Source organism: Pseudomonas sp. GW821-FHT01E10 (assembly GCF_059422365.1).
The window spans coordinates 1-45339 of record NZ_JBWKWT010000033.1 but is presented as its reverse complement, the minus strand read 5'-3'; the positions used below and the strand labels follow the sequence as shown (position 1 = coordinate 45339).

At 59.2% G+C, this 45339-nt stretch carries 42 protein-coding genes; 24 read left to right on the top strand and 18 right to left on the bottom strand.

Annotation, left to right across the window (positions count from 1 at the left end; genetic code table 11):
• Nucleotides 1-444 precede the first annotated feature (444 nt).
• Complete coding sequence (locus AC07V0_RS29200; RefSeq protein ID WP_495020167.1) at nt 445-2265, top strand: di-heme-cytochrome C peroxidase; 1821 nt, start codon at nt 445-447, stop codon at nt 2263-2265.
• A 115-nt stretch (nt 2266-2380) separates the two neighbouring features.
• Here AC07V0_RS29200 and AC07V0_RS29195 read toward each other — a convergent pair whose 3' ends face one another.
• The 4 genes from AC07V0_RS29195 to AC07V0_RS29180 all read right to left on the bottom strand — a co-directional run bounded on the left by AC07V0_RS29195 (nt 2381) and on the right by AC07V0_RS29180 (nt 7617).
• Nucleotides 2381-2929 (bottom strand): cupin domain-containing protein, encoded by a 549-nt coding sequence (locus AC07V0_RS29195; protein WP_495020166.1) that lies wholly within the window; start codon nt 2927-2929, stop codon nt 2381-2383.
• Between the two features lie 360 nt (nt 2930-3289).
• Nucleotides 3290-4585, bottom strand: a complete 1296-nt coding sequence (locus tag AC07V0_RS29190) for an NAD(P)/FAD-dependent oxidoreductase (protein WP_495020165.1) — start codon at nt 4583-4585, stop codon at nt 3290-3292.
• A gap of 52 nt (nt 4586-4637) precedes the next feature.
• Complete coding sequence (locus AC07V0_RS29185; protein ID WP_018930107.1) at nt 4638-6128, bottom strand: aldehyde dehydrogenase; 1491 nt, start codon at nt 6126-6128, stop codon at nt 4638-4640.
• A gap of 112 nt (nt 6129-6240) precedes the next feature.
• Nucleotides 6241-7617 (bottom strand): glutamine synthetase family protein, encoded by a 1377-nt coding sequence (locus AC07V0_RS29180; protein WP_018930106.1) that lies wholly within the window; start codon nt 7615-7617, stop codon nt 6241-6243.
• 279 nt (nt 7618-7896) lie between these two features.
• Here AC07V0_RS29180 and AC07V0_RS29175 point away from each other — a divergent pair, with 279 nt between their 5' ends.
• The 5 genes from AC07V0_RS29175 (at nt 7897) to AC07V0_RS29155 (ending at nt 13153) form a co-directional block, all read left to right on the top strand.
• The gene (locus AC07V0_RS29175; RefSeq protein WP_495020164.1) at nt 7897-8658 is read left to right on the top strand and encodes a gamma-glutamyl-gamma-aminobutyrate hydrolase family protein; all 762 of its coding nucleotides are present in this window, start codon (nt 7897-7899) and stop codon (nt 8656-8658) included.
• A 244-nt stretch (nt 8659-8902) separates the two neighbouring features.
• Entirely contained in the window at nt 8903-10045 is a 1143-nt protein-coding gene (potA, locus tag AC07V0_RS29170) for a polyamine ABC transporter ATP-binding protein (protein ID WP_018930104.1), read from the top strand.
• Nucleotides 10046-10074: 29 nt separating this feature from the next.
• Complete coding sequence (locus AC07V0_RS29165; RefSeq protein ID WP_177343113.1) at nt 10075-10956, top strand: ABC transporter permease subunit; 882 nt, start codon at nt 10075-10077, stop codon at nt 10954-10956.
• On the top strand, nt 10953-11837 hold the full coding sequence (locus AC07V0_RS29160) for an ABC transporter permease subunit (protein ID WP_086944874.1): 885 nt from the start codon (nt 10953-10955) through the stop codon (nt 11835-11837). The genes AC07V0_RS29165 and AC07V0_RS29160 overlap by 4 nt, the downstream gene beginning before the upstream one ends.
• 218 nt (nt 11838-12055) lie before the next feature.
• Nucleotides 12056-13153 carry a polyamine ABC transporter substrate-binding protein gene (locus AC07V0_RS29155; protein ID WP_495020163.1) on the top strand — a complete coding sequence of 366 codons (1098 nt, stop codon included), beginning with the start codon at nt 12056-12058 and terminating at the stop codon, nt 13151-13153.
• 175 nt (nt 13154-13328) lie between these two features.
• Here AC07V0_RS29155 and thpR read toward each other — a convergent pair whose 3' ends face one another.
• Entirely contained in the window at nt 13329-13868 is a 540-nt protein-coding gene (gene thpR, locus AC07V0_RS29150) for an RNA 2',3'-cyclic phosphodiesterase (protein WP_096480000.1), read from the bottom strand.
• Between the two features lie 125 nt (nt 13869-13993).
• On the opposite strand from thpR, the gene AC07V0_RS29145 reads away from it, so the two are divergent.
• Complete coding sequence (locus AC07V0_RS29145) at nt 13994-14188, top strand: hypothetical protein (protein WP_018930099.1); 195 nt, start codon at nt 13994-13996, stop codon at nt 14186-14188.
• 13 nt (nt 14189-14201) lie between these two features.
• Here the strand turns inward: AC07V0_RS29145 and AC07V0_RS29140 are convergent, their stop codons facing one another.
• Both AC07V0_RS29140 and AC07V0_RS29135 read right to left on the bottom strand, forming a co-directional pair.
• Nucleotides 14202-14555: a DUF1428 domain-containing protein gene (locus AC07V0_RS29140; RefSeq protein ID WP_018930098.1), complete on the bottom strand. Its 354-nt coding sequence runs from the start codon at nt 14553-14555 to the stop codon at nt 14202-14204.
• A gap of 16 nt (nt 14556-14571) precedes the next feature.
• Nucleotides 14572-15672 carry a hypothetical protein gene (locus AC07V0_RS29135; protein WP_018930097.1) on the bottom strand — a complete coding sequence of 367 codons (1101 nt, stop codon included), beginning with the start codon at nt 15670-15672 and terminating at the stop codon, nt 14572-14574.
• A 370-nt stretch (nt 15673-16042) separates the two neighbouring features.
• Between AC07V0_RS29135 and AC07V0_RS29130 the strand changes: the two genes are divergently transcribed.
• Nucleotides 16043-16312: a hypothetical protein gene (locus AC07V0_RS29130; RefSeq protein WP_018930095.1), complete on the top strand. Its 270-nt coding sequence runs from the start codon at nt 16043-16045 to the stop codon at nt 16310-16312.
• An 18-nt stretch (nt 16313-16330) separates the two neighbouring features.
• On the opposite strand, the gene AC07V0_RS29125 is transcribed toward AC07V0_RS29130, so the two are convergent.
• The 4 genes from AC07V0_RS29125 to AC07V0_RS29110 form a co-directional block, all read right to left on the bottom strand.
• The gene (locus tag AC07V0_RS29125) at nt 16331-16963 is read right to left on the bottom strand and encodes a Vgb family protein (RefSeq protein ID WP_064618500.1); all 633 of its coding nucleotides are present in this window, start codon (nt 16961-16963) and stop codon (nt 16331-16333) included.
• A gap of 50 nt (nt 16964-17013) precedes the next feature.
• Complete coding sequence (locus AC07V0_RS29120; protein WP_495020162.1) at nt 17014-18234, bottom strand: helix-turn-helix domain-containing protein; 1221 nt, start codon at nt 18232-18234, stop codon at nt 17014-17016.
• Between the two features lie 100 nt (nt 18235-18334).
• Nucleotides 18335-19504: a Gfo/Idh/MocA family protein gene (locus AC07V0_RS29115; RefSeq protein WP_495020161.1), complete on the bottom strand. Its 1170-nt coding sequence runs from the start codon at nt 19502-19504 to the stop codon at nt 18335-18337.
• A 25-nt stretch (nt 19505-19529) separates the two neighbouring features.
• Nucleotides 19530-20453, bottom strand: a complete 924-nt coding sequence (locus tag AC07V0_RS29110) for a TIM barrel protein (RefSeq protein WP_495020160.1) — start codon at nt 20451-20453, stop codon at nt 19530-19532.
• Between the two features lie 222 nt (nt 20454-20675).
• Between AC07V0_RS29110 and AC07V0_RS29105 the strand changes: the two genes are divergently transcribed.
• The 12 genes from AC07V0_RS29105 to AC07V0_RS29050 all read left to right on the top strand — a co-directional run bounded on the left by AC07V0_RS29105 (nt 20676) and on the right by AC07V0_RS29050 (nt 32726).
• Nucleotides 20676-21695, top strand: a complete 1020-nt coding sequence (locus tag AC07V0_RS29105; protein ID WP_495020168.1) for a LacI family DNA-binding transcriptional regulator — start codon at nt 20676-20678, stop codon at nt 21693-21695.
• Nucleotides 21696-21751: 56 nt separating this feature from the next.
• Nucleotides 21752-22051 (top strand): hypothetical protein, encoded by a 300-nt coding sequence (locus AC07V0_RS29100; RefSeq protein ID WP_495020159.1) that lies wholly within the window; start codon nt 21752-21754, stop codon nt 22049-22051.
• Nucleotides 22052-22115: 64 nt separating this feature from the next.
• Nucleotides 22116-22442: a hypothetical protein gene (locus AC07V0_RS29095; RefSeq protein ID WP_064618512.1), complete on the top strand. Its 327-nt coding sequence runs from the start codon at nt 22116-22118 to the stop codon at nt 22440-22442.
• Between the two features lie 170 nt (nt 22443-22612).
• Nucleotides 22613-22993, top strand: coding sequence for a RidA family protein (locus AC07V0_RS29090; RefSeq protein WP_019580252.1), 381 nt, complete (start codon nt 22613-22615; stop codon nt 22991-22993).
• 228 nt (nt 22994-23221) lie between these two features.
• Entirely contained in the window at nt 23222-24898 is a 1677-nt protein-coding gene (locus AC07V0_RS29085) for an MFS transporter (protein WP_064618514.1), read from the top strand.
• 454 nt (nt 24899-25352) lie between these two features.
• Nucleotides 25353-25715, top strand: a complete 363-nt coding sequence (locus AC07V0_RS29080) for a DUF6124 family protein (RefSeq protein WP_018930084.1) — start codon at nt 25353-25355, stop codon at nt 25713-25715.
• 243 nt (nt 25716-25958) lie between these two features.
• Nucleotides 25959-27332 (top strand): glutamine synthetase family protein, encoded by a 1374-nt coding sequence (locus AC07V0_RS29075; protein WP_018930083.1) that lies wholly within the window; start codon nt 25959-25961, stop codon nt 27330-27332.
• A gap of 7 nt (nt 27333-27339) precedes the next feature.
• Nucleotides 27340-28731, top strand: a complete 1392-nt coding sequence (locus tag AC07V0_RS29070; protein WP_495020158.1) for an aldehyde dehydrogenase family protein — start codon at nt 27340-27342, stop codon at nt 28729-28731.
• A 3-nt stretch (nt 28732-28734) separates the two neighbouring features.
• Nucleotides 28735-29895, top strand: coding sequence for an iron-containing alcohol dehydrogenase (locus AC07V0_RS29065; protein ID WP_111455096.1), 1161 nt, complete (start codon nt 28735-28737; stop codon nt 29893-29895).
• A gap of 158 nt (nt 29896-30053) precedes the next feature.
• Entirely contained in the window at nt 30054-30269 is a 216-nt protein-coding gene (locus AC07V0_RS29060; protein WP_018930080.1) for a hypothetical protein, read from the top strand.
• A 198-nt stretch (nt 30270-30467) separates the two neighbouring features.
• On the top strand, nt 30468-32183 hold the full coding sequence (locus AC07V0_RS29055; protein ID WP_495020157.1) for an amidase: 1716 nt from the start codon (nt 30468-30470) through the stop codon (nt 32181-32183).
• Between the two features lie 270 nt (nt 32184-32453).
• Entirely contained in the window at nt 32454-32726 is a 273-nt protein-coding gene (locus AC07V0_RS29050; protein ID WP_026286724.1) for a DUF2790 domain-containing protein, read from the top strand.
• Between the two features lie 48 nt (nt 32727-32774).
• On the opposite strand, the gene AC07V0_RS29045 is transcribed toward AC07V0_RS29050, so the two are convergent.
• The 5 genes from AC07V0_RS29045 to AC07V0_RS29025 all read right to left on the bottom strand — a co-directional run bounded on the left by AC07V0_RS29045 (nt 32775) and on the right by AC07V0_RS29025 (nt 38892).
• Nucleotides 32775-33722: a LysR family transcriptional regulator gene (locus AC07V0_RS29045; protein WP_495020156.1), complete on the bottom strand. Its 948-nt coding sequence runs from the start codon at nt 33720-33722 to the stop codon at nt 32775-32777.
• A 66-nt stretch (nt 33723-33788) separates the two neighbouring features.
• Entirely contained in the window at nt 33789-34739 is a 951-nt protein-coding gene (locus tag AC07V0_RS29040) for an aldo/keto reductase (RefSeq protein ID WP_138867833.1), read from the bottom strand.
• A 31-nt stretch (nt 34740-34770) separates the two neighbouring features.
• Entirely contained in the window at nt 34771-36261 is a 1491-nt protein-coding gene (locus AC07V0_RS29035) for an efflux transporter outer membrane subunit (protein ID WP_495020155.1), read from the bottom strand.
• Nucleotides 36262-36280: 19 nt separating this feature from the next.
• The gene (locus tag AC07V0_RS29030; RefSeq protein WP_495020154.1) at nt 36281-37765 is read right to left on the bottom strand and encodes a DHA2 family efflux MFS transporter permease subunit; all 1485 of its coding nucleotides are present in this window, start codon (nt 37763-37765) and stop codon (nt 36281-36283) included.
• Nucleotides 37765-38892: an HlyD family secretion protein gene (locus tag AC07V0_RS29025; protein WP_018930073.1), complete on the bottom strand. Its 1128-nt coding sequence runs from the start codon at nt 38890-38892 to the stop codon at nt 37765-37767. Before AC07V0_RS29025 ends, AC07V0_RS29030 begins: the two co-directional genes overlap by 1 nt.
• A gap of 260 nt (nt 38893-39152) precedes the next feature.
• Between AC07V0_RS29025 and AC07V0_RS29020 the strand changes: the two genes are divergently transcribed.
• Both AC07V0_RS29020 and mug read left to right on the top strand, forming a co-directional pair.
• On the top strand, nt 39153-39779 hold the full coding sequence (locus AC07V0_RS29020) for a TetR/AcrR family transcriptional regulator (RefSeq protein WP_495020153.1): 627 nt from the start codon (nt 39153-39155) through the stop codon (nt 39777-39779).
• Nucleotides 39780-39787: 8 nt separating this feature from the next.
• The gene (mug, locus tag AC07V0_RS29015) at nt 39788-40327 is read left to right on the top strand and encodes a G/U mismatch-specific DNA glycosylase (protein WP_495020152.1); all 540 of its coding nucleotides are present in this window, start codon (nt 39788-39790) and stop codon (nt 40325-40327) included.
• Here mug and AC07V0_RS29010 read toward each other — a convergent pair.
• Nucleotides 40239-41270 (bottom strand): bifunctional helix-turn-helix transcriptional regulator/GNAT family N-acetyltransferase, encoded by a 1032-nt coding sequence (locus AC07V0_RS29010; RefSeq protein ID WP_018930071.1) that lies wholly within the window; start codon nt 41268-41270, stop codon nt 40239-40241. The two genes, mug and AC07V0_RS29010, sit on opposite strands and share 89 nt — an antisense overlap.
• A gap of 47 nt (nt 41271-41317) precedes the next feature.
• Nucleotides 41318-42223: a LysR family transcriptional regulator gene (locus AC07V0_RS29005; RefSeq protein WP_495020151.1), complete on the bottom strand. Its 906-nt coding sequence runs from the start codon at nt 42221-42223 to the stop codon at nt 41318-41320.
• A 109-nt stretch (nt 42224-42332) separates the two neighbouring features.
• Here AC07V0_RS29005 and AC07V0_RS29000 point away from each other — a divergent pair, with 109 nt between their 5' ends.
• Together AC07V0_RS29000 and AC07V0_RS28995 are read left to right on the top strand one after the other, a co-directional pair.
• On the top strand, nt 42333-43571 hold the full coding sequence (locus AC07V0_RS29000; protein ID WP_495020150.1) for an SGNH/GDSL hydrolase family protein: 1239 nt from the start codon (nt 42333-42335) through the stop codon (nt 43569-43571).
• A gap of 125 nt (nt 43572-43696) precedes the next feature.
• Complete coding sequence (locus tag AC07V0_RS28995; RefSeq protein ID WP_032834283.1) at nt 43697-45238, top strand: sensor domain-containing diguanylate cyclase; 1542 nt, start codon at nt 43697-43699, stop codon at nt 45236-45238.
• The last annotated feature ends 101 nt before the right edge of the window (nt 45239-45339 follow it).

The following is a 45339-nucleotide window of genomic DNA, read 5'->3' as shown; positions in this document are numbered from 1 at the left end:
CGGAGAAAGGCACAGCAAAGCCAGGCACAACCTCGCCACGAGGGCGGGTGGATACATGTTCGATCCCTCGAATGGAGACCGATAGCACAATAGTGGCGCGATATTAGATGGCCACTATTTTGGCGTCAATGAATGGATTCATTCGAGGAGGTTAAGGGATGACTTGTAATGGCTAAATCGGGCGCTTCCGATGAGAGCGCAGGACGTTTCCTGATGTGGTGTAGAAAAATGCTCACAACACCAAGGCGCTGTAGTCCGCAGAGAAAAAGCCGAGTGCCAAACGGCAAGGTCTTTTTTACGTAATGAACAACCCGGGCTCTGTCCGGGTACGGGGCATGGAACAAAATTAAAGAGCCGTATTTTTTGTGGCTACACTCATGGCTGGTAGCTATTGGCTACCAACGTGATGGGTCTCAACAGGAATTACAAATAGAAGGGAATCTGATGAACACGTTAAAAGCCCCCCCGTTTGCCTGCGCTGCATTGTTGTTTTTCGGCGCTCATTCCATGGCTCAGGCTGCCGACATTCTGGATCAGGGATGGAGTGACACCACCCAGTCCAATTGGCTTGAACTTTCACAAGGATCGAGAATTCTCCCTCTCTCCTGGGCGCTTGCATTGGAAGAGCCTGGTTCAGAGGAGAAGTTCATGAGTGACAAAACGATCTCCGCCTACGGTTACACGCCTTATCGTCCGTCTTATAACGGTAAGCGCTTTACGTTGCCGATGGGTTTCGTTTTGGATGACAGTCACGACAGCAAGTTGTCTTTCACGAAACTCCGCTGGTTTTTTGGACAAGGGTCGAGAGAACCGTGGGTGGGGATGAACTGTTCTGCTTGTCACACGGCTCAGATCAAATTTGAAGAGCAGAATCTTGTGATCAATGGCGGGCCAACGAACGCCGACTTTCAAAATTTCTTTAAATATTTTAGAGAGGCGTTAAGCAAAACGGCTTCCGACCCTGAAAAATTTGAACGCTTTGCAAAGAGTGTCCTGGGTGATGATCTGTCGAAAGGGAATCGCCAACGGTTGAAAAAATCCCTGGATAGCTTGAATGCGTTTTATGCCCAAAACGAGACACTGAATGCCACAGATCTGCAATATGGCCCAGGTCGCCTTGATGCCGTGGGCCACATTCTCAACAAAATCAGTCAAGTCACCCAAGCGAAACCGCCTACCCCTAACCCCTCTGATGCGCCGGTGAGTTATCCATTTCTCTGGAATACGCATCAACACAACGTCCTCCAATGGAACGGAATGGTCAGTAAAGACCAACTCCCTTCGATTAAAAATGACGGCGGCCTGGATGCTGGAGGTCTGGGGCGTAATGCTGGAGAGGCCATCGGTGTGTTCGCCGACGTTCGACCGGTTAAAGAATCTGCGGCCAAGGCAGGGTTTGTCTCCAGTGTGAATGTGAAAAATCTGGATGTTCTAGAGCGTTCTCTTTATAGCCTGAAGCCTCCGCGGTGGCCTGGGCAGTTGCCAAACGACCTTGCGCTTGGCGCCAAATTGTTTAAGGACAATTGTTCCGGCTGCCATACCCATATTGGTAGAGACGATCTCACCACGGCCATCACAGCGGTCATGATTCCAATCTCTGCGAATGACAATTTCAATGCCCAGAGCCCACAAGACTCGACCATTGGCACGGATCCCTGGATGGCGTGCAATGCCTATCAATTTAAAGCGGATGCGGGAGTGTTGACGGGTTATTCCAAAGTCGATAAATCAGGAACCATCAAGTCAAATGACCTGCTCTACAACATGCTGGGTGTGACCGTCCTGGAGACATTACTGGGTAAAGGACGCGATGTCGCCGAACTGGCTTTCGATGGATTGCTTGGTATAGATACCAAACCTCAAAAAGTCCCTGGCTTCAAGGACCGTGCCCTGTTCAGTCGTTTGGATGAGAAAGCGCTACGGCTATACAACTGCTACCGTGCCAGCTCTACCGTTCCTCTTCTCGCCTATAAAGCAAGACCCCTGACCGGCATCTGGGCCACCGCTCCCTATTTGCATAACGGCTCTGTACCGACCCTCAACGACCTTCTCCTGCCACCCCACCAGCGCCCCTCGACTTTTTATACAGGGACCAATGAGTTCGATGACAAAAAAGTTGGATTCAAGACCGAGAAATCGGACAAGAACTGGTTTCTTTTCGACACCAAGCTTGAGGGCAATAGCAACGCAGGCCATGACTATGGCGTGGGCAAGTTCAATGACATCCAACGGTCACAGCTTCTCGACTACTTGAAGTCACTTTGAACGGCGTCGCGGACGCCCTCACCTGAGGCATGGAGTGGTAATCGCTGGTAGGGGCGACCGAAAGTAGTGGTCGCCCCGCCGGAGGTAGTTACAGGTTTAATGTCTGCTTCAGGTATCAGAAGTTAGCCGGGGTGTTGGCGCTGATGATTTCTGCCTCATCCGCCCCAATATTCCTAAACCGATGCGGCAGCGTCGTCGGGAAGTAATACCCATCCCCGGCATTCAACACACTAATCTGCCCATCCACCGTCAACTCAACCGTGCCACGGGTAACCAGCCCACACTCCTCCCCTTCAGCGTGCACAATCAGCTCTTCCCCCGAACTCGCCCCAGGCGCGTACTGCTCGCGCAACAGCCGCATCTGCCGACTCGGCACCGAAGCGCCAATCAGCAACAACCGCAGCCCATGACGCCCGAGATCCGGCTGTTCATTGGCGCGAAACACGTACTGATGCTCGCGTGGTGGTTGGTCGAAGGTGAAGAAGTCCGCCAAGGACATGGGGATGCCTTCAAGCAGTTTTTTGAGGGAGCTGACGGAGGGACTGACGCGATTCTGTTCGATCAGGGAGATGGTGGCATTGGTGACGCCGCTACGCCGGGCCAGCTCGCGCTGGGACAGTTTGTAGCTTTCGCGTACTAATTTGAGTCGTGAGCCCGTGTCCATGACAGCCTTATGTGAGAACTACTTAAGGGGTAATGGGGGTGGGTGGCGGGCGACTGGTGGCCGCGGATTACGCCGTTTCCCGTCCCGGAACCGTGGAAGGCGGGTATTAAATCACGTTTGTGGGTGTTGCTCAGCAGGTTCGATAAACGGCTGGCAAAAAAGCTGTCGGCTTCTGATGTCAGTCAGTTCTGGTTTAGAAACTGTGGCGAGGGGGCTTGCCCCCTCGCCACGAAGATTTGTCCCGCATGGATTGCATCAATGGCAAAAAGCGGGGCCGCTTCGCGCCCCAGCGGGAGCAAGCTCCCTCGCCACGGGAGTGATGCGTAGCCTTGGCCGGCGGAGACCGCCGGCAGGTTCAACCTAGATGCCGAAGCGGTCTCGCAAGGCGTAATACGCCGCGCCCATGGCGGTGAGTGGGGCCTGGAAAGTGCGGCCGCCGAGCATCGGCATGTGTGGCAGGGAGGCGAAGGCGTCGAAGCGTTCGGCGTCGCCGCGGATCATTTCCGAGATCAGTTTGCCGGCCAGGTGCGAGCAGGTGACGCCGTGGCCGCTGTAGCCTTGCATGTAGTAGGCGTTTTTCTCGATGCGGCCGAATTGCGGCATGCGCGACATGGTCAGCAGGAAGTTGCCGGTCCAGCGGTAGTCGATTTTCACGTCCTTCAATTGCGGGAAGGTCTTGAGGATCTTCGGGCGGATCAGTTGTTCGATGTCGTCCGGCTCGCGGGCACCGTAGACCACGCCGCCGCCGTACAGCAGGCGGTTGTCGGCGGTGAGGCGGTAGTAGTCGAGCAGGTAATTGCAGTCTTCGACGCAGTAGTTATTGGTGATCAGGCTGCGGGCGACCTTTTCCGACAACGGCTCGGTGACGACGATCTGCGAACCGCAGGGCATGCTTTTGCGGGTCACGCGGTTGTCGAGGTCTTGCGGCAGGTAGGCGTTGCCGGCGATCAGCAGGTACTTGGCCCGCACCACGCCTTTGGCGGTGCGCACGGTGATTGGCTCGCCGTAGGAGATGTCCACGGCGGCGGATTGTTCGTAGATTTTGCCGCCCAGGCGAATGATCGCGGCGGCTTCGCCGAGGGCCAGGTTCAGCGGATGGATGTGACCACCCTGCATGTCCAGCAGGCCGCCGACGTAGTTGTCGCAACCGACTTCGCGCTGGATGTCCGAGGAGTCGAGCATTTTCAGGTTGTTGTTGCCGTAGCGTTCCCAGTTACGCTTCTGCTCGGCCAGGCCGTTGAGCTGCTTCTTGTTCAGCGCTGCGAAGATGCCGCCGGGGCGGTAGTCGCATTTGATGTCGTACTCCTTGATGCGCGAACGGATGATGTCGGCGCCTTCAAAGATCATGCTGCCGAGCACTTCGGCAGTTCTGTCGCCGTAGCGCTCTTCGATTACATCGACGTCGCGGCTGTAGGAGTTGACCAGCTGACCGCCGTTGCGACCGCTGGCGCCGAAGCCGACTTTGGCGGCTTCCAGCACGGTGACGCTGTAGCCCGCTTCGCTGAGGAACAGCGCCGAGGACAGCCCGGTGTAGCCGGCGCCGATCACGCAGACATCGCATTCCACCAGTTCTTCAAGCACCGGGTAATCGCCGGTCTGGTTGCGGGTTGCGGCGTAATAGCTGTTTACATGATTTTGTGTAGAGCTGTGTTTCATACATTTCTCCGAGGGCCGCCGGCCTATGCCGGCGACCGCCGCTGCAAAAGTGTTAGAGCTTGATCCAGGTCGCTTTGAGTTCGGTGTACTTGTCGAACGCGTGCAGCGATTTGTCCCGACCATTACCCGACTGCTTGAACCCGCCGAACGGCGCGGTCATGTCGCCGCCGTCGTACTGGTTGACCCAGACGCTGCCCGCGCGCAAGCCGCGAGCGAAGGTGTGGGCCTTGCTGAGATTGCTGGTCCACACACCAGCGGCTAGGCCGAAGATGCTGTCGTTGGCGATCTGCAGCGCTTCTTCGGCGGTGTCAAAGGTGATCAGCGACAGCACCGGACCGAAGATTTCTTCCCGGGCGATGGTCATGGCGTTGGTCACGCCGTCGAAAATCGCTGGCTCCACGTACAGGCCACCGGTGCCTTCAAGGGTGCGATTGCCGCCAGCAATCAGTTGCGCGCCCTGGTCTTTGCCGACCTGGATGTAGCGCAGCACATTGTCCAATTGGCGCTGATCGACGACGGCGCCGACAGTGGTTTCAGGGTCGAGCGCATGCCCCGGTTTCCAGGCTTGCAGCGCTTCCACCAGCAACGGAATGAACTGCTCGCGGATCGAGCGCTCCACCAGCAGGCGCGAGCCGGCGGTGCAGACTTCGCCCTGGTTGAAGGCAATCGCACTGGCCGCTGCCCGAGCCGCTGCGCGCAAGTCCGGCGCGTCGGCGAACACCACGTTCGGGCTCTTGCCGCCCGCCTCCAGCCACACGCGCTTCATGTTGCTTTGCCCGGCGTAGATCATCAGTTGCTTGGCAATCGCGGTGGAGCCAGTGAAGGCCAGCACGTCGACGTCCATGTGCAACGCCAGCGCCTTGCCGACGGTGTGACCGAAGCCCGGCAGGACGTTGAACACGCCTTTGGGAATGCCGGCGTCGAGGGCCAGTTGCGCGATACGAATCGCGGTCAGAGGCGACTTTTCCGAAGGCTTGAGGATGAACGAGTTGCCTGCCGCCAGGGCCGGGGCGAACTTCCAGCTGGCCATGATCAGCGGGAAGTTCCACGGCACGATGGCGGCGACCACGCCTGCTGGCTCACGAGTGACGAGGCCCAATTGGTCGTGCGGGGTGGCGGCGACTTCGTCGTAGATTTTGTCGATGGCTTCGGCGCTCCAGCGGATCGCGTTGGCGGCCGCTGGAATGTCGATGGCCATGGAATCGCTGATCGGTTTACCCATGTCGAGGGTTTCCAGCAGCGCCAGTTCTTCCTGGTTGGCCAGGATCAAGTCCGCGAAGCGAATCAAGATGCGCTTGCGTTCTGCAGGCGCCAACCGCGCCCAGATGCCGGATTCAAATGCACGACGCGCGACGGCGACTGCCGCATTGGCGTCGGCTTCGTCAGTGCTGGCGATGTTCGCCAGAAAGCGGCCGTCGACCGGGCTGATGCATTCGAAGGTGTCGCCACTGAGTGCCGGGCAGTATTGGCCGTCGATGAATGCGCGGCCTTCTAGTGTCAAGGACTGGAAGCGTTGCTCCCAGTCGCTGCGAGTGTTTGTCATGGTTGTGACTCTACGCAGAGGAATAAGTGATCGTGTTAACCGATGGGCAAGCGATGAGTAACCTGTGGCGAGGGAGCTTGCTCCCTCTCCACAGGTTTAGTGTCAGCCCCCGTTAAACCGTGTGCAGGTACCAGTTGTACTCAAGGTCTGAAATGGAGTTCTCGAACTCGGCCAGCTCGCTTTCCTTGCACGCCACGAACACGTCGATGTACAGCGGGTCGATGTAGCGCGCCATGACTTCGCTGTCGTCCAGTTCACGCAATGCGTCGCGCAGGTTGTTCGGCAGGCTTTGCTCGTTCTGCTCGTAGCTATTGCCTTCAACCGGGGCGCCCGGCTCGATTTCGTTGGTCAGGCCGTGGTGAATACCAGCCAGCACCGAGGCCATCAGCAGGTACGGGTTGGCATCGGCACCGGCGACACGATGCTCGATGCGCACGGCATCCGCCGAACCGGTGGGTACGCGCACCGCCACGGTACGGTTGTCGATGCCCCAGCTTGGCGAGTTCGGTACGTAGAACTGCGCGCCGAAACGACGGTAGGAGTTGACGTTCGGGCAGAGGAACGCCATCTGCGCGGGCAGGGTCTCGAGCACACCGCCGATCGCATGTCGCAGCGCGGCGTTCTGCTCGGGATCCTCGCTGGCGAAGATGTTGTTGCCTTGCTTGTCGAGAATCGAAATGTGCACGTGCAAACCGTTGCCCGCCTGACCCGGATATGGCTTGGCCATAAACGTGGTGTCCATCTCGTGGTCGTAGGCGATGTTCTTCACCAGACGCTTGAGCAGCACCGCGTAGTCGCAGGCCTTTATAGGGTCGGAGACGTGATGCAGGTTGACTTCGAACTGCGCCGGGGCGCTTTCCTTGACGATCGCGTCAGCCGGGATGCCCTGCTCTTTCGCGCCCTCGAGGATGTCTTGCAGGCAGTCGACGTATTCGTCCAGATCGTCGATCAGGTACACCTGCGTCGAGTGCGGACGCTTGCCCGACACCGGCGAGCGTGGCGACTGCGGACGACCGTTCACGTTGTCCTGGTCGATCAGGTAGAACTCCAGTTCGAACGCCGCGCAAATGGTCAGGCCCATGTCATCGAACTTGCTCACCACCTGACGCAGCACTTCGCGCGGGTCAGCAAAGAACGGCTGGCCTTCGAGCTCGTGCATGGTCATCAGCAACTGCGCGGTCGGGCGCTTCTGCCAGGGTTCGATGCTGAGGGTATCGGGGATGGGATAGCAGATGCGATCCGAGTCGCCGATGTCCAGACCCAGGCCGGTGCTTTCCACCGTGGAACCGTTGATGTCCAGGGCAAACAGCGACGCCGGCAGGTTGATGCCTTTTTCGTAGACCTTGTGGAGACTGGTGCGCTCGATGCGCTTGCCGCGCACCACGCCGTTCATATCCGCAATCAGAAGGTCGACGTACAAAACCTCAGGATGTTGCTTAAGGAATGCGTTTGCTTCGTTGAGTTGAACGGCACGCAGAGGGACCGACATGATGCACCTATTAGCTGTTAATTATTATGTTCACTTCACTTGCGAAAGCCAGTCAACCCGAACGGCAAAGTGAAGTCAATAGCGAACACATGGCCTTTCAGCCTTTATTTTCTGGCCTTTTTTGGGCGCCAGAGTGCCATATCAGGCTTGCACACCGCGCAGACCCTCAGCATCGGACGTTCGGCGTTTAGAATTTTTTACATGAGAGTTGTTAATTAAAATCAACAAGGCTAAGCTCCGGAAAAGCTCGTTCAAGTGTGAAACTTCGAGGTGATAAAAATGGCATTCAAGCCATTGATCGGCGTTACTGCGTGCGTCAAACAGATTGGCCTGCACCCCTACCACGTCAGCGGCGACAAGTACTTGCGTGCTGTCAGCGTCGCGGCTTTGGGGCTGCCCGTGGTCATTCCTTCCTTAGGCGATCTGACCGAAACCGATGCGCTGCTCGCGCAGCTCGACGGTCTGTTGCTGACCGGCTCGCCATCGAATGTGGAGCCCTTCCACTATCAAGGCCCGGCCAGCGCTCCCGGTACGGATCACGATCCGCAACGGGACGCCACCACCCTGCCCTTATTGCGTGCAGCCATCGCCGCCGGTGTTCCGGTGCTCGGCATCTGCCGGGGCTTTCAGGAAATGAACGTGGCGTTCGGCGGCAGCCTGCATCAGAAGGTGCACGAACTGCCCGGCATGCTCGATCACCGGGAAGCGGACAGTCCCGATCTGGCCGTGCAGTACGCAGCGGCCCATGCGGTGACTGTGCAACCGGGCGGTGTGTTCGAAGCACTGGACCTGCCGCAGGTGTTCCAGGTCAATTCGATTCACAGCCAGGGCATCGACCGACTCGCACCCGGCCTGCGCGCTGAGGCGATCGCGCCGGACGGTTTGATCGAGGCGATCTCCGTCGAGCACAGCAAAACCTTCGCCGTCGGTGTGCAGTGGCACCCGGAATGGCAGGTGCTTTCGAATCCTCCTTACTTGAGTATTTTCCAGGCGTTTGGCGAGGCGTGCCGAGAACGGGCGGCGCTGCGTAATACGCGCTGACTTCAAACATTTCTAATCGATTGACTGCCCCCGTGAGTCTGGCGGGCGTGCCTTTGCGCGCCGGTGGCTTGCGTAATAGATGAACCGCAATAACAACAAGTACGACCAGGCAGCCAGGACGGCGGTGCCGAATAAGCCCGAGCGGTAAGCGTTGAATTCAATGGCATCGCCCGGCCCGGGTTTGCAATCCACTCTTAAGTCAGGCCGTGTTGGCCCGACGACTGAAACCTGTTGGGAGTTTCATATGGCAAACGCTTCCAGCATCTACAGGAAGGCTCTTGATGGTCACCAGGCACCGAAAAAGGTGCTGGTGAAAGTCGACCGCGTCACCAAGAAATTCGACGAAACCACCGCCGTGGACGATGTGTCCCTGGAGATCCATCAAGGCGAAATCTTCGCCTTGCTCGGTGGCTCCGGCTCGGGCAAATCGACGCTGCTGCGCATGCTCGCCGGCTTCGAGCGCCCGACCGAAGGGCGGATTCTGCTCGACGGTGTCGACATCACTGACATGCCGCCCTACGAACGGCCGATCAACATGATGTTCCAGTCCTATGCGCTGTTCCCGCACATGACGGTGGCGCAGAACATCGCCTTCGGCCTCAAGCAGGACCGTTTGCCCGCCAGCGAAATCGACGCCCGTGTCGAAGAAATGCTGCGCCTGGTGCACATGACCCAATACGCCAAACGCAAGCCGCATCAATTGTCCGGCGGTCAGCGTCAGCGTGTGGCACTGGCGCGTTCGTTGGCCAAGCGACCGAAGCTGTTGCTGCTCGATGAACCGATGGGCGCACTGGATAAAAAGCTGCGCTCACAGATGCAACTGGAGCTGGTGGAAATCATCGAGCGCGTCGGCGTGACCTGCGTGATGGTGACCCACGACCAGGAAGAAGCCATGACCATGGCCGAGCGCATCGCGATCATGCACTTGGGCTGGATCGCCCAGATCGGCAGCCCGGTCGACATCTATGAAGCACCGGTCAGCCGCATGGTCTGCGAGTTCATCGGCAACGTGAACGCCTTCGACGGCACCGTTGTGGAAGACCTGGAAGGTCACGCGATCATCCACAGCCCGGACCTTGCGCAGAAGATTTACGTCGGCCACGGCGTGAGTACCTCGGTGCAGGACAAGTCGATCACCTACGCTATCCGCCCGGAAAAAATGCTGGTCAGCACCCTCAAGCCCGAGACCCGCTACAACTGGTCCGAAGGCAAGGTGCATGACATCGCCTACCTCGGTGGCCACTCGGTGTTTTATGTGGAGCTGCCTGGCGGCAAGATCGTCCAGTCGTTCATGGCCAACGCCGAACGCCGTGGCGCACGCCCGACCTGGGACGATCAGGTCTACGTGTGGTGGGAAGACGACAGCGGCGTGGTACTGCGCTCATGAGAACCTTCAATCAGCAGTTCCTGCGCCTGGTGCCCAGTGGCCGCAAAATGGTCATCGGCATTCCATTCCTGTGGCTGTGCCTGTTTTTCCTGTTGCCGTTCTTCCTGGTGATGAAGATCAGCTTCTCGGAAGCAGCCCTGGCCATTCCGCCCTACTCCGAGATTTACACCTTCGCCGAACAGAAATTCCAGCTGCTGCTGAACCTCGGCAACTACTCGCTGCTGACCGAAGATGAGTTGTACATCTCGGCTTACTTTGGCTCGTTGAAGGTCGCATTCTTAAGTACGCTGATGTGCCTGGTGATCGGTTTCCCGATGGCTTATGCGATTACCAAGGCCAGCAAGGAAGCGCAAAACGTCTTGCTGCTGTTGATCATGATGCCGACCTGGACCGCGATCCTGATCCGCGTGTATGCGTGGATGGGCATCCTCAGCAACAACGGATTGCTCAATGCGTTCCTGATGTGGAGCGGGCTCACGTCACAGCCGATCGAGATCCTCAACACCAACACCGCCGTGTACATCGGGGTGGTTTACGCATACCTGCCGTTCATGGTGCTGCCGCTGTACGCCAACCTGGTGAAGCACGATGGCAGCCTGCTGGAAGCCGCGTCGGACCTGGGCTCAAGCAACTTCAACAACTTCTGGAAAATCACGGTGCCGCTGGCCAAGAACGGGATCATCGCAGGCTGCATGCTGGTGTTCATTCCGGTGGTCGGTGAGTTCGTGATTCCGGAACTGTTGGGTGGCCCGGAAACCCTGATGATCGGCCGCGTGCTGTGGCAGGAATTCTTCAACAACCGCGACTGGCCGGTGGCGTCCGCCCTGGCGGTGGTGATGCTGGCGATCCTGATTGTGCCGATTCTGCTGTTCAACCGTAGCCAGGCCAAAGAGATGGAGGGACGGGGATGAACCGTTTCGGATTTTCACGATTGATGCTGGTGCTCGGCCTGTCGTTTATCTACCTGCCGATGCTGATTCTGGTGATCTACTCGTTCAACGCCTCGAAGCTGGTGACGGTGTGGGGCGGCTGGTCGGTGAAGTGGTATGTCGGCCTGCTCGACAACACGCAACTGATGGGCTCGGTGGTGCGCTCGCTGGAAATCGCCTGCTACACGGCGATTGCCGCGGTGGCGCTCGGCACATTGGCGGCGTTCGTGCTGACCCGCGTGACCCGCTTCAAGGGCCGTACGCTGTTCGGTGGCTTGGTGACGGCGCCGCTGGTGATGCCGGAAGTGATCACCGGTCTATCGCTGTTGCTGCTGTTCGTGGCCATGGCGCAGTTGATCGGCTGGCCGCAGGAACGCGGCATCGTCACCATCTGGATCGCTCACACCACATTCTGTGCAGCCTATGTGGCGGTGGTGGTGTCGGCGCGCTTGCGTGAGCTGGATTTGTCCATCGAAGAAGCCGCCATGGACCTCGGTGCACGGCCGCTCAAGGTGTTCTTCCTGATCACCATTCCAATGATCGCGCCGTCACTGGCGGCGGGCGGCATGATGTCGTTTGCCTTGTCGCTGGATGATTTGGTGTTGGCAAGCTTTGTGTCGGGGCCAGGCTCCACGACCCTGCCGATGGAAGTGTTCTCGGCGGTGCGTCTGGGCGTTAAGCCTGAGATCAATGCCGTGGCCAGCCTGATTCTGCTGGCGGTGTCGATCGTCACGTTCATGGTCTGGTATTTCAGCCGCAGGGCCGAAGCCACCCGCAAACGAGCGATTCAGGAAGCGATGGACCAGACTGCCAGCGAGTCCTGGCAACAACCGAAAAAGCAAATGGTAGAAGCGACGGTCTAGTGCCACTGTCAAGTGAGCACTGACCTGTGGCGAGCGAGCTTGCTCGCGCTTGAGTGCGCAGCACTCACAAATAGGTATGGGTTGCCAGAATTTTGGGGCCGCTACGCAGCCCAGCGGGAGCAAGCTCCCTCGCCACAGGTAAGTCCGCTAGCCACAGGTTTTGTGTTCACCGCATTTTTGTTTTATGTGATTTGAATAAAAAGAATGGAGTTGTACCGATGAAAATGTTTGGCAGGACTCTGCTGACACTGTCCTTATTGGGCGCAATCACCACTGGCGCCCAGGCCAATGACAAGGTACTGCGCGTCTACAACTGGTCGGATTACATCGCCCCGGACACCGTCAAGAAGTTCGAAGACGAGACCGGCATCCGCGTGACCTACGATGTGTTCGACAGTAACGAAACCCTTGAGGCACGGCTGCTGGCGGGAAAATCGGGCTATGACATCGTGGTGCCGTCCAACAGTTTCCTGGCCAAGCAGATCAAGGCCGGGGTCTATCAGGAACTGGACAAATCGAAGCTGCCGAACTGGAAGAATCTCAACCCGGTGCTGCTGAAAAACGCCTCGGCCAGCGACCCGGATAACGGCCACGCCTTCCCGTACATGTGGGGTTCGATCGGCATCGGTTACAACCCGGCCAAGGTCAAGGAAGTGCTCGGCACAGATGCCCCGGTGAATTCCTGGGACTTGCTGTTCAAACCGGAAAACGCCGCCAAGCTCAAAGCCTGTGGCATCAGCTTTCTTGATTCACCGACGGAAATGCTTCCGGCTGCCCTGCACTATCTGGGCTATCCGGTGAACTCCCGGGACAAGGCGCAAATCACCGAAGCCGAGGCGCTGTTCATGAAGATCCGGCCATCGGTGGCCTACTTTCATTCGTCGAAATACATCTCCGACCTTGCCAACGGCAACATCTGCGTCGCCGTCGGTTACTCCGGCGACGTGCTGCAAGCCAAGGCCCGCGCCCAGGAAGCCGGCGACAAGGTCAAGATCGAGTACAGCATCCCGAAAGAAGGCGCCGGCAGTTTTTACGACATGGTCGCCATCCCCCGGGACGCCGCCAACGTCGACAACGCCTACCTGTTCATGAACTTCCTGATGCGCCCGGACATCATCGCCGAAGTCACCAACAGCATCGGCTACAGCAATGCCAACGCGGCGGCCACGCCGTTGGTGGACGAAGCGATTCGTGACGACCCGGGATCGTATCCGCCGCAAGCGGTGATGGCGACGTTGTATGCCATTCCTGACATGCCGATTGCCACCCAGCGGATCATGACCCGGGGCTGGACGCGGGTGAAGCTGGGCAAGTAATCCCGCCTCACTGATCGTCCCCATGCTCCGCGTGGGAACGATCATCCATTACAGCTTTCCCTTTTCCGTTCACGCAGCGCCTTACCACCGCTGCACTCCTCTCTGCAGAACGGCTTCACCTGGCTTCCTCGGTTTAGGTGAATTCAGGCGCCCTCGGGCGCCTTTTTTTGTGGGCTTATGAAGCGACCAGCGGCCACTCGGCCAGCGCTATGTATCGGCCTTTATGGGACTCGAACAGGCTGAAGCGATCGGCGCGCAGGTAAAACTCCGGCGGCGTCGCGGATTCGGGGACCGGCGCCCGGTAGTCGCGCATCAGGGTCAAATGCGGGCGAAATTCCCGATGGGTGTCTTCAAAACCGAACGGCAACATGGCCTGCTCCAGCGCATACACCAGGCGCAGCAGCTCCGGTGCCGCCTGCGCGGGCGCCAGCAGCAACACCCCGGAGCGACGCCAGACGTCCAGCCGATCCAGCACCACCGTCAACGGCACGCCGGACGTGCGGATATTGGCAGCGGCCTTGCAGACACCGGCTATTTGCGCCATGCCCACCGTGCCGAGAAACAGCAGGGTCAGATGAAAGTTTTCCGCCGGCACCGGGCGCCCGATGTTGAGCCCCAGCGCGCTGCGCCATTGGGCGATGGCCCGGCGTTGTTCGGGAGCGCAGTTCAGGGCGAAAAACAGCCGTTTGAACGGCTCGCGGGTTTCATCGCTCATGTCTGGCACCTCAATGCTTGGGGACCCTTTGATTTTACAAAGGGATACCCCGCCAGCAAGCCCATTTCTGGCACCTGCCGGCATGCGCGTTATAGTTGAAGCAACCGAATCGACGGGAGGACGCCATGCGTCAGGTCATCAGCAAAGAGCCATGGTGGGCCGTACCACCGAAGCCCGGCCAGGATGAGTCCGAGCTGGAATGGGGCTGGCTGGTTCATTACAACGAAGGCGAGCCGCGCTTCGAGTTCATCAAGGAGCGGCCGTCGGACAGCGAGATTCGCAATCGCAAAAGCTGCAGGATCACCCCGACGCCGGAGTGATCCTGCCGCCTCTTCAGGCTTTGACAAGCATTTCGAAACCGCCAAAAATCGCCCGCTGGCCGTCGAACGGCATCGGATTGACGTCCGGTTGCATCCGCGGATCGCTCATCAGTTTCGCCATGCCAGCGTCACGGGTGGCCTTGTCCGGCCAGACGATCCAGGAAAACACCACGGTCTCGTCTTCCTTGAGTTTGACCGCCATGGGAAACGACGTCACTTTGCCATCAGGCACGTCGTCGCCCCAGCATTCAGCGAGGCTGAGCGCGCCGTTTTCCTTGAAAATCGCGGCGGCGGACTCCGCGTGTTTCTTGAACTTTTCGCGGTTGGCCTTGGGCACCGCTGCGACGAAGCCATCAACGTAAGCCATGATCATTCTCCTCGGGTTATGGGTTGATCTGCTGGGTAGTCGATCCAGCGTGGCTCCAATCGACAGTTCCCGCACCCAAGCCGACCGACGGTTCGACGGGCTGAGCAACAGGTTGTGCAACAGGCTGGGCCAGGGACTGGGCCAAGCCGCCTTCGATTTGCCCGGCCATGTACAGCGTTCCGGCCATGACACCGGTGGTGGGGTTTTGCACCAGCTTCAGCCACGCCTTGTCGAATGAGTCGCCCAGGCTGCTGCGGATCAGCGCCTCGCTATCGGGTCGGTCGTTGGCTTGAATAACCGCACGCACCCCCGCCACTCCCAGGGAAATCACCGCCCCGGCCAGTTTCCCCGCCGCTGCCGCCACGGCACCAGCCGCGCCTCGTGGGGCCATTTCGGCTTCCATTCGTTTGCTCGCGCGCTTGGCCACTGGCGTCATGCCGGCGTCCGTCGAGGCAATGCCCTTCTCACCGCCTGCCGTGTGGATCTTGTCGATCAACGCCGCGTAGGCCGGCAACTTAGTCAGCGGTTCACTGTGCACCACCTGATACAGCGATGCGTCACGGGCGGGCGGCGGTCCCAGCGAAATCGCCGGAATTTTCTGGATACGGTCGTTGAGCTGCGCCATCGGCACGCCATGACGCTGGGAGATGACCTGAAGTTGCTGGCCGAGAGCTTGCACGTAATACGCTGTCGCCTGCCCGAGGATCTCGTCGGGATCAATCTCCACCGCTACCGGGTCCAGCACTTTGTGGTGATACTGCTCCAACAGATAGGCCGCCAGGCGTTTGGCCGAGGCATCCTGCTCACCCCCGGCACTGAGGGTGTACCAGCTGACCTTCATCGACAGCCATTCCTGGGTCCAATAGCTGCTGAACCACGGAATGAAGACTTCTTCGGTCTGTTCGTAAACCCGCGTGCGCCAATGCTCCATGGATCCGCGGGCATAGACCCTGGCCTGTTCGGTGGCCTGCTGCGAAGCCGCGACAATTTCCTGGTCAACCTGCTGCCAGGTGCTCTGGGAAACCACTACCGGCGCCACGACTACCGGGGCACGCGCAGTCGTTACGCATCCCGCCAGTACCACCAACACAGCGACGATCAGCGAACGCAGGTTCAAGATCGCAGTGTCCTACAGTCTGCGTCGAACGGAGCGTTCGACGCGTAAAAGCATGTTGATTTGAGTATAGGTCGGGGCTGGGGGCCGTCCGTCAGGAAGTGTGGTAGCGCCCTCAAAAATACCTGCGCGAGCAGACCCGCAAGTCCATCGAGGAACGCCACCATCATCCACGTCGATATTCACCATCGCCGCGAATGCCTTCCGCAAAAAAACCGTCAGGTGCAGGATCAACTCATCGCCACTCAAACCCCGCATCGGAGGGGCAGACCATGTTGATCCACCTTCTGACCTGCCTGGCCCTGACGGCCATCACCCTGACCCTGTTTTCCCGCCTGGTGCTGGATATCGGTCAAACCGAGGAGCCGACGTCATGATTTATTCCGTCAGCCTCGCCGTGAGCTTTCCGGTGTTCGGCAGCAACTACTATTCGCAGCAGGTCGTCTCTCGAAAAGCCGTCGCGCTGGTGTTCGACAAGCAATTCGAAACCTTGCTGATGCCGGCGGCCACCCACCACTTCAGTAACGAAGTGGTCGGGCTTAACGATCAGTTCCGCTTTTTGAATGATGTGCTGGTTGAGCATCTGCTGGAAATCGAGATGACTCAGCGTCCTTCACGCTCGGCGCAAGCGTTCACCTTCTGACGGGCTGGGTGCAGCCTGTCATTCTGGCCGGCGCACGGCTCTCACCTTCCCGCTGTTGCCGCCGCCACAGAAAAACCGGTCGTGGCCATCGAACTCAAGCCCCGACACGCCGACGCCAGCCGGCATCTGGACACTCTCCAGCACCTCGCCCGTGGCAGGATCGACTCGCCGCAACTCGCTCTCGTCACCTTCCCAGGTGCCGTGCCACAGATCACCCTCGACCCAGGTCACCCCGGTAACAAAGCGGTTGGATTCCAGGGTGCGCAGCACCGCTCCGGTCTGGGGGTCGACCTGATGGATCTTGCGCTCGCGATACTCACCGACCCAGAGCGTGCCTTCGGCCCACGCCAGCCCCGAGTCACCACCGCCACCGGGCGCGGGGATGGTGGAGAGCACGCGGCCGGTCTGCGGGTCGATCTTCTGGATGCGATCCTCGGCGATCTGAAACAGATGCTGGCCATCGAAGGCGGTGCCGGCATGGGCGGCGACATCGATCGATTTCAGGGTTTTGCCGCTGGCCGGGTCCAGGGCGTTGAGTTTATCGCCTGAGGCAAACCAGACACGCTGGCCGTCATGGGTGACGCCATGCACATGGTCGATGCCCGGAAAAGGCCCGTATTCGCGGATGATTTCAGCCGTTGAATGTTTCATGTCTTGCTCCTCGTTTACTGACTGCGTTCACTGGGGTAGTGAAGAGGATGCTAATCACTGGGCAGCAACGCCGTGAGTAACAATCCCGTCGCGAATCCAAGTACCGGCGGGAGCATCCAGCGACGAGCCCGACCGTGACCGAACGACTGCACCTTGCCGGTCGCCGCCAGCGTGTCGAGGGCTCGTTGCACGGTGCGCTGACTGGCGCCGAGCACCAACGCCAGGGCCGAACTCGACCACGACTCACCGTCGGCGAGAAAAGCGAGCAGCGTCGCATGCTGTTCTTCGACAGGCCGCGCCAGCACCACGACGTCAGGCGCAACCCGTGGCACCAGTGCAAACCCTCGTGGGGTCGCGATCACGTCGGCAATCAAGTGCAGCGCCCCGCGCAGCCGCCCGAGTTCGACGCGCAACCGTGCGCGATGGGACTCATCCGCGTGCTTCATCCGAAAGGCTCGCGCAATCAACGTTTCCCTCGGCACGTCGGCCGGCCACGCTTCGCCCAGCGCCCGGGCGAGCGCGAACAACACCGGACGCCGGGCGAGCGAAACCGACGCGCCTGCGTCGCGCACCACATACCGGCAAGCGTCCACCACCAGCGTGGGGGATGCCAATAACGCTTCAATCTCATCGAGCAGCAGCGGCTGTTCCTGCTCACCGATAATCAGCCGCGCCGCTGGTGTATCGAGGATATGCCTGGCGCTTTCGACCTCGGCGGTGAGTGCCGCAATGCCCGCGTGCTGCGCAGCATGCCCGGCCCGCTCAAGTGCCGCGCGCGCCGCTTTCGTTTGCAGACGACGCATCGCGATGCCCGCCAGAACCAGTTCATAAGCAGCCCTCGACGCGGGCAGTAATGGCGTCGGGTCGAGTTCGGCGAGACGGCCCTCGGCCTCGTCGAGATGCCCGATCAGCAGCAGGCGGCGAATCTCGAGATAGCGCGCATGGGCGGCGTTGACCCAATCGCCGTGTGCCTGAAGCGTCGCCCGCGCGGCATCGAGCGCCTTCGCCGGCCAGTTAAGGTCACGCGAGGCGAGCGCGATCTCGGCCTCGGCAACAACACACCGCGCGCGGGCCAAGGCCTCCTTCGCACCGAACGCCCGCGCGGCACTTCGCACCAGCGCCTTCGCCCGCACAAGGTCACCCAGTTGCGCCATCGCGATGCCTCGAAGCGCGAGTGCAGGCGCGTCGTTGCGCAAGGCGATGCGGTTCAGCGCGCCGAGCGGATCACCCGCCGCGAGCGCACGCGCTGCTGCGGTGATCAGCGAATCCATGTGAATTGCGCCACTTGTGACCCCCACCGTCCGATGTCCGCTGATCAGTCTATCTCACGACTGCTCAGCCGCACGCCGATCCGCCAGGGGCACCCGTTACTCAGTAATCGACCCACACCCCACCCAGGTCCGCAGAATGGACGCAGCGCTCGACCCAGCGCACGCCTTCGACACCGGCATTGATGTCTGGATAACGCAGCGTTGCCAGTTGTTCATGATCACCACGGTTGGCGGCGTCCATGGCCAAGGCGAAACGGTAATAGAGGTTGGCCCAGGCATCGAACAGCCCTTCCGGGTGCCCGGCACCGATCCGGTCATCAAGCAACGCATGGGGATGCAGATAACCCATCCCGCGCTCCAGCACCTGGGCAGGTTTACCCTGGACTTCGAATGACAGCTGGTTCGGCCGCTCATCCCACCATTCAAGGCTGGCCCTGGAGCCGATCACCCGAATTTTCTGGCCATGCATGGATCCGGCGTTCACCGCGCTCGACCACACACTGCCCATGGCCCCGCCTTCGTATTCCATCAGTGTGTAGGCGTTGTCCTCGAGTGGTGCGCGGCTTTTGACAAAGCTCTGGCGTGTGCACAACAGCCGTTTGATCTTGAGCTCGGGCAGCATGACTTCCGACAGGTACAGCGGATGAGTGCCAACGTCTCCCAGCACATAACTGGGGCCAGCGAGGCGCGGATCGACCCGCCATTTGGTCGCCTCGCTCTGCGCCTCGACCGCCTCACAGTGGAAGCCATGGGAAAACTGCATGTGCACCATGCGCACCTCACCCAACTCACCCTGGGCGATCATTTCCCGCGCCTGCTCGATCAACTGGTGCCCGGCATAGCCGTAGGTCACCCCCACCACCCGGTTTCGCGACAACGCGATTTCGCGCAGGGTTTGCGCCTCCTCGAGGGTGAAGCACAGCGGCTTTTCACAGACCACATGCAGCCCCGCTTCCAGAGCGGCCTTGGTGATTTCAAAGTGAGTGCCATTGGGCGTCGCCACGGAAATGGCCTGGATACCATCCGCCCGCCCGGCTTCGCCCTCAATCAGGCTGCGATAGTCGGCGTAGCAACGCTCGGGGTCGACCCCCAGTTGCACACCGAAGTCGCGACCGCGTTGCGGGTCCAGGTCGAAGGCGCCGGCCACCAGTGCAAACGACTGGTCACGCAGGGCCGCCGAACGATGGATGTAGCCGATCTGACTGTCACGCCCGCCGCCCACCATCGCCCAGCGGATTGGTTGAGGAATTCGCTTGCTGCCATTGATCATCGAAAAGTCCTTCGCATGAGAGAAATCAGAAACCCGCCCGGGACAGGTAGTCACGGCTGGCAGCCACGTCGCGCAGACTGCCGTGGGCGTTACGTGGATCACGTTCTTGCTCGACCGTGATGTAACCCTGGTAACCGATCTCGGTGATCAGCTCGCGCAAGGCGCCGTAGTCGATGACACCCTGGCCGATCGGGCACATCACGCCTCTTGCGCACGCGGCGAAGAAGGTGACGTGTTCGCCCAGCACTTGATCGAACACGGCCTGATCGATGTCTTTGAAATGCAGGTAATCCACGCGGTCCGCGTACTGGCGCAGGGTCTGCACCGGGTCCATACCGGCGTAGTACAGATGGCCGGTGTCCAGACACAGGCCAGCCACTTCGTAGGGGATGTCTTCGACCAGTCGGGCCAGCTCATCAGCGAACTCGATGTAGCCCCCGGCGTGCGGATGAATCACCGTGCGCACACCGAATTCCGTCCACGCCAACTCGGCGATGGCGCGGATATGGGCCATCATGCCCCGCCAGGCATCGGGCGCCAGGCGCGGCGCGCGGTCAGAGTGGCCAGCGGCGTAGTCACGCTCCTCATGCCCCCAATCGATGACCACCAGACACGGCATGGCGAAACGTTGCCCCGGCTCCAGGGGAATTGCCGGCAACTGCTTGAGCAATGCGCAGATATTGCGGGTTTGATTCAGCAGGCTGGGCAGGTTGGCGGGGTCGACCAGATTGTCGAACACCGTGCCGGCCACCACATGCAGGCCGTGTTCGACCAGCACCGAGCCCACCGCGTCGGCGTCCAGTGGCAGGTAACCGTATGGCCCCAATTCGATGCCGCGATACCCCGCTTGCCCCGCTTCGCCAAGAACCTGTTGCCACGCCGGCAGATGAGGATTGTTGACGTCGTCGACGCCCCAGCAACAAGGCGCGGTGGAGATGTGGTGGGTCATGTCAGGCTCCGGAAATTATTGTTATGGGTAGCGATGTTTCGCTGGGAGAAATCCTAAGGTGGGCAGATGCACGGCTGCTATAGTCCCTGAGCGATACCTGTCAAAACCCGTCAAAAGTTTCAGATAGGCTTTCATTTCATGTCAGAGCATTCTCTTTCAGAGCACTCTTCGCCAGAGCATCCCTCGTCAGAAGCCGGCAACCCGCTCGGTCGTCGTGCAACCATGGAAGACGTGGCCTTGGCCGCCGGGGTGAGCCTGTCCACCGTGGACCGGGTGATGAATCTGCGGGCCAACGTGCGCGCCGATACCGCGCAACGCATTGCCGAGGCCGCCGCCCGACTGGGCTTCTACGGGCGTAATGTGATCGAACAACGAGTGCTGCAGCAGCGCCCGACCGTGCGTTTGGGGTTTCTGCTGCAAAAGCGTGGAGTGGCGTTTTATCAAGGGCTGGCCAAGGCCTTGGCTGAGGCGGCGACGGCCAGCGTGCGGGCCCAGGTTCGGGTGCTGATCCACTACATCGACGACCTGGCCCCGGCCGCCACCGCAGAACGCATTCTCAAGTTGCAGGGCGAAGTCGATGCCCTGGGCGTGGTGGCCGCCGACCATCCGGCTGTGCGCGAGGCCATGGCGCAATTGCGAGCGGCCGGCATTCCTGTGGTCGCCCTGGTGTCCGAGCTGAGCGCCTCGGCCGGCGCCGGTTATGTCGGCGTCGACAACCGTGCCATGGGCCGCACCGCCGGCTGGTTCATCAAGCACCTGGCAGCGCAACCGGGGCCAGCGGCCGTGATGGTCGGCACCCAGCGCTTTCAGTGCCAGGAACTGTGTGAAATGAGTTTTCGCTCCTTCCTGTCGGAACAACCCCAGGACTGGGAATTGCTGGCTACGCGCCTGACTCTGGAGGACGAGGAATTCGCCTATGCCGGCACGCTCGACCTGCTCACCAGCCAACCCGACCTTGTCGGCCTGTATGTGGCAGGTGGCGGTATCGAGGGGGTCATCAACGCCTTGCGCGAACTGAAAGCCCAGCACATCGCGCTACCCGTCGTGGTGTGCCACGACCTGACCCCCATCACCCGGGCAGCCCTGCGTGACGGCATCGTTCAAGCCGTGCTGTCACACCCTGTCGAGGCGCTGGCGCAAATGGCGGTCAGGGCCATGGTGGATGCCGCGATAGATCCAGCGTCGGACAGCGCAGCGAAGTGCATGCTTTCGTTGCAGATTGATGTGGCTGAAAGTGTTTAGTGGTCGGCAGCAGGCCTAGAACATTCCGAGGTGCTTTGTCAGGAGAAAAACAAAAAATGAGCATGACAAAAAACAGCATTATTTCGGCAATAAAAATTATTGTCATATTCACCACCCTGATAAGCGGATCGTATGCAGTTGTCATCCCGGCATTTGCACCCACCTATAAGACCTACTACATTCTAGTCATCGGAATCGCCACCTCAGCATTGCTTGGAGGTTTTATCGGCTATAAAGCCCTGGCAGATGAAATACCCCTCATCAAAATCGGCTTTGGTCTTTGCTATGCCACAGTCACAGCTATTTTTGTATTAGCATTTTCACTATTTATAATTTTAAACACTCGTGGAGCATGACTTGCAGCCATGCGCTATTTATCAGGCGACCGTGTTTATTGAAGCAATAAGATGAGCGTGCATCATGAGCGATCCAGATGAAATCGTTCGTACATTTGCCTTACAGAGAATTGCGAGCCTCTTCAACATTTCCGTGGACCTTCTTAATGAAGAAGACGTATTTGGGGAAGACTTGAAAGCCACCCGTTCTTCCGGTCTATTCACTAGAAATGAATATGATGCAATTGAAGGCGACATTCTTGATGTATGCGACAGAGAGACGTACAAGACCATAAGCTCTGGCAACCTGACCATTTACACCGTCGGCGATTATTGTGACCACATGGTTCGTTGTTATAAACGCAAGCCAAAAGACGTTATTGCGACATTGAAAATAACCTCGCTCAGCTGACTACGTTGGGCGGCTGCCATGCCGCGGGGAGCACCCGCCTGCTTGCCTTCCGAGTTTTCGAGCTGATTCACGAACAGCTCGACAATAGGGCTGTAAACTGGCCACGCAAAAAAGGCGCTGCATCATTGAATACCCCGGCGCCCCTTCACCCCCACAAACAAGAGATCCCCATGGCAAACCACGACATCACGTTCCTCCCCGATCCCGACGCGGAATCCATCTCCTCCGACGTCGCCGGTTTCGGCGGCCTGCTGGTCTCCACTCAAATTCCTACCCGCGCCGACGGCAGCCTGGAGCTGGGCGACATCACCCTGCAAAGCGAGTGCACTCTGCAGGCGCTCAAGGTCGCGCTGGAGAACGCCGGCAGTTCCATGGACCGGGTGCTGCATCTGACCATCTACCTCACCGACATGGCCGACCGCGCCGCGTTCAACGAGGTCTACCAGCGCTTCTTCGCCAAGCCCTGGCCGGTTCGCGCCGCCGTTGGCGTGGCCGCGTTGGCGGTCGAAGGCATGCGTGTGGAAGTCACTGCGATGGCGGCCAAGGGCTAAATCCGCGAACGTGCCCGGTGGGAGTGGCCATCGCCGGGCACGTTGGCGAGTGGATATCTGCGCGAAGGTGATTATGCTTTAAGAAACCATGCAGCAATGCGAGGCCGTCTGCCTGTTCCTCTGCTTCGCGCAATTGGTAATCCGACGACATCAGCCCTAGGGCCTGGGTGCGGTAATAAAGTTGGTGAGGTACTCCGGCCTTCAACAAGAGCAAGACGGAGAAGACTCATGGCCACGATTGACACTACAGCCACGGGCAGCATGCCCAACCGAGGGATCACCAAGGAGGAACGCAAGGTCATTTTCGCCTCGTCCCTGGGCACGGTTTTCGAGTGGTACGACTTCTATCTTTACGGCTCCCTCGCGGCGATCATCGCCAAGCACTTCTTCGCGGGCGTCAATGAAACAACCTCCTTCATCTTTGCGCTGCTCGCGTTCGCCGCGGGTTTCGCCGTGCGGCCCTTCGGCGCCATCGTGTTCGGCCGACTGGGCGACATGATCGGGCGCAAGCACACATTCCTCATCACCATTGTGATCATGGGTGTCTCCACCGCTGTCGTGGGTTTTCTGCCCGGCTACGAGACCATCGGCGTGGCGGCGCCGGTCATCCTGATCAGCCTGCGCCTGATGCAAGGCCTGGCCCTGGGGGGTGAGTACGGCGGCGCGGCGACTTACGTGGCCGAGCATGCGCCCAAAGGCAAGCGCGGCTACTTCACTTCGTGGATCCAGACCACCGCGACCCTCGGCCTGTTTCTGTCGTTGCTGGTGATCCTCGCCTGCCGCACCCTCCTCGGCACCGAAGCCTTCGAGGCCTGGGGCTGGCGGATTCCCTTCCTGGTGTCGATCCTGCTGCTGATCGTCTCGGTCTACATTCGCTTGCAACTCGCCGAGTCGCCGGTGTTCAAGAAGATGAAAGAAGAAGGCAAGTCTTCCAAGGCACCGCTGACCGAATCCTTCGCCCGCTGGGACAACCTCAAGATAGTGATCATGGCCTTGCTCGGCGGCACGGCTGGCCAGGCCGTCGTCTGGTACACCGGGCAGTTCTATGCGCTGTTCTTCCTGCTGCAGACGCTGAAGATTGACCCGCAAACCGCCAACTTTTTGATTGCCGGCTCGCTGCTGATCGGCACGCCGTTCTTCATCCTGTTCGGCAGCCTGTCCGACCGCATCGGCCGCAAGGGCATCATCATGGCCGGGTGCATCCTCGCAGCCGTGACCTACTTCCCGATCTTCCATGCGTTGACCGAGTTCGGTAACCCCGACGTGTTTGCCGCGCAGGCGAAGAATCCGGTCACGGTGGTCGCCGATCCCGGCCAGTGCTCGTTCCAGTTCGACCCGGTGGGCAAGGCCAAATTCACCAGTTCCTGTGACCTCGCCAAGACTGTGCTGGCGAAGAAGGCCATCCCCTACAAAAACGAGAAAGCCGCGCCTGGCGCCGTCGCGCAGGTGCGCATCGGTGACAAGGTCATCCCGAGTTTCGAAGGCACCGGCATGCCGGCCGCTGACTTCAAGACCCACAATGATGCCTTCGTCGCCACCCTCGGCACCGCCCTCAAGGACGCCGGCTACCCCGAGAAGGCCGACCCGGCCAAGACCAACTACCCGATGGTGTTGCTGCTCCTGACCATCCTGGTGATCTACGTGACCATGGTCTACGGCCCGATCGCTGCCTGGCTGGTGGAGCTCTTCCCGGCGCGCATCCGCTACACCTCGATGTCGCTGCCCTACCACATCGGCAATGGCTGGTTCGGCGGCTTCCTGCCCACGGTGGCGTTCGCCATGGTCGCGGCCACGGGTGATATCTACTACGGGCTGTGGTACCCGATCGTGATCGCGGTGATGACGGCCATCCTTGGTACTTTCTTCCTGCCGGAAACCAAGGATCGGGAGATTCATCACACATAAGCGTTCAGTATCGAGCAGCGATAGATTTGCACCCCACGCAATAAAAACGCCCCGTCAGTCTGTTCCTGACGGGGCGAATCACCACATACACCCACGGTGTTTAAGCTGCGTGTTTAAAGACACCCGGTGTTACTTCATCAAGGCTACAACGCCTTGCGTCGCTGCCTACGCCTGCGCCAGAATCCGCCGGCTTGTGCGCTTTGGGCTCGGGTTTTATCGTTTCCCGGTCACTGAAAAACAGTGATCGGGTTTGGTAGCCCGGTATTTCCAGGCGCATAGCGCCGCCTTTTGCAGAGGTTGTTTTTTCATCTCTGTTTTTATGGTGGCCATGCGTAGGGCTCCTTCGGGCGCGCCGGGTTCCTGGACCGGTCTACCAACCTGTGCATGGCCGCCACCCTTCGTTTGGTAGCAAAGGGTGATGGCTCCTCAAATAGTTTTCCCAGGAGTTTCATCCATGTTCAAACCTACACCCAATCCGCCGATCACAGACCCGACATCCCCCTACGAATCCCTCGATTCAAAAAAACTCCACGAAGCCGCCGAGCGCGCCCTCGACCACTACCTCAACCCCGCCGCCCAAATCATGGCCACGGCCAACGAACCCGAGCCCATGTACTTCGCCAACCCGAAGTACAACACCGAATCCCTGCTGGCCAACGCCAGCGAAACACTCGGCTCCGCCACCCTCATGCTCAACAATTTCGCAGCGTTGCTGGAGACCTCACATCGCAAGACCCTGCTGGGCATTGCGCAAGTGGTCATGCTCGGTGAACTGGCGGTGAACCAGGCACTGGATCACGTCGAACCGAAGGAATAATCGACAGGTTCTTTGGCGAGGCGGTAGCGCCTCGCCACATTCAACACCACCCCCCCCAAGACGTCAGCAACAGACAAACCTCACCAGCCTCCGCTCACCGAAACTTGCGCACAGCAACTGTAGGCTAAGCTTTCAGCAGCTTATTGCTCACGATGCTCGCGTCTGCAGGTTTGGGTTTTTTCTGGAGAGCGTCTGCAACAGCTATTTCAGACAGGTCCAGATCATTCACGCAGGACTGACGCGATGACCGAGCCCCTTCTCAGTTTCGAAGCACTTAAACGCGCCGCTGCCGCCGGCGAGATCGATACCGTGCTGGTGTGCATGGTCGATATGCAGGGGCGACTGGTCGGCAAGCGCTTCCAGGTCGAGTTTTTCATCGACAGCGGCCACGAAGAAACCCACTGCTGCAATTACCTGCTGGCCGACGACATCGACATGGAGCCGGTGCCGGGATACGCCGCTGCCAGTTGGAGCAAAGGCTATGGCGACTTTGTGCTCAAACCCGACATGTCTACGTTGCGGCGCGTGCCGTGGCTGGAATGCACGGCGCTGGTGCTCTGCGATGTGCTCGATCATCACCATAGAAAAGACCTGCCCCACAGCCCGCGAGCGATCCTGAAAAAACAGGTCGAGCGCCTGCGCGAGCGCGGCTATACCGGCATGTTCGCCTCTGAGCTGGAGTTCTATCTGTTCGATGAGAGCTATGAGGCGATCCACGAGCGCAATTACCACCAGCCGAAGACCGCCGGCCATTACATCGAGGACTACAACATCCTGCAGACCACCCGCGAGGAACCGGTGTTGCGGGCGATTCGCAAGCACCTGCAGGCATCCGGCATTCCCGTGGAAAACTCCAAGGGCGAATGGGGGCCGGGGCAGGAAGAAATCAACATCCGTTATGCCGATGCCATGACCATGGCCGACCACCACGTCATCATCAAGCACGCCTGCAAAGAGATCGCGCAACTACAAGGCAAGGCGATCACCTTCATGGCCAAGTGGCGCTATGACGCCGCCGGTTCCAGCAGCCACATCCATAATTCGTTGTGGGACAAGCATGCGAAAAAGCCGCTGTTCTTCGACCCCAAGGCCGAGTTCGGCATGTCGAAACTGATGCGCTCGTGGGTGGCCGGGCAGCTCAAATACGCTAACGACATCACCTGTTTTCTGGCGCCCTACATCAATTCGTACAAGCGCTTTCAGGCCGGCACCTTCGCGCCAACGCGGGCGGTCTGGAGCAGGGACAATCGCACCGCCGGCTTTCGTTTGTGCGCTGAGGGCAGCAAATCCATCCGCATCGAATGCCGCATCGGCGGTGCCGACCTCAACCCCTATCTAGCCTTCGCCGCGTTGATCGCCGCAGGCCTGGCCGGGATCGACGAGAAGCTCGAACTCGCGGCACCGTTCGAGGGCGATGCCTATGTCGATGAGCATTTGCCTGAAGTGTCGAAAACCCTGCGCGAGGCCTGCGCCGCCCTCAAGGCGTCGAGCATGTTGCGCGAGGCGTTCGGTGATGAAGTGATCGACCACTACGTGCACACCGCCGACTGGGAACAGAAAGAGTACGACCGACGGATAACCGACTGGGAACTGCAGCGCGGCTTCGAGCGCTATTGAGCACGCCATGACTGAGACCGTTCAACTTATCTCCCCGGTCGATGGCCGGGTCTATGCCGAACGCCGCCGTGCCGATGCGGTACAGATCGAGCAAGCCCTGACGGCGGCCGAAACCGCCCAGGCGCAATGGAAACGCCGACCACTGAGCGAACGCGCCGCGTTTTGCAGCGCTGCCGTGGACGCGATGCTGGCGATGAAGGATGAGATCGTGCCGGAACTGGCCTGGCAGATGGGCCGCCCGATACGCTTCGGCGCTGGCGAACTGCGCGGTTTCGAAGAACGTGCCCGGCATATGATCGCCATTGCGCCTGAAGCGTTGGCAGCGATAGAGCCCACGCCTGTCGCGGGTTTTCGACGCTATATCAAACGCGAGCCGCTGGGTACGGTGCTGGTCGTCGCGCCGTGGAATTATCCGTATTTGACGGCGGTGAATACGATCATCCCGGCGCTGATGGCGGGCAACAGCGTGATCCTCAAACACGCCACGCAAACGCTGCTGGTCGGGGAGCGTTTCGCCGAGGCCTTTCGTCGCGCCCAGCTGCCCGAAGGGCTGTTCCATAATCTGCTGCTCAGTCATGTCTATGCCGCGGCGATCATTACCTCTGGACGGGTGCAGCAGGTGAACTTCACCGGTTCTGTCAGCGGCGGCGAGGCCATGGAACACGCGGCCGTCGGAGGTTTCCTCGGCGTGGGGCTGGAGCTTGGCGGCAAAGACCCGGCCTACGTCCGGGCAGACGCCAACCTTGAGCATGCGGTGGAAAACCTGGTGGACGGCAGCTTCTTCAACTCCGGGCAGAGCTGCTGCGCCGTCGAACGGATTTATGTCGATGAAAAAATCTACCCGGCCTTTGTCGAACGCTTCGCTGCCCTGACCCGCCAATACGTGCTGGGCAACCCGCTGGACGAAGCCACCACCCTCGGGCCAATGGTCACACCGGGCGCCGCTGAGTTCGTTCGCAAGCAGATCGCCGATGCCCAGGCACAAGGGGCCAGGGCGCTGATCGATCCAAAGGACTTCGCTGCCGGCCCGCCGGGCAGCGCCTACCTCGCGCCGCAGGTGTTGGTGGACGTCACTCATCAAATGGCGGTGATGCGCGAGGAAAGCTTCGGCCCGGTGGTGGGCATCATGCCGGTGGCCAGCGACGACGAAGCCATCGCCTTGATGAACGACAGCGAGTTCGGGCTCAGTGCCTCGATCTGGACCCAGGACCTGACCGCCGCCGAACGCATCGGCAACGAGATCGCCACCGGCACCGTGTTCATGAACCGCTGCGATTACCTGGACCCGGCCTTGGCCTGGACCGGGGTGAAGAACAGCGGGCGCGGCGTAACGCTGTCGCGCCTGGGCTATGAACACCTGACCCGAGCCAAATCCTTCCACTTGCGCCACGAGATTTGAGCCATGAGCCTGACCGCGAACTGGAACTACCCCACGAGCATCCGCTTCGGTGTCGGCCGCATCGCCGAACTGGCGGAAGTCTGCCGCAGCCAAGGTATCCAGCGACCGTTGCTGGTCACCGACAGCGGCCTGGCACGTGCCCCGATCACCACCGCGGCGCTGGAATCCTTGCGCGCCGCCGGCCTCGGTGTCGCGTTGTTCTGTGATCTCAAACCCAATCCGGTTGAAGCCAACCTGGCGGGTGGGCTCGACGCCTGGCGTGCCGGCAACCATGACGGCGTGGTGGCGTTCGGCGGTGGCAGCGGCCTGGACATGGGCAAGCTCATCGCGTTCATGAGCGGCCAGACCCGACCGGTGTGGGATTTCGAAGACATCGGCGACTACTGGACACGCGCCGACGAAAGCCGCATCGCCCCGATCATCGCGGTGCCGACCACGGCGGGCACCGGTTCCGAGGTCGGTCGTGCGGCGGTGATCATCGACGAGCGCACGCACACCAAACGCATCATTTTCCATCCGAAGATGATGCCGCGGGTGGTCATCAGCGACCCCGCCCTTACCGTCGGCATGCCGGCCAAGGTCACCGCCGGCACCGGCATGGACGCGTTTTCCCATTGCCTGGAATCGTACTGCGCTCCCGGCTTTCATCCCATGGCCGAAGGCATTGCGGTGGAAGGCATGCGCCTGGTGGCCAATGCCCTGGTGCGGGCAGTGCACACGCCTTCCGACCTCGACGCGCGCGCACAAATGCTCGCGGCGGCGGCGATGGGCGCCACTGCGTTCCAGAAAGGCCTGGGGGGAATGCACGCCCTCTCGCATCCGGTGGGCGCCCTGTACGACACCCATCACGGCATGACCAATGCCACGTTCATGCCCTATGTGCTGAAGTTCAATCGCCCGGCCATCGAGGAACGCATCACCCGTCTGGCGGCGTATCTGCGCCTGCCCTCCCCGGGCTTCGACAGTTTTATGGCCTTCGTCCTCAAACTGCGCAAGGACATCGGCGTGCCGCATACGCTGGTGGAGCTGGGGGTGGATGATCAGCAGGCCGACCTGATCGCGGATATGGCGATTGTCGACCCCTGCGCTGGCGGTAATCCGCTGCCATTGACACGAAATGGCGCGGCCGAAATTTTCGAAGCGGCTTACCACGGCCGTCTTTAGAGCTCAGCAATCTGCCTTTTTGGGTACACATCACACTTATGTGATTTTGATATCAGCGCCATCAAGCTTCTGGTATCCATTGGGCTGGCATACCGGAAAAATCTCGAACTCAGACCGTATCGCTGAATCCAATGTGTAGGCCAACGGAGGTAAGCGAAATGAACAATGATGACCGTGTCAACGACGTCGAATCAGAAACAACCTCGAACACCCCACCCACCGATCCGTCTGATGAACCCATCGATGTGGTCGACACAGAGCTTGAGGACAGCAACGTTGAAGATGCCACTGCGACTCGAACCCAGAAGCAGGAAGCTGAAGAGCGCAGCCGAAAAATAGCCGAGATCGAACGCAAGGTGGCGGATGGCAATTAGAAAAAAACACGCGCCTCATCAGGTTCAGGGCACAGGCGAATGACAGAGGGCAATGAGTTCTCCGATACTGTCGCGCAAATGCAGTGCAATGAGAACCGAAATGAAAACCCATTGTGAAATAAGTGATGTCCCTGAGCCGAAAACCCGGCGTAACAGCAACCTTCACCACGCTACCCGTCTGCAGCAGGCGGTAACAGCATGATCGAGGTCACCGAGGTTTCCATTGCCGAGCTGCGTGCCGCGCTCGAATCCGGCCGGACCACGGCGGTTGAGCTTGTGCAGGCCTATCTCGCCCGGATCGACGCCTACGACGGCGCCGACACGCCCACCGCCCTCAACGCGGTGGTGGTGCGCAACCCCGATGCGCTCATAGACGCGCAGGCGTCCGATGCCCGTCGGGCCAAGGGCGAAACGCTAGGCCCGCTCGACGGTATCCCCTACACGGCCAAGGACAGTTATCTGGTGAAGGGGCTGACCGCCGCCTCTGGAAGTCCCGCCTTCGCCAACCTGATCGCTTATCGCGATGCGTTCACCATCGAACGGCTTCGCGCCGCCGGGGCGATCTGCCTGGGCAAGACCAATATGCCGCCAATGGCCAACGGCGGGATGCAGCGCGGGGTGTATGGCCGTGCCGAGAGTCCGTACAACGCCGACTACCTCACCGCCCCTTTCGCTTCGGGCTCTTCGAACGGCGCCGGTACCGCAACCGCCGCCAGTTTCTCGGCATTTGGCTTGGCGGAAGAAACCTGGTCGAGCGGACGTGGCCCTGCCTCGAACAACGGTTTGTGTGCTTATACGCCTTCGCGCGGGGTGATCTCGGTGCGCGGCAACTGGCCGTTGACGCCGACGATGGACGTGGTCGTGCCGTTCGCCCGGACGATGGCGGACCTGCTCGAGGTGCTCGATGTGGTGGTGGCCGATGATCCCGACACACGCGGTGATCTATGGCGGATGCAACCTTGGGTGCCAATTCCGAGTGTCGCTTCGGTGCGCCCCGCTTCCTACGGATCGCTGGCCGTGAAAAGCGATGCGCTCAAAGGAAAGCGCTTCGGCGTGCCTCGCATGTACATCAACGCCGATCCCGACGCGGGCACCAGCGATGCGCCTGGCATCGGTGGGCCGACGGGCCAGCGCATCAACACCCGCCCTTCCGTGATCGGGCTCTGGGAGCAGGCGCGCAAGGCACTCGAAGCGGCCGGTGCTGAAGTGCTCGAGGTCGATTTCCCGCTGGTTTCCAATTGCGAGGGTGATCGTCCTGGGGCGCCAACGGTGTTTAACCGGGGCCTGGTGTCCAAAGAGTTCCTGCACCATGAGTTGTGGGATCTGACGGCCTGGGCGTTCGATGATTTTCTGCGAGCCAACGGCGATCCAAAACTCAATCGCCTGGTCGACGTGAACGGGCCGCTGATTTTCCCCCACGACCCGGGGACGCTGCCCAACCGCGAGGGCGATCTTGCCGCGGGCATGGACGAGTATGTACGGATGGCCGAACGCGGTATTACGCCGTGGGATCAGATCGACACGCTGCCGGATGGATTGCGCGGGCTGGAACAGACCCGTCGAATCGATCTGGAGGAATGGATGGATCGGCTGGGGCTCGACGCGGTGATCTTTCCGACGGTAGCCGACGTTGGGCCGGCGAATGCCGATGTCGATCCGAAGTCTGCGGACATCGCGTGGAGTAACGGGGTATGGGTTGCCAACGGCAATCTCGCCATCCGCCACCTGGGCGTTCCAACAGTCACGGTGCCGATGGGCGTCATGCCGGACATCGGCATGCCCGTCGGGCTGACATTTGCCGGTCGCGCCTATGACGACTCGACGCTGCTTCGCCTGGCTTCGGCGTTCGAGTCGACGGGGACGAAACGCTTGATCCCACCGCGCACCCCGCCCTTGTCGGGTAGCCAAAAATAGAAAGATCGCAGGTTCCTGCAGAGGTTGAGTACCCCCGTACCCATGCCCTGTAGGAGCCTGCGATCTTTCGGCCATTCATGCGAAAACCGGCAACAGTGTTTGTCCAGTCGGCTGCTATTTGAAAGAAGTTCAAACACCTAACATCGTCTCTACCCAGTGAGCCAATAGCGTCAGTATCCATTAGCTCACGAGGTAGCCACTCGAAAAACCGAGATGAGTTTTACGATCATCTCGGCCCCAGAGTAAACCTTGGACGATACGGTGAAGATAATGAAAACTTTAAAAATTGCGGTTCTTCTGGCACTTGCCGGTATAGGCGCACACGCCTTTGCAGACGATGGCCATTCAATTAACGCGACCAGCAAAACACCTGTTGAGATCTACACGTACGAAACGAAGCTCGACATTAAGAAAGTCATTTACCTCTCAGAGATTCCGGACGAGTGCAAACCGGTCCCGGTGCAAATGACCTATGAAGACTCCCACGATCAACGGCATGTCATGCAATATCAAGTGATGGGCACTGGATGTTCAAACGGTTGAGTACCGTGCGGACGATGGAGGGTCGACACTCCTTGCCTGCGGTGCAACTCACTCAAAAACTGATGTTTTGCCTGAGCCTACGATTTTTTCATCGGATGCCAACATGCCCGGGATGTGATGTTTAAGAAACTCCACCCAAGTCTTTGTCTTCGCATCCACGAATTTTCGTGATGGGTAGATTGCAAATAGATTCAACTCTTCAAGCCGATACTCCGGCAGCACGCGCACTAACGTGCCGGCCCTGAGACCATTGACCGCAGAAGCAATCGGCTGAATACCGATGCCCATCCCGTTTGTTATCGCAACGGTCATTCCATCAGCCGTATTGATGTGAAAGGGAGACAATGGGACGTTGATTGACTCCACGCCTTCAGGCCCCTCAAATGCCCAGTGTTCAACCGGCATTACCGTATTAACAATCCTCAAGCAATCATGTGTACCAAGAGAACCCGGAGAATCCGGGATTCCGCGTTTCTTCAGATAAGCAGGCGAAGCGCAGAGAATGCTGTAAGTGATGCCAAGCCGCTGAGCGACAAACCCTGAATCGGGCAGATCCCGCGCTAAAACAATCGACATGTCATACCCTTCCTCGAGCAAGTCAGGTAGCCGATTGGTCAGCGTCAAATCAAACATGACCGAGGGATGAGTCTCTCTGTATTTGGCAATGGCATCGATCACGTAATGATTACCGATGGCTGACATGGCATGAATTTTCAGCCTGCCCACGGGCCGGGTGTGAGCGCTCCCGGCTTCCTCATCGGCTTCACGTACCTCGTCAAGAATCCTCTCGCATCGTTGCAAATAGCGCGCACCGGCTTCGGTCAGCGCCAGGCGTCGGGTGGTGCGGTTAATCAGACGGGTTTGAAGCCTGGTCTCGAGGCTGGAAACGGCTTTGGAGACGTTGGTTGTCGTGGTGTCCAATAGCTCGGCTGCCGCGGTAAAACTGCCGCTCTGGGCAACAGCCATGAAAAACCGCATGGTTTGGAAAACGTCCATCGTTTTCACCTCAAGGCCGTGGATAACAGGAGCGGCCTTACAGCAGGCCGCCCTCCTCGTCACGTGTCACTTTTTCCGTGGAATAAATCCAGGCACACCGGTTTCCACGACCGAGTTGAATCGTACCCTGGTCGTAATATCTTCCTTGATCTCAAGCATCGCCCTATGCGGCAGGGTGGAAATATCCAGGTTTTCCTTGATATGACTTGGTGTAGCGGACGTGGTCAAAAAAGCAACGCCCCGTTGTACAGACCAGGCCAATGCCACTTGAGCCGGAGTCTTCTGCAAGCGCTTGGCGATCCCTGTAATCACCGAATCTTCCAACACTTTCGGCTCCATGCCATGGCCCAGTGGCGCGAACGCCAGGAGGACGATTCCATGCTGTTTGCAGAACTCAAGCAGTTCCCATTCCGGCAGATAAGGGTGGGATTCAACCTGCACCACGGCAGGTTTGATCCGGGCCACTGCCACAATCTCTTTTAACGCTTCCAACGTGATATCAGACAAGCCGATGGACTTGCAGCGGCCTTCATCCACCAGGCGTTCGAGTGCTCTCCAGGTCTCGATCAGTGTCACGCCGGAGTCGTAGATGACGCGACCCTGTTCGTCTCTCGGGTCCTGATTCTCACCGGGTTGAAAGGCAAACGGCGTATGGATCAGGTAGCAGTCGATAGAGTCCACTTGGAGGCGGCGGCAGCTGGCCTCGAAGGCAGGTTTGACTCGCTCGGGACGATGGTTGGTGTTCCACAGTTTAGTGGTAATGAACACGTCCTCCCGGCGGATCTTGCCCGCCTCCAGCATCTCTTTTATCGCAGCGCCGACACTCTCCTCATTGCGATAGCGCTCTGCACAATCGAAATGGCGAAAGCCCGCTTCCAAGGCGTCCTTGACCGCTTGTGTGGTGACGCTGAGATCACTGAACAGCGTGCCAAACCCAACGGCCGGCATTTCACCTGAGCCGTGGTTCAGCGCAAACCGGGTATCGCGAAGTGCATCGTGAAAAGCTTCGTAAGACATCTCTTGACTCCAATGTTCGGGGCCGTAGCCGTTATTGATACGAAGGGTTATGTGCTTCGCGACTGGCAATCCGTTGCTCAAACGCGCCGACGGAATTACCGCCGAGGGCTACATACAGTTGCACCGTGTCGAGATACTGCGCGGTCTTCACCCGAATTTGCCCCAGCAACGCTTGCTCATAGGCTCGTTCCGCTTCCAGCACCTGGAGAGTGCTGTTCTCGCCTTGCGCGTAGGCTTGCTGGTTCAACCGAAAACTGGTTTCTGCAGCGCGTAACGCGTCTTCCTGCGCCAGGTTTTGCTCGGCGTCATGGTTGATCGCCTGCAACGAGTCCGCGACCTGGCCGAACGACTGAATGACCGTCTGCTGATAACCGGCGAGCGTCGCCTTGTAACCGTCGACGGCAGCCTGACGTTCAGCCTTGAGCGTTCCGCCGTCAAAGATCGGCCCCGCCAACCCTGCAGCCAAACCCCAGAGCGCGGCACCACCATTGCCGGAAGCGGCCTGTACCAGCGAGGCGGACAGCGTTACATGGGGATAGAGGTTCGCAGTCGCGACACCGACTGCCGCGCTGGCCATGTGCAGTTCCGCCTCTGCTTGCAGGACGTCCGGTCGGCCGTGGGCCATTTCCGAAGGCACACTCACCGGCACGTTGGCCGGCAATACGAACTCGGCAAAATCGAAGTCCGGCGCGATCCAGTCGCCAGGGCCCTTGCCGGTGAGAATCGACAGCGCATGGCGCGCGGCATCACGCTGCTGAGCGAGGGGCGGCAGCAGTGTGCGGTCCTGGGCGAGCCGGGTCTCGGCCAGCGAAACATCGATCTGCGTGGTGACGCCGCTGGCATGTGCCCTGCGCACCAGATCGAGGTTCTTGGCGTCATTGGCGAGCAGCTTTTCGACGGCTGCCATCTGCGCATTGGCAGACGCCACCAACAATGCCTGGCTGGCGACATTCCCCGTCAGGGTCAGGTACGCCGCTTCGTATCGATGCTTCTGAAGATCGGCAAACGCTTGCTGCTGCTCGACCCGCCGCTTGTTACCGCCGAACGCATCAAGGTCGAAACCGACCCGCGGCCCAATCGCGTAGAAATTGGAGATCGAAGGCTCTTTCGCGTTGTGTACCCGCTGACGACCCGCCTGGGCGCCAAAGTCGACCTGCGGATAAAGCGCCCCCTCCGCCGCCGCGACGGACGACGCCGCTTGCCGGATCGTTGCATCCGCCGCCACGAGCTCAAGATTGCCCTCGATGGCGCGACGCACAACCTGGTCGAGCTTCTGCGAATGGAAGGCCGTCCACCAGTCACCGCTGACCTTTTGGCCGAGGTTGATGTGTTGCCCGCCAGGCCGGTTGCCGCCCTGGCCGAGACGCTGCTCGGCCTGTCGGTCGTAGTGCTGCGACAGGCTCGGCGGCTGCATTTGATAGTCGGGGCCGACGGTGCAGGCCGTCAGGAACGCAAGAACCGACACCGCACCGAACGTGGTTTTTAACGTCTGTCTGTTGATGAAGCGTGCATTGGATTTCATTGGGCAAACTCCACGAAAACTAGTTGGTCGGAACGGGCTTGCGAAGAAAGACAACCAGTGGACTGACCACCAGCATCGCCACCATCAACAGCTTGAATTGGTCGACCACCGCGATAAAAGCCGCCTGGCCGGTGATCATTTCATTGAGCCCCGCCAGTGCTTGCAGGGACATCGGCGCGGCATGCGCAGCGGTGCGATAAGGCGTCAGATGGCTGACCAGTGCCAGGTGCATCGCTTGCGTATTGTTGAAGAAGAAAATCTGCACGATCGCAACGCCGAGGGTGCTCCCGTAAACACGCGACAGATTGAAAAAACCAGTGCCTTCCGGGCGTAACTTGGGATCGAGCGTGCTGAACGCGATCTTGGTGAGCGACGGCATCAAGATGCCGATGCCAATCCCCTGGATCGCCCCGGCAATCGCCACCGGCGACCAGTCCATCAACGGCGAATAACCGAGCATCAGCCAGTTGGCGTAAATCACCACGGCCACGCCAATCGCCACGAACAACCGACGGTCGAAACGCTCGGGAACACGGCCCATCAGCAGGAAAGCCCCTACCAGCCCCACACCACGCGGTATCGTCAGCGAACCTGTCGCATCAGGTGGGTAGCCGAGGATCTCGTCCAGCATCGGCGACGTCAGTGCCACGGTCGACAACAGCACGAACCCCACGGCGAAGAAGATAATCGTCGACAGTACGAAGTTGCGGTCCTTGAACAGACGCTTGTTGAGGAAATGCACCTTCTTGCTCAACAGATGCACGGCGAACAGATACAGCCCCAACGCGCAGCCCGCCGCCTCCAGCCAGATTTCAGTCGAGGCAAACCAGTCCAGGCGTTCGCCGCGGTCGAGCAACATTTGCAGGCTGATCAACGCCAGCGTGAAGCTGCCGAAGCCGAAGAAATCGAACGACGGTCGTTGCTCGGCCTTCTTCTCGGCAAGCAAAAGCGCCATCACCAGGAAGATGAATGCCGACAACGGAAGGCTGATGTAGAAGATCGGCCGCCAGCCAAAATGCTCGCTGACCCAACCACCGATGCTCGGGCCGCTGACGATGCCCAAGAGCACGATTGCCGTCCATGTCGCGCCAAATTTCGCACGCTTCTCCAGTGGCAACGTCTCCATTGAAATCGCCATCGACAGCGGCGCCAGCACGCCACTCGCCAGGCCTTGGATAATTCGCGCCCCGACGAACTCCAGCGGAGTCGTCGCAACGGTGGCGAGCAGCAAGCCAAGAACGAAGAAGGCCAGCGCGGCCTGATAAACCCGCTTCAAGCCATAACGCCCGGCCAGCCACTGCGCAACCGGCATGGTGATGGCGCTCGCCGCGAGGTATGAGGTGAATACCCAGCCTGCCTGGTCGTCAGTCATCGACAGACTGCCTTGGATAAACCTGAGTACCGCATTCGGCAACGGCAGGTTCGCCGACTGCATATAGGTCGCGAGCAGCGCGGCGAACCTCAATGTTCCCGCACCTTGAGGCCCGATAGAATTGGCGTTCATCAGAAGTTACCTGCGGTTAACAGCGCCTTGAGCGGATGCCACCATGGCGTGTGATACCCGGTATCGACCTTGACTGTGGCGCTGGTGCCCGAAAAAAGCGGAAACGCCGGGTCGGCCTCGTCGAGTTCAAGGCGCACCGGTACCCGCTGGACAACCTTGACCCAGTTGCCGGTGGCATTTTCAGGCGGCAGCAAGGCGAAGTCCGATCCGGCACCGGGGCTCATGCTGGTCACGTGGGCTTTGAAAACGTGATCGGGATAGGTATCGATGCTGATGGTTGCTTCCTGGCCTGGACGCATGTGGGTCACCTGCGTCTCGCGGAAGTTGGCCTCGACCCAAATCTGCCGATCGGACAGCAGCGCAAAGGCCGGCGCACCGTTGCTGACGTAGTTGCCAACCTGCAGATCGTCGACCTTGGCCACGATGCCATCGTCCGGCGCATATACCGTCGTGTACGAGAGGTAGAGTTGCGCCTCGTCCAGCTGCGCCCTCGCTTCACGAACCGTCGGGTGGTTATCGGCTTCGATGTCTGGATTACCGTTCAACGCGACAACCGTGCTGGCGATCTGTTGTTCGATCGACGCGATGCGTTGCCGGGCAACTTTGAGGTCGGTGTCGGCGCGCTCGTAAATCGCCCGCGAGACGAACTCGGTAGCGACCAGCGCTTTCTTGCGGGCAAACTCGCGCTGATCGAAATCGGCCGACTCTTTGGCCGATTGCAGTTCAGCCTGCTGCTGGCGGTAACCGGCCTTGAGCCCATCGATGCGCAGCCGCGCCACGCTCAGCTGTGCTTGCGCACGGTCAACCGCGATCTGGAACGGTTTCGGGTCGATCCGAAACAGCATCTGGCCTTTGTGAACCGGTTGGTTGTCCTCGACGGCGATTTCGACGACTTGTCCGGAAATACGCGCGTTGATCGACGCCTTCGCCACTCGGGCGTAGGCGTTATCGGTCGAAATGAACGCCTCGCCTGCTTGATAGCGGGCATAGCCCAGCGCTGCGAAGAGCACCGGCAAACCGACAATCAACAAGGGCCGAAATTTCTGCTTGAACGGTTTTTTGATGGGCGCGTCAGGCCTTGCGTGCTCGAAGGTCTGCGTAGCCGGGATGTCGAACTGTTTAGTCATGATCGAATACACCTTTAACCGGGAAATCGGGCCAGCACCTGCGAGAATCGCCTGCGGCCCTGATGGCAAAAATTGCCGTGAGAAAGCAAACCCGTGCACGGTCAGGGAGGATCGCTCCACCGCACCGGTTTCGTCGCCGCAACACCCAGTTCGAGCTCAGCTACAACAAACCTGACGTTCAGGAACTTCTGGTTCCTTAATTTTGTGCGATGGTGTAAGAATATAGAGCAGTCCATCCCCACACAAGGATTTTGTACGACATGGCACAAAAAAAGATTACAGAGGGCAAAGGCCGAGGCCGCCCCCGCGCATATGACCCGCAGACAGCGCTGCAACAGGCACTTGGGGTTTTCTGGAGCACTGGATATTCCGGCGCTTCCCTGGACAGCATCGCCACCGCCGCCGGCATGAATCGCCCAAGCCTCTATGCGGCATTCGGTGACAAGCACGCGCTCTACATCAAGGCGCTTGAGCAGTATTGGGAGTCTGCCTCCGCTGCCATGCAGGAGGCGCTTATGGACAAAGACCTGACTTTGGAGCAGGCGCTAATGGGCTTCTATGAGGGACAGCTGTCGATCTACTTCTCGGGCGAGGGGCAACCGCGTGGCTGCTTTGCGATCGGCACGGCGACGACCGAAGCCGTCGAGGATTCTGCAATACGAGAGGTTCTTGCGGACCGGCTCAGCCGGCTCGATGCCGATCTCGAAGCACGTCTGCGCGCGGCAGTCAGCGCCGGTGAGTTGAAAGACGATGTCGACCCAGCCGCCCTCGCCGTACTCGCCTCATCCCTGTTGCATAGCATTTCGATACGGGCGCGAGCGGGCAAATCCCGCGCGGAATTGACGGAGCTTGCCCGCAATGCGGTCAACGTGATTTGCGGTGTGTGAGGTGTAGGGTGAGTGAAGGACTCGAAGACATTCTCACCGAACGGCTTGCGGTGATTTTTTGTGGCATTAATCCGGGCGTGACTGCCGCCGCCCTGGGCCATCATTTTGCGGGTCGAGGCAATCGCTTCTGGCGCACACTCCATCTCGCCGGTTTTACGCCTACAGAGGTGCCCCCGGAAAACGACCGGACGATTTTGCAGTATCAATGTGGATTAACCGCAGTGGTTGAACGGCCTACGGCGCGAGCGGATCAGCTGTCCGTGCATGAATTCACCGCTGCCGCTGCGGATTTTGAACAAAAGATCGCACACTATGCGCCACGCTTTGTGGCGTTTCTCGGCAAAGCTGCGTACAGCGCGTTGTCCGGTCAACGGGACATCGCGTGGGGGCTTCAGTCAAAAACTTTTGGTGATGCCTCGGTCTGGGTCCTGCCCAATCCCAGCGGGCGAAATCGCGCGTTCACGCAAGATCAATTGGTGGATGCGTATCGCCAACTCCATTTAGCGGCCCAGCAACCGGGCCAGGTCGCACAAAACACTGTTCGATAACCGTCGCCCCCCACTGCTGGCCCTCCTGCTCCTGTTCCAACTTGAAGCCAAAGTCTTCATACAGTTTACGAGCCACATCCAGGCCTTTGAACGTCCACAACCGCGTCGCACAAAAGCCCTGTTCGTCACAGAATTTCATGGCTTCAGCCAACAAGCGTTTGCCTGCGCCTTTGCCTCGCGCCGAGTCATCCAGAATGAAACAGCGCAGAATCGCTTCGCCGCCCTCGCCTTCACCGTCTATGGCGATGGAACCGACAATTCGCTGGCCATCCAACGCCGCCCAAACCTCGTTGCGTGGATTGTGCAAACGCCCCATCAACTCCGCCATGTCCGATGCGACCAGGCTTTCGAATGGCTGGCCGAAATTCGAATGCCGTGCGTAGTAGTCGGCATGCATTTGCACCATGCGGCCGATGATTCCGGGCCGGTAGCCCCGAGCGATCTCCAGCTGCGCGGGGGGCTGCGGCGCTGTACCGAGTCGATGAGCTTGCAGTGCGCCGGCATAGTTGGCGATGCCCTCACTCACCGCTTGTTGTTGCTCATTCGTCAGATAAACCAAGGCAGCGTCCACCTGTTGCCTGGCGAACGAATCAATGGCTCGCAGGGTTTTCTTGCCCTGCGCCGTGAGTCGCAGTTTCTTGGAGCGCGCATCCTCCTCGTGTGGAATTTCTTCGATCTCGCCGGCCTCAATGAGCTTGCGCACCATCCTGCTCACGGTGGATTTTTCCAGGCCGAGCAGTTCCACAAGTTCCCCTGCTGTCAGCGCCCCCCGATCTCCAATCTCCACGATCGTGTGAACAAACGAAGGCGAATAGTCCGTCGCCGCCAGCGTGGTTTGCATGAACCCCAACTCGCGAACCATGAGGCGCGACGCCGAACGGACTTGGTTGATCAGGTCTGACTGGGTACGGGTCACGGCAAGCACCTCGAACAGAATGTGCATTTAGTTGTATAACACAACCAAATACCCGTCAAATCAAGGGTGCTCCGTCAAGGCAAGAAACCAGGCAACTGCCCTACCCGTTCGGCCAGATACTGCATCAATAAACGCGTGCGCAGCGGGCGGTAGCGGCGTTCGGGATAGATCAGAAAAGCGTCGTTCGGTGGGCCGCTCCAGTCGGGCAGCACCCGGACCAACTGCCCGTTTTCAAGCAGGTCGCTGACCAGCCAGGCCGGCGTGATACACAGCCCCGCACCCTGCAGAAGACCGTCGCGAATGGCCAATGAGCTGTTGGTTCGATAGCGCCCCTGAGTCGTGACACTGATTTGCTCACCATGGGGGCCGTTGAGCTCCAGACGGTCGCCCGCGGTCAACCACGCAAAACGCAGGAAGTTGTGCTCGCTCAAGTCCGCCGGGCTGTTCAATGGGGAATGGTTGCGCAGGTATTCCGGTGCGGCCACCAGATAGCGCGGTGAAGTCGCTATGCGTCGGGCAACGGCGTTCGGCGGCAGGCTGCCCCCCAGGCGCAGGGCCAGGTCGACGTTTTCCTCAGTGAGATCGACGAAACGATCATTGAGGATCAGTTCAACTTCAATGGCCGGATACTGCTCCATGAACGACAACAGCAACGCATTCAACCGCAACACACCGAGGCTGACCGGAACGTTGACGCGCAGAAAACCTTCGGGGCGTTCGGTCAGACAACGCACATCCGCAACGGCCTCGCCGTACTCTTCCAGCACGCCTTTGGCACGCTCGTAGAAACGCTTTCCCTGTTCGGTAGGCGTCAACCCGGTGGTGCCACGAATCAACAAACGGGCTCCCAATTGCTTTTCCAGGGCCGCGACCAGTTTGCTGACGGTGGGCTGAGTGCTGCCTAACTCACGCGCGGCAGATGACAGGCTTCCGAGCTCAATGGCGCGGACAAAACAATGCATCGCTCTAAGACTGTCCATGGGCATTCGATTCTGGAATGGGCTGTATGCAGTTTCCCCTTCTACCACACGCATTTTGAATAGACCAATCTGGCCTTCTTGATCCATTCCCCCCCAAGGAGATACCTGGATGAAAGCCTTTCACTCGAGAATAACGTTGCCTCTCGCCTTGACCGTCCTGCTTGCCGCAAGCCCTGTCATGGCGGCGGAAAACTGGGTCACCACCTGGATGGCCAGCCCTCAACCCACCTGGGGCAACGAACTGCCACTGCCCACGCGAATTCCGGAAGCGCTGACCGATAGCACCCTTCACCAGAGGGTGCGCATCAGCAGCGGCGGAAGCCGGTTACGGGTGGTGGTTTCCAACGAATATGGCAAGCAACCGCTGGTCATCGGTGCCGCGCGTATCGCCTTCACTGAGGGCGTCGATCAGATTCGCCCAGGCTCCGGGCACACGCTGAAGTTCAGTGATCAGGAACAGGTCACCCTCGCTGCGGGTGAAACGCGGATCAGTGATCCGATAGAACTGGCAGTGCCGGCGCTCAGTGAGCTTGCGATCGCTCTTTATCTGCCGCAGCACACGCCGTTGACGACCTTCCATTGGGATGGCAAACAAACCGCATTTATCACCCCTGGCAAACATGTCGACGCTCAGCGACTGGAAGGCAGCGAGCAGGTGGAGGCGCGGCTGTTTCTCAGCGACATCCTGGTGGATGCACCGCTCGACACCCGTGCCCTTGTGGTGCTCGGCGATTCGATTACCGATGGCAATGGCTCGACCCTGGACAGCAATCGACGCTGGCCGGACTTCCTCGCTCAACGCTTGGCCGCGCAGAGGCTCGCGGTGCTCAACGCTGGGATATCCGGGGCTCGCCTGCTCGAAGATGGCATGGGTGTCAGTGCACTGGCGCGTTTCAAGCGCGATGTGCTGGGCAAGCCCGGAGTAAAAACGGTGATTGTGATGCTCGGCATCAATGACATCAGTTGGCCGGGCTCCTCCTTCGCTCCGAACGAACACCTGCCAGCCAAGGAACAGTTGATCGCGGGCTATCGGCAACTGATCGATCAAGCGCGCCTGAACAACATTCGCATCATTGGAACAACCCTGATGCCGGTCGAAGGCGCCCTGGATGGAACGATCGTGAAGAACTATCACAGCGCCGAGAAAGAACAACTGCGCCAGGCCATTAATGACTGGATACGTAGCAGCCACGCATTCGATTCCGTGATCGACTTCGATCTAATGACCCGCGACCCTGAACACCCAAGTCGCTTACTGCCGACTATCGACTCCGGCGACCACTTGCATCCCGGCGATACCGGCAACAAGGCGATGGCCGAGAATATCGACCTGAAAACGCTGATCTAGTCGTTTGAAACAAAACGCGAAAAACCATATGGATCTTGAATTGCCCAAGTTCGAGAATGACATGAACTGTTGGCACCGATGGAGATCAGCAGATAATGTAGTCGAAATTCATCCCAGGGGGTTTTGTGGAAAACCGCTCCGAAGACAATACCCGCCACTCCCCTTTGCAGCCGAGAAGACTGCCGGCAACAGCGATCTCCGTCGTGTTCATGGCTTTAGTCACCCTCTCGATACTGAGTATTTACTGGCTTCAAGCCGCCCAAAGTAAAGCCTATGAACTCTCACAAGCAAAACTGGTATCAGGCAATTTGACGTGGTCGATGGCCCAACAAGCGACTGACACGTTTGATGAAGCCAACCTGATCCTGGATGAACTGATCGACAGAATAAAAGACAACCCAAGTGCCCAACAGCTCGATAAAACACAAAAACTGCTTAAGCGCAGAGTCTTTACCACCGAACAGTTGCACGGCCTTTTTTACTATGATGAAAACGGCAACTGGATCCTGACTTCGTTCGATTCGAAACCTGAAGCGCCCAACAATGCCGATCGTGATTACTTCATCTTTCACAAAAACAACGTAACCCTGTCGCCTCGCATCGGCCGGGCCATCCGCAGCCGCACGACCGGCGAATGGATTATTCCTCTTTCCCGACGAATCAACGATAGCGAGGGCCATTTTAAGGGTGTCGTGCTGGCCACGATCAAAATGGCCTACTTTGACAAGTTCTTCTCAACGTTCTCCATTGACCGCAAAGGCGCCATTTTCCTGGCCCTTCCCGACGGAACGATAATCGCCAGGCGGCCATTTGCTGAAGAGTTCATCGGTGCGTCGCTAGCCAAAGGGGAAATATTTTCCATCTATTTACCCAAGTCTCCGGCTGATACCGTCATGATCAAATCGATTATCGACGGCGTTGATCGACTCTTCGGCTACAGGTTGCTTCAAAAATATCCGCTGGTCGTCGCTGCCGCCAATTCACGGGAAGCCATTTTTGCCGAGTGGAAAACCGGAACAATCAAGATGGCATTGATGATTGGCGCAGTGCTGCTGGTCAACCTTCTTGTCGGCCTCTTGCTCATCAAGAAAATACGTTACGGCGTCTCGGTAGAAAATCATTTGAAGCAGACCCGGGCAGCCCTGGAAAAACTGGTATTGCAAGATGCCCTCACCGGACTTGCAAACCGACGCCACCTCGAAAACAGCTTGCAGCAGGAATGGCTTCGCGCGGTAAGACATCACTCTCCGATCAGTTTGATAATGCTCGACATTGATTATTTCAAAAGCTTCAACGATCAATACGGGCACATTGCCGGCGACCATTGCATCGCTTCCGTAGCGCAGGCAATCGCACAATGCATTCACAGGCCATCGGATTTAGCCGCGCGGTACGGTGGCGAAGAGTTTGCGGTATTACTACCCGATACAGATGCCGAAGGTGCCTACTCCATTGCCGAAGACATCAGGCTCGCGGTGCTGAACCTTGCTATTGCACACGATGGCAACCCGGCCAAGAGTGTGACCGTCAGTTTAGGGGTTTATACCTGCGTGCCGGAGGCTGCCGAATATAAGCACCTGCTGACACAGGCGGACTCGGCACTGTACCGGGCGAAACGCTCAGGCCGGAATCAGACTGCCTGCTTGTCTTTGATCGAGGCCGGATAAGGCTTTAAGTCAAGACGCAGAACCCTGTGGGAGATTCTATGGTTGAGGGGAAACCCTCAACTTGCTTTCGGCTGGTATTCGCTCTGCCCCTTCAGTAGCGC

What these genes read in the sequence shown, in the direction of transcription:
- AC07V0_RS29200 (WP_495020167.1), top strand. Translation starts at nt 445, where the DNA reads ATGAACACGTTAAAAGCCCCCCCGTTTGCCTGCGCTGCATTGTTGTTT.
- AC07V0_RS29195 (WP_495020166.1), bottom strand. Translation starts at nt 2,929, where the DNA reads ATGGACACGGGCTCACGACTCAAATTAGTACGCGAAAGCTACAAACTG.
- AC07V0_RS29190 (WP_495020165.1), bottom strand. Translation starts at nt 4,585, where the DNA reads ATGAAACACAGCTCTACACAAAATCATGTAAACAGCTATTACGCCGCA.
- AC07V0_RS29185 (WP_018930107.1), bottom strand. Translation starts at nt 6,128, where the DNA reads ATGACAAACACTCGCAGCGACTGGGAGCAACGCTTCCAGTCCTTGACA.
- AC07V0_RS29180 (WP_018930106.1), bottom strand. Translation starts at nt 7,617, where the DNA reads ATGTCGGTCCCTCTGCGTGCCGTTCAACTCAACGAAGCAAACGCATTC.
- AC07V0_RS29175 (WP_495020164.1), top strand. Translation starts at nt 7,897, where the DNA reads ATGGCATTCAAGCCATTGATCGGCGTTACTGCGTGCGTCAAACAGATT.
- potA (WP_018930104.1), top strand. Translation starts at nt 8,903, where the DNA reads ATGGCAAACGCTTCCAGCATCTACAGGAAGGCTCTTGATGGTCACCAG.
- AC07V0_RS29160 (WP_086944874.1), top strand. Translation starts at nt 10,953, where the DNA reads ATGAACCGTTTCGGATTTTCACGATTGATGCTGGTGCTCGGCCTGTCG.
- AC07V0_RS29155 (WP_495020163.1), top strand. Translation starts at nt 12,056, where the DNA reads ATGAAAATGTTTGGCAGGACTCTGCTGACACTGTCCTTATTGGGCGCA.
- thpR (WP_096480000.1), bottom strand. Translation starts at nt 13,868, where the DNA reads ATGAGCGATGAAACCCGCGAGCCGTTCAAACGGCTGTTTTTCGCCCTG.
- AC07V0_RS29145 (WP_018930099.1), top strand. Translation starts at nt 13,994, where the DNA reads ATGCGTCAGGTCATCAGCAAAGAGCCATGGTGGGCCGTACCACCGAAG.
- AC07V0_RS29140 (WP_018930098.1), bottom strand. Translation starts at nt 14,555, where the DNA reads ATGGCTTACGTTGATGGCTTCGTCGCAGCGGTGCCCAAGGCCAACCGC.
- AC07V0_RS29130 (WP_018930095.1), top strand. Translation starts at nt 16,043, where the DNA reads ATGATTTATTCCGTCAGCCTCGCCGTGAGCTTTCCGGTGTTCGGCAGC.
- AC07V0_RS29125 (WP_064618500.1), bottom strand. Translation starts at nt 16,963, where the DNA reads ATGAAACATTCAACGGCTGAAATCATCCGCGAATACGGGCCTTTTCCG.
- AC07V0_RS29120 (WP_495020162.1), bottom strand. Translation starts at nt 18,234, where the DNA reads ATGGATTCGCTGATCACCGCAGCAGCGCGTGCGCTCGCGGCGGGTGAT.
- AC07V0_RS29115 (WP_495020161.1), bottom strand. Translation starts at nt 19,504, where the DNA reads ATGATCAATGGCAGCAAGCGAATTCCTCAACCAATCCGCTGGGCGATG.
- AC07V0_RS29110 (WP_495020160.1), bottom strand. Translation starts at nt 20,453, where the DNA reads ATGACCCACCACATCTCCACCGCGCCTTGTTGCTGGGGCGTCGACGAC.
- AC07V0_RS29105 (WP_495020168.1), top strand. Translation starts at nt 20,676, where the DNA reads ATGGAAGACGTGGCCTTGGCCGCCGGGGTGAGCCTGTCCACCGTGGAC.
- AC07V0_RS29100 (WP_495020159.1), top strand. Translation starts at nt 21,752, where the DNA reads ATGAGCATGACAAAAAACAGCATTATTTCGGCAATAAAAATTATTGTC.
- AC07V0_RS29095 (WP_064618512.1), top strand. Translation starts at nt 22,116, where the DNA reads ATGAGCGATCCAGATGAAATCGTTCGTACATTTGCCTTACAGAGAATT.
- AC07V0_RS29090 (WP_019580252.1), top strand. Translation starts at nt 22,613, where the DNA reads ATGGCAAACCACGACATCACGTTCCTCCCCGATCCCGACGCGGAATCC.
- AC07V0_RS29085 (WP_064618514.1), top strand. Translation starts at nt 23,222, where the DNA reads ATGGCCACGATTGACACTACAGCCACGGGCAGCATGCCCAACCGAGGG.
- AC07V0_RS29080 (WP_018930084.1), top strand. Translation starts at nt 25,353, where the DNA reads ATGTTCAAACCTACACCCAATCCGCCGATCACAGACCCGACATCCCCC.
- AC07V0_RS29075 (WP_018930083.1), top strand. Translation starts at nt 25,959, where the DNA reads ATGACCGAGCCCCTTCTCAGTTTCGAAGCACTTAAACGCGCCGCTGCC.
- AC07V0_RS29070 (WP_495020158.1), top strand. Translation starts at nt 27,340, where the DNA reads ATGACTGAGACCGTTCAACTTATCTCCCCGGTCGATGGCCGGGTCTAT.
- AC07V0_RS29065 (WP_111455096.1), top strand. Translation starts at nt 28,735, where the DNA reads ATGAGCCTGACCGCGAACTGGAACTACCCCACGAGCATCCGCTTCGGT.
- AC07V0_RS29060 (WP_018930080.1), top strand. Translation starts at nt 30,054, where the DNA reads ATGAACAATGATGACCGTGTCAACGACGTCGAATCAGAAACAACCTCG.
- AC07V0_RS29055 (WP_495020157.1), top strand. Translation starts at nt 30,468, where the DNA reads ATGATCGAGGTCACCGAGGTTTCCATTGCCGAGCTGCGTGCCGCGCTC.
- AC07V0_RS29050 (WP_026286724.1), top strand. Translation starts at nt 32,454, where the DNA reads ATGAAAACTTTAAAAATTGCGGTTCTTCTGGCACTTGCCGGTATAGGC.
- AC07V0_RS29045 (WP_495020156.1), bottom strand. Translation starts at nt 33,722, where the DNA reads ATGGACGTTTTCCAAACCATGCGGTTTTTCATGGCTGTTGCCCAGAGC.
- AC07V0_RS29040 (WP_138867833.1), bottom strand. Translation starts at nt 34,739, where the DNA reads ATGTCTTACGAAGCTTTTCACGATGCACTTCGCGATACCCGGTTTGCG.
- AC07V0_RS29035 (WP_495020155.1), bottom strand. Translation starts at nt 36,261, where the DNA reads ATGAAATCCAATGCACGCTTCATCAACAGACAGACGTTAAAAACCACG.
- AC07V0_RS29030 (WP_495020154.1), bottom strand. Translation starts at nt 37,765, where the DNA reads ATGAACGCCAATTCTATCGGGCCTCAAGGTGCGGGAACATTGAGGTTC.
- AC07V0_RS29025 (WP_018930073.1), bottom strand. Translation starts at nt 38,892, where the DNA reads ATGACTAAACAGTTCGACATCCCGGCTACGCAGACCTTCGAGCACGCA.
- AC07V0_RS29020 (WP_495020153.1), top strand. Translation starts at nt 39,153, where the DNA reads ATGGCACAAAAAAAGATTACAGAGGGCAAAGGCCGAGGCCGCCCCCGC.
- AC07V0_RS29010 (WP_018930071.1), bottom strand. Translation starts at nt 41,270, where the DNA reads ATGCACATTCTGTTCGAGGTGCTTGCCGTGACCCGTACCCAGTCAGAC.
- AC07V0_RS29005 (WP_495020151.1), bottom strand. Translation starts at nt 42,223, where the DNA reads ATGGACAGTCTTAGAGCGATGCATTGTTTTGTCCGCGCCATTGAGCTC.
- AC07V0_RS29000 (WP_495020150.1), top strand. Translation starts at nt 42,333, where the DNA reads ATGAAAGCCTTTCACTCGAGAATAACGTTGCCTCTCGCCTTGACCGTC.